The 57,158-nt window shown below is 60.1% G+C and carries 50 protein-coding genes and 2 pseudogenes (2 of these 52 only partly in view); 27 read left to right on the forward strand and 25 right to left on the reverse strand.

Annotated features, from left to right (window positions below):
* The 5 genes from rsxC to ydgT form a co-directional block, all read right to left on the reverse strand.
* Positions 1-2,394: the 5' portion of an electron transport complex subunit RsxC gene (gene rsxC, locus BS626_RS07175; protein WP_075181712.1), read on the reverse strand. 204 nt of this gene lie to the left of the window's left edge; only the first 2,394 of its 2,598 coding nucleotides appear in the window; it begins with the start codon at positions 2,392-2,394; its stop codon lies beyond the left edge, outside the window.
* On the reverse strand, positions 2,387-2,965 hold the full coding sequence (gene rsxB, locus BS626_RS07180) for an electron transport complex subunit RsxB (protein WP_075181713.1): 579 nt from the start codon (positions 2,963-2,965) through the stop codon (positions 2,387-2,389). The genes rsxC and rsxB overlap by 8 nt, the downstream gene beginning before the upstream one ends.
* Entirely contained in the window at positions 2,965-3,546 is a 582-nt protein-coding gene (gene rsxA / locus BS626_RS07185) for an electron transport complex subunit RsxA (protein WP_075181714.1), read from the reverse strand. The genes rsxB and rsxA overlap by 1 nt, the downstream gene beginning before the upstream one ends.
* Positions 3,547-3,669: 123 nt before the next feature.
* Positions 3,670-4,125: a DUF2569 domain-containing protein gene (locus tag BS626_RS07190; RefSeq protein ID WP_075181715.1), complete on the reverse strand. Its 456-nt coding sequence runs from the start codon at positions 4,123-4,125 to the stop codon at positions 3,670-3,672.
* Positions 4,126-4,228: 103 nt separating this feature from the next.
* On the reverse strand, positions 4,229-4,444 hold the full coding sequence (gene ydgT / locus BS626_RS07195; protein WP_075181716.1) for a transcription modulator YdgT: 216 nt from the start codon (positions 4,442-4,444) through the stop codon (positions 4,229-4,231).
* A 279-nt stretch (positions 4,445-4,723) separates the two neighbouring features.
* Between ydgT and BS626_RS07200 the strand changes: the two genes are divergently transcribed.
* Positions 4,724-5,761, forward strand: coding sequence for an oxidoreductase (locus BS626_RS07200; RefSeq protein ID WP_075181717.1), 1,038 nt, complete (start codon positions 4,724-4,726; stop codon positions 5,759-5,761).
* 24 nt (positions 5,762-5,785) lie between these two features.
* Here the strand turns inward: BS626_RS07200 and add are convergent, their stop codons facing one another.
* On the reverse strand, positions 5,786-6,790 hold the full coding sequence (gene add, locus BS626_RS07205; RefSeq protein WP_075181718.1) for an adenosine deaminase: 1,005 nt from the start codon (positions 6,788-6,790) through the stop codon (positions 5,786-5,788).
* A gap of 134 nt (positions 6,791-6,924) precedes the next feature.
* Here add and rluF point away from each other — a divergent pair, with 134 nt between their 5' ends.
* Positions 6,925-7,785 carry a 23S rRNA pseudouridine(2604) synthase RluF gene (gene rluF, locus BS626_RS07210; protein ID WP_075181719.1) on the forward strand — a complete coding sequence of 287 codons (861 nt, stop codon included), beginning with the start codon at positions 6,925-6,927 and terminating at the stop codon, positions 7,783-7,785.
* Between the two features lie 87 nt (positions 7,786-7,872).
* On the opposite strand, the gene BS626_RS07215 is transcribed toward rluF, so the two are convergent.
* A complete protein-coding gene (locus tag BS626_RS07215; protein WP_075181720.1) occupies positions 7,873-9,375 on the reverse strand; it encodes a YdgA family protein in 1,503 nt (500 codons plus the stop codon).
* 333 nt (positions 9,376-9,708) lie between these two features.
* On the opposite strand from BS626_RS07215, the gene fumC reads away from it, so the two are divergent.
* Complete coding sequence (gene fumC, locus BS626_RS07220) at positions 9,709-11,106, forward strand: class II fumarate hydratase (RefSeq protein ID WP_075181721.1); 1,398 nt, start codon at positions 9,709-9,711, stop codon at positions 11,104-11,106.
* A gap of 15 nt (positions 11,107-11,121) precedes the next feature.
* Here fumC and tus read toward each other — a convergent pair whose 3' ends face one another.
* The gene (gene tus, locus BS626_RS07225) at positions 11,122-12,051 is read right to left on the reverse strand and encodes a DNA replication terminus site-binding protein (RefSeq protein WP_075181722.1); all 930 of its coding nucleotides are present in this window, start codon (positions 12,049-12,051) and stop codon (positions 11,122-11,124) included.
* Positions 12,052-12,208: 157 nt separating this feature from the next.
* Positions 12,209-13,465, reverse strand: coding sequence for an MFS transporter (locus BS626_RS07230; protein WP_075181723.1), 1,257 nt, complete (start codon positions 13,463-13,465; stop codon positions 12,209-12,211).
* Between the two features lie 105 nt (positions 13,466-13,570).
* Between BS626_RS07230 and BS626_RS07235 the strand changes: the two genes are divergently transcribed.
* The 3 genes from BS626_RS07235 (at position 13,571) to bioD (ending at position 16,616) form a co-directional block, all read left to right on the forward strand.
* Positions 13,571-14,470, forward strand: a complete 900-nt coding sequence (locus BS626_RS07235) for a LysR family transcriptional regulator (protein ID WP_075181724.1) — start codon at positions 13,571-13,573, stop codon at positions 14,468-14,470.
* Positions 14,471-14,606: 136 nt separating this feature from the next.
* Entirely contained in the window at positions 14,607-15,821 is a 1,215-nt protein-coding gene (locus BS626_RS07240; RefSeq protein WP_075181725.1) for an ROK family protein, read from the forward strand.
* A 120-nt stretch (positions 15,822-15,941) separates the two neighbouring features.
* Entirely contained in the window at positions 15,942-16,616 is a 675-nt protein-coding gene (gene bioD / locus BS626_RS07245; protein WP_075181726.1) for a dethiobiotin synthase, read from the forward strand.
* A 34-nt stretch (positions 16,617-16,650) separates the two neighbouring features.
* On the opposite strand, the gene osmV is transcribed toward bioD, so the two are convergent.
* The 6 genes from osmV to BS626_RS07275 form a co-directional block, all read right to left on the reverse strand.
* A complete protein-coding gene (gene osmV, locus BS626_RS07250) occupies positions 16,651-17,787 on the reverse strand; it encodes an osmoprotectant ABC transporter ATP-binding protein OsmV (RefSeq protein WP_075181727.1) in 1,137 nt (378 codons plus the stop codon).
* On the reverse strand, positions 17,784-18,434 hold the full coding sequence (gene osmW / locus BS626_RS07255) for an osmoprotectant ABC transporter permease OsmW (protein ID WP_075181728.1): 651 nt from the start codon (positions 18,432-18,434) through the stop codon (positions 17,784-17,786). Before osmW ends, osmV begins: the two co-directional genes overlap by 4 nt.
* Before the next feature lie 11 nt (positions 18,435-18,445).
* Positions 18,446-19,300, reverse strand: coding sequence for a glycine betaine ABC transporter substrate-binding protein (locus BS626_RS07260; protein WP_240494285.1), 855 nt, complete (start codon positions 19,298-19,300; stop codon positions 18,446-18,448).
* 70 nt (positions 19,301-19,370) lie between these two features.
* A complete protein-coding gene (locus BS626_RS07265) occupies positions 19,371-20,087 on the reverse strand; it encodes an ABC transporter permease (protein ID WP_075181730.1) in 717 nt (238 codons plus the stop codon).
* 371 nt (positions 20,088-20,458) lie between these two features.
* Positions 20,459-20,749 (reverse strand): DUF1161 domain-containing protein, encoded by a 291-nt coding sequence (locus BS626_RS07270; protein ID WP_075181731.1) that lies wholly within the window; start codon positions 20,747-20,749, stop codon positions 20,459-20,461.
* A gap of 47 nt (positions 20,750-20,796) precedes the next feature.
* Positions 20,797-21,144 (reverse strand): DUF1283 family protein, encoded by a 348-nt coding sequence (locus BS626_RS07275; RefSeq protein ID WP_075181732.1) that lies wholly within the window; start codon positions 21,142-21,144, stop codon positions 20,797-20,799.
* A gap of 120 nt (positions 21,145-21,264) precedes the next feature.
* Here BS626_RS07275 and BS626_RS07280 point away from each other — a divergent pair, with 120 nt between their 5' ends.
* Positions 21,265-21,588, forward strand: coding sequence for a YnfA family protein (locus BS626_RS07280; protein ID WP_075182084.1), 324 nt, complete (start codon positions 21,265-21,267; stop codon positions 21,586-21,588).
* A 17-nt stretch (positions 21,589-21,605) separates the two neighbouring features.
* Here BS626_RS07280 and ydfG read toward each other — a convergent pair whose 3' ends face one another.
* The gene (gene ydfG, locus BS626_RS07285) at positions 21,606-22,352 is read right to left on the reverse strand and encodes a bifunctional NADP-dependent 3-hydroxy acid dehydrogenase/3-hydroxypropionate dehydrogenase YdfG (protein WP_075182085.1); all 747 of its coding nucleotides are present in this window, start codon (positions 22,350-22,352) and stop codon (positions 21,606-21,608) included.
* Positions 22,353-22,730: 378 nt separating this feature from the next.
* On the opposite strand from ydfG, the gene guaD reads away from it, so the two are divergent.
* The 4 genes from guaD to xdhC are packed head-to-tail and all read left to right on the forward strand — an operon-like array spanning position 22,731 to position 28,599.
* Positions 22,731-24,062: a guanine deaminase gene (guaD, locus tag BS626_RS07290; protein ID WP_075182086.1), complete on the forward strand. Its 1,332-nt coding sequence runs from the start codon at positions 22,731-22,733 to the stop codon at positions 24,060-24,062.
* Complete coding sequence (gene xdhA, locus BS626_RS07295) at positions 24,059-25,504, forward strand: xanthine dehydrogenase small subunit (RefSeq protein WP_075181733.1); 1,446 nt, start codon at positions 24,059-24,061, stop codon at positions 25,502-25,504. Before guaD ends, xdhA begins: the two co-directional genes overlap by 4 nt.
* Positions 25,494-27,839 carry a xanthine dehydrogenase molybdopterin binding subunit gene (gene xdhB, locus BS626_RS07300; RefSeq protein ID WP_075181734.1) on the forward strand — a complete coding sequence of 782 codons (2,346 nt, stop codon included), beginning with the start codon at positions 25,494-25,496 and terminating at the stop codon, positions 27,837-27,839. Before xdhA ends, xdhB begins: the two co-directional genes overlap by 11 nt.
* Positions 27,829-28,599, forward strand: a complete 771-nt coding sequence (xdhC, locus tag BS626_RS07305; RefSeq protein ID WP_075181735.1) for a xanthine dehydrogenase accessory protein XdhC — start codon at positions 27,829-27,831, stop codon at positions 28,597-28,599. Before xdhB ends, xdhC begins: the two co-directional genes overlap by 11 nt.
* A 34-nt stretch (positions 28,600-28,633) precedes the next feature.
* On the opposite strand, the gene hpxO is transcribed toward xdhC, so the two are convergent.
* The gene (gene hpxO / locus BS626_RS07310; RefSeq protein ID WP_075181736.1) at positions 28,634-29,791 is read right to left on the reverse strand and encodes an FAD-dependent urate hydroxylase HpxO; all 1,158 of its coding nucleotides are present in this window, start codon (positions 29,789-29,791) and stop codon (positions 28,634-28,636) included.
* Positions 29,792-30,013: 222 nt separating this feature from the next.
* On the opposite strand from hpxO, the gene BS626_RS07315 reads away from it, so the two are divergent.
* Entirely contained in the window at positions 30,014-30,466 is a 453-nt protein-coding gene (locus tag BS626_RS07315) for a DUF441 domain-containing protein (protein ID WP_075181737.1), read from the forward strand.
* A 43-nt stretch (positions 30,467-30,509) separates the two neighbouring features.
* Here the strand turns inward: BS626_RS07315 and proP are convergent, their stop codons facing one another.
* Positions 30,510-32,015, reverse strand: a complete 1,506-nt coding sequence (gene proP, locus BS626_RS07320) for a glycine betaine/L-proline transporter ProP (RefSeq protein WP_075181738.1) — start codon at positions 32,013-32,015, stop codon at positions 30,510-30,512.
* Between the two features lie 286 nt (positions 32,016-32,301).
* On the opposite strand from proP, the gene BS626_RS07325 reads away from it, so the two are divergent.
* The 5 genes from BS626_RS07325 (at position 32,302) to bla (ending at position 37,447) form a co-directional block, all read left to right on the forward strand.
* Positions 32,302-32,466 (forward strand): DUF2256 domain-containing protein, encoded by a 165-nt coding sequence (locus BS626_RS07325; RefSeq protein WP_075181739.1) that lies wholly within the window; start codon positions 32,302-32,304, stop codon positions 32,464-32,466.
* Between the two features lie 102 nt (positions 32,467-32,568).
* Positions 32,569-33,855, forward strand: coding sequence for a DASH family cryptochrome (locus BS626_RS07330; protein WP_075182087.1), 1,287 nt, complete (start codon positions 32,569-32,571; stop codon positions 33,853-33,855).
* The gene (locus BS626_RS07335) at positions 33,852-35,381 is read left to right on the forward strand and encodes a cryptochrome/photolyase family protein (protein WP_075181740.1); all 1,530 of its coding nucleotides are present in this window, start codon (positions 33,852-33,854) and stop codon (positions 35,379-35,381) included. The genes BS626_RS07330 and BS626_RS07335 overlap by 4 nt, the downstream gene beginning before the upstream one ends.
* 126 nt (positions 35,382-35,507) lie before the next feature.
* Positions 35,508-36,503, forward strand: coding sequence for a substrate-binding domain-containing protein (locus BS626_RS07340; protein ID WP_075181741.1), 996 nt, complete (start codon positions 35,508-35,510; stop codon positions 36,501-36,503).
* A gap of 74 nt (positions 36,504-36,577) precedes the next feature.
* On the forward strand, positions 36,578-37,447 hold the full coding sequence (gene bla, locus BS626_RS07345) for a class A beta-lactamase (RefSeq protein WP_075181742.1): 870 nt from the start codon (positions 36,578-36,580) through the stop codon (positions 37,445-37,447).
* 76 nt (positions 37,448-37,523) lie between these two features.
* On the opposite strand, the gene BS626_RS07350 is transcribed toward bla, so the two are convergent.
* Genes BS626_RS07350 through BS626_RS07355 form a run of 3 tightly spaced genes read right to left on the reverse strand, consistent with a single transcriptional unit; the run spans position 37,524 to position 38,596 of the window.
* Complete coding sequence (locus tag BS626_RS07350) at positions 37,524-37,955, reverse strand: cupin domain-containing protein (protein WP_075181743.1); 432 nt, start codon at positions 37,953-37,955, stop codon at positions 37,524-37,526.
* A gap of 18 nt (positions 37,956-37,973) precedes the next feature.
* Complete coding sequence (locus BS626_RS18770) at positions 37,974-38,177, reverse strand: carboxymuconolactone decarboxylase family protein (RefSeq protein WP_240494277.1); 204 nt, start codon at positions 38,175-38,177, stop codon at positions 37,974-37,976.
* Positions 38,135-38,596, reverse strand: coding sequence for a carboxymuconolactone decarboxylase family protein (locus tag BS626_RS07355; protein WP_240494278.1), 462 nt, complete (start codon positions 38,594-38,596; stop codon positions 38,135-38,137). The genes BS626_RS18770 and BS626_RS07355 overlap by 43 nt, the downstream gene beginning before the upstream one ends.
* Positions 38,597-38,789: 193 nt before the next feature.
* Here BS626_RS07355 and BS626_RS07360 point away from each other — a divergent pair, with 193 nt between their 5' ends.
* From BS626_RS07360 to BS626_RS07370, 3 genes are all read left to right on the forward strand, one after another.
* Positions 38,790-39,683: a LysR family transcriptional regulator gene (locus BS626_RS07360; protein ID WP_075181744.1), complete on the forward strand. Its 894-nt coding sequence runs from the start codon at positions 38,790-38,792 to the stop codon at positions 39,681-39,683.
* 139 nt (positions 39,684-39,822) lie between these two features.
* Positions 39,823-41,946, forward strand: a complete 2,124-nt coding sequence (locus tag BS626_RS07365; protein ID WP_075181745.1) for an alpha-galactosidase — start codon at positions 39,823-39,825, stop codon at positions 41,944-41,946.
* 50 nt (positions 41,947-41,996) lie between these two features.
* On the forward strand, positions 41,997-43,256 hold the full coding sequence (locus tag BS626_RS07370; protein WP_075181746.1) for an MFS transporter: 1,260 nt from the start codon (positions 41,997-41,999) through the stop codon (positions 43,254-43,256).
* Positions 43,257-43,323: 67 nt separating this feature from the next.
* Here the strand turns inward: BS626_RS07370 and BS626_RS07375 are convergent, their stop codons facing one another.
* From BS626_RS07375 to BS626_RS07385, 3 genes are all read right to left on the reverse strand, one after another.
* Positions 43,324-44,790, reverse strand: a complete 1,467-nt coding sequence (locus tag BS626_RS07375; RefSeq protein WP_075181747.1) for an aspartate aminotransferase family protein — start codon at positions 44,788-44,790, stop codon at positions 43,324-43,326.
* A gap of 11 nt (positions 44,791-44,801) precedes the next feature.
* Positions 44,802-46,178 (reverse strand): diaminobutyrate--2-oxoglutarate transaminase, encoded by a 1,377-nt coding sequence (locus BS626_RS07380; protein ID WP_139308785.1) that lies wholly within the window; start codon positions 46,176-46,178, stop codon positions 44,802-44,804.
* Between the two features lie 200 nt (positions 46,179-46,378).
* Positions 46,379-47,320: a VirK/YbjX family protein gene (locus tag BS626_RS07385; protein WP_075181748.1), complete on the reverse strand. Its 942-nt coding sequence runs from the start codon at positions 47,318-47,320 to the stop codon at positions 46,379-46,381.
* 487 nt (positions 47,321-47,807) lie between these two features.
* On the opposite strand from BS626_RS07385, the gene BS626_RS07390 reads away from it, so the two are divergent.
* Both BS626_RS07390 and BS626_RS07395 read left to right on the forward strand, forming a co-directional pair.
* Positions 47,808-48,353: a winged helix-turn-helix domain-containing protein gene (locus BS626_RS07390; RefSeq protein WP_075181749.1), complete on the forward strand. Its 546-nt coding sequence runs from the start codon at positions 47,808-47,810 to the stop codon at positions 48,351-48,353.
* 146 nt (positions 48,354-48,499) lie between these two features.
* Entirely contained in the window at positions 48,500-49,057 is a 558-nt protein-coding gene (locus BS626_RS07395; RefSeq protein WP_075181750.1) for a C40 family peptidase, read from the forward strand.
* Positions 49,058-49,155: 98 nt separating this feature from the next.
* Here the strand turns inward: BS626_RS07395 and BS626_RS07400 are convergent, their stop codons facing one another.
* Entirely contained in the window at positions 49,156-50,067 is a 912-nt protein-coding gene (locus tag BS626_RS07400) for an alpha/beta hydrolase (RefSeq protein ID WP_083615912.1), read from the reverse strand.
* A 462-nt stretch (positions 50,068-50,529) separates the two neighbouring features.
* Between BS626_RS07400 and BS626_RS07405 the strand changes: the two genes are divergently transcribed.
* From BS626_RS07405 to BS626_RS18325, 5 genes and pseudogenes are all read left to right on the forward strand, one after another.
* Positions 50,530-51,711 (forward strand): PLP-dependent aminotransferase family protein, encoded by a 1,182-nt coding sequence (locus BS626_RS07405; RefSeq protein ID WP_075181751.1) that lies wholly within the window; start codon positions 50,530-50,532, stop codon positions 51,709-51,711.
* 320 nt (positions 51,712-52,031) lie between these two features.
* Positions 52,032-54,347: a pesticin C-terminus-like muramidase gene (locus BS626_RS18680; protein ID WP_075181752.1), complete on the forward strand. Its 2,316-nt coding sequence runs from the start codon at positions 52,032-52,034 to the stop codon at positions 54,345-54,347.
* The gene (locus BS626_RS07415) at positions 54,344-54,817 is read left to right on the forward strand and encodes a lysozyme inhibitor LprI family protein (RefSeq protein ID WP_075181753.1); all 474 of its coding nucleotides are present in this window, start codon (positions 54,344-54,346) and stop codon (positions 54,815-54,817) included. The genes BS626_RS18680 and BS626_RS07415 overlap by 4 nt, the downstream gene beginning before the upstream one ends.
* A gap of 430 nt (positions 54,818-55,247) precedes the next feature.
* A pseudogene (locus BS626_RS18105) lies at positions 55,248-56,315 on the forward strand (integrase core domain-containing protein).
* A gap of 365 nt (positions 56,316-56,680) precedes the next feature.
* Positions 56,681-57,158 (forward strand): annotated as a pseudogene (locus BS626_RS18325) (hypothetical protein); it runs 124 nt beyond the window's last position.

Genomic DNA, 57,158 nt, shown 5'->3' on the forward strand with positions numbered 1-57,158 from the left:
GGCGTCATCGGCGGCGGTCGCGGCCCGTTTAGCTTTGGCGCGGGCGATGGCCGCTTCTACCGCGGCCTTGCGCGGATCGGCCGGCGCGGCGTCGGCGGCCGGGGCGTCATCGGCGGCGGTCGCGGCCCGTTTGGCTTTGGCGCGTGCGATGGCCGCTTCTACCGCGGCCTTGCGCGGATCGGCCGGCGCGGCGACGGCGTCGGCGTCGGCGCCCGGGGCGTCATCGGTGGCGGTCGCGGCCCGTTTAGCTTTGGCGCGGGCGATGGCCGCTTCTACCGCGGCCTTGCGCGGATCGGCCGGCGCGGCGACGGCGTCGGCGTCGGCGCCCGGGGCGTCATCGGCGGCGGTCGCGGCCCGTTTAGCTTTGGCGCGGGCGATGGCCGCTTCTACCGCGGCCTTGCGCGGATCGGCCGGTGCTGCGTCGGCGTTGGCGGCCGGGGCGTCATCGGCGGCGGTCGCGGCCCGTTTGGCTTTGGCGCGGGCGATGGCCGCTTCTACCGCGGCCTTGCGCGGATCGGCCGGTGCGGCGTCGGCGTTGGCGGCCGGGGCGTCATCGGCGGCGGTCGCGGCCCGTTTGGCTTTGGCGCGGGCGATGGCCGCTTCTACCGCGGCCTTGCGCGGATCGGCCGGTGCGGCGTCGGCGTCGGCGGCCGGGGCGTCATCGGCGGCGGTCGCGGCCCGTTTGGCTTTCGCGCGGGCGATGGCCGCTTCTACCGCGGCCTTGCGCGGATCGGCCGCCTGCTGCGCCAGCGGTGCCGTATCGGCCTGACGTTCGGCCTGGCGCGCGCGCGCTTCGGCTTTGCGCGCCGCGCGCTGCGCAATGACCGCCGTGTTGTCCGGTTCGGCGCCGGCGGTGACGCTAACGCTTTCCCCCGCCGCGGCGCGTTTGGCTTTCACCCGCGCCAGCGCGGCCTGTACCGCATCCTGTTCCTGCGCGGTCACGCTGCGCTTCGCCTGCTGGTGCTTCGCGTCACGCGCCTGTTTTTCACGTTCCAGCCGCTGCTGTCGGGCCTCAAAACGCGCCTTCGCCTCGGCGGTGCGCGCTGCTTCCAGGTCGATCGCGCGAATTTCGGCTTTCTCCTGACGATAATACTGCACCAGCGGAATGTTGCTGGGGCAGACCCAGGCGCAGGCACCGCATTCGATACAATCATCAATATGATGTGCGCGTGCTTTGTCGTGATCGCCGCCCTGACTATACCAGTAGAGCTGCTGCGGCAGCAGTCCGGCAGGGCAGGCATCGGCGCAGGCGCTACAGCGAATACAGCCTTTTTCCGGCGTCTCTTCGCCCATTTCGGCGGCGGAGGGGGCCAGCAGGCAGTTGGTGATTTTCACCACAGGCACGTCCAGGTTGGGTAAGGTAAATCCCATCAGAGGCCCACCCATGATAACCATTTGCCGCGCACCGGGGGTGAAGCCGGCGTGGTTCAGCAGGTGGCTGACCGGCGTACCAATCCGCCCCCAAACGTTGCCTGGCTGGCTCACCGCCTCCCCGGTGAGGGTCACGACGCGCTCGGTCAGCGCTTCGCCGTCAAGGATTGCGCGCTTCACCGCCCAGGCGGTACCGACGTTGTGCATGAGTACGCCGATATCGGCCGAGCGCCCACCGTGAGGCACCTCTTTACCGGTCAGTATTTTGGTTAATTGTTTCGCACCACCGGAGGGATACTTGGTCGGAATCACCCGCAGCGTGATGTCTCCAGCGGAACCCAGCGCGCGGCGCAGCGCGGCGATCGCCGCCGGCTTATTGTCTTCGATACCGATCAGAATCTGGCCGGCCTGCAAAATCCAGCCGAGAATTCGGCTGCCTTCCAGCACTTCGGCGGCGTGATCCTGCATCAACCGATCATCGGCGGTAATGTAGGGTTCGCATTCGGCTGCGTTAATGATCAGCGTATTAACCCCGCGCAAACCGCCGCGCAGCTTGGTGGCGGTTGGGAAGCCGGCGCCGCCAAGGCCGGCGACGCCGGCGGCAAAAATTTTATCAACCAGCTCGCGCCGATCCACGGCGCGATAGTCAGCGATCGGCTGGCGATCGCCCCAGCGGTCTTCGCCGTCCGGCGTCAGAAAAATGGCTATTTCTGCCAGCCCGGAGGGGTGGGCGGTCATGTGCGGCGCAATGGCGTACACGGTGCCGGAAGTGGGCGCATGAACCGGCAGCATCCGGCCGGTACCCCGGGTCAGGGCATCACCGCGCCGCACGCGATCGCCGGGCTTGACCCGCAATTCACCTTCGTGGCCGATATGCTGTTTCAGTGGGATGATGAACCGCGCCGGCAGCGGCAGCTGGCGCAGCGGCGTACCGTTAGACTGGGTCTTATTTTCCGGTGGGTGGATGCCGCCGGCAAAGTCCCAGAGCGGTTCTTTTTTGAAAAAGTTAAGCAGGTTACGCATGTTTTTCTACGCTTATCACCCTAACCGGGATGCTATTCAGGTCCCATTTCCAGTTAGCTGTGGTGGTGGCTACCGGGCGCATTTCAATGCAATCGGTTGGGCACGGGGCGACGCAAAGATCGCAGCCGGTACAGACATCGCTGAGTACGGTGTGCATGGCGCGGGTGGCGCCGACGATGGCATCGACCGGACAGGCCTGGATGCATTTAGTGCAGCCAATGCAGTTTTCTTCGTCAATCCAGGCGACAGTGCGCACCGGAGACTGCGCCTGCTCGTCGCCCTCCAGCGGTTGGGGATCAACGTTGAGCATCCCGGCCAGTTTCAGCATCACCTGCTCGCCGCCCGGCGCACATTTATTGATCTGTTCGCCGTTCAGTCCCACCGCCTCGGCGTAGGGACGGCAGCCGGGATAGCCGCACTGACCGCACTGGCTTTGAGGCAACACCGCATCGATTTGCTCGACGATCGGGTCATCTACCACCTTAAAACGGCGTGAGGCGTAGCCCAGCAGTACGCCAAACAGCAGGCCGATTGCGCTCAGTACCGCAATCGCAATCCAAATCGCACTCATCAGAATTTCACCAATCCACTGAAGCCCATAAATGCCAGCGCCATGAGCCCGGCGGTAATCAGCGCAATCGCATTGCCTTTAAACGGGGCCGGCACGTTAGCCAGCACCAGGCGCTCGCGCATACCGGCAAACAGCACCATCACCAGCGAGAAGCCCACCGAGGCGCTGAAGCCAAACAGTGCGGCCTGCAGAAAGGTATGATTCAGGTTAACGCTCAACAGCGGTACGCCGAGCACCGCACAGTTTGTGGTGATCAGCGGCAAAAAGATACCGAGCAGGCGATAAAGCTCCGGGCTGGTTTTACGCACCACCATTTCCGTGAACTGTACCACGACCGCAATCACCAGAATGTAGGCGAGGGTACGCAGATAGACCATATCCAGCGGCAGTAAAATCAGGTGATTCACCAGCCAGGCGCAGATCGACGCCAGGGTGATGACAAAGGTGGTGGCGAGTCCCATGCCAATGGCCGTCTCCAGTTTTTTGGAAACGCCCATAAACGGGCACAGGCCGAGAAACTTCACTAAAACGAAGTTATTCACCAGCACGGTACCAATAAAGAGAAGCAGGTATTCGGTCATTTTTTCGCCTGAAACGGTAAAAGCGGCTCATTATCAGCTATTGAGTGCGTTACCACAACCGTTCACCCAATCGGCGGCGGGCAAAGCGCACTCAGGATTAAATTACCAGGCTGTTTTACGCCGCTAATCGCGCAGGAAGGTGGCCTTAACCCGCTGAGAGCGGCGAAAATAGGGGGCGAGTACCGCGGCTGCGGCCAGCACCAGCAGCAGGTTTTGCACCGCTGCACCGTCGGCCACCGGGCTGAAGGCAAAACTGCGCAGCGCCAGCAGTACGCTTACCAGCAGCCAGACGATATAGTGGCGCGGCAGGGTGCGGCGGCGCAGGCAAAACAGCCAGGTCACCCAGCCGGTATACAGCCACATGGCCAACGCGATCAGCAGCGACAGCAAAAACTGCCAGGCAAAGCGCTCCTGCAGAGCAAACAGCGCCTCGCGCAGTGCCGGATGCATCAGGGCCGTCATATAGTTGGCCAGCGCCAGCGTACTGGATAGCCACGTTAATACCAGCCACGCCAGCGGCAGCAGCAGCCAGCCGGCAATGCGGGGAGCGACGGCGACGTCAGGGGATGTACCAGACATAAACAACTCTCGGTTGGAGGAGGGGCGATCCGGTAAGGTCCAAACAGGTCACGCCCGATTTGGACACAGTATACGGCAGAGCACTGCGGCAATAAAAGCGCGGTTACTGGACGTAGCGCCAGACGGTTTTCGGCACGCAGCCAATATCAAACAGCCGGCCGCCGGACGCCAGTTCGGCGCGGCGATGATCGGCGGCGCGGTACATATTGATGATGTCGTGGGTATCGCTGAGGGAGTAGTTGAGATGATCAAACAATTTCTCAAGGCTCTCACTGCTGCTCACTTTGCGAAATTTCAACAAATAGTCCTGAACAGTCATGGTTTCCATTCAAAAATATAAACAGGATAACGGGCTGTGGCAGTGTAACTGAAAATGCATTCTGGTCAGTAGTAAGAATCGCTGCCGCCGGGGCGTTTTGGGAGTTTTGAGAGTTTTCCCGCACGTTAAGTTCAGAAAATTACCGTGAATCTGGAAAATACGCTGGCACGCGAGTTTGCAGATGAAAAACCCGAAAAAAGCCGGTCCGGTAGCACTGACTTTGCGAAGTAATCGATTACACTGCGGTGCAGAGACCACGCTGCATATCGAGGAGAAACCATGAAAGAGCCGATCCGCGTTGGCCTGTTAGGCTACGGCTTTGCCAGTAAAACCTTCCACGCCCCGTTGATTGCCACCACGCCGGGCATGACGCTGGCGGCCATCTCCAGCCGCGACGCGAACAACGTTCACGCTGACTGGCCGGCGGTGACGGTGGCCGCCGATCCGGCTGTGCTGTTTGCCGATCCGACGCTCGATCTGATTGTTATCCCGACGCCAAACGATACGCACTATCCGTTAGCTAAAGCCGCGCTGCTGGCGGGCAAGCACGTGGTGGTCGACAAGCCCTTTACCCTGACCGTCGCCGAGGCGCAGGACCTGGAACAGCTGGCGGCGCATCAGCAGCGCCTGCTGTCGGTGTTCCATAACCGCCGCTGGGACAGCGACTTTCTAACGCTGAAGGCGCTACTGGCCAGCGGCGAGCTGGGACAGGTACGCTATCTGGAGTCGCGTATTGATCGCTTCCGGCCGGAAGTGCGCCAGCGCTGGCGGGAAATGGCCGGGGAGGGCAGCGGTATTTGGTATGATTTGGCGCCGCATTTACTGGACCAGGCCCTGCAGCTGTTTGGCCCCCCGCAGGCGCTGGGCGTCGATTTAGCCGAGCTGCGTCCCGGCGCGCAGACCACCGATTATTTCCAGGCCGTGCTCTACTATGCCGATCGGCGCGTGGTGCTCAGTGCAACGATGCTGGCGGCGGCAGAGACGCCGCGCTTTCAGGTTCACGGCACCGCCGGCAGCTATGTCAAATGGGGCATGGATCCGCAAGAGGAACGGCTGAAAGCCGGTGCGCGTCCGGCGGCCGGCTGGGGACGTGACGATCGCGACGGCACGCTGACCCGTGCCGATGCCGGTGGCGTCCGGGCGCTGGGCTGGCCAACCGAGGCGGGAAATTACCCCGCCTATTACGCGGCGGTGGGCGAAGCCATTCGCGGCCGCGCGGACAATCCGGTGACGCCCGCGCAGGCGATTGCGGTGATGGCGCTCATTGAGCGAGGCATCGAGGCCGCGCGGGAGCGCCGGGTGCTGCCAGTGGTCTGACGCGGGCCGTCCTCCGTTGCGAACTCAGCGGGAAGCGGCGACGCGCTGACGCAGGGCACGGCGCTCATCGTCGTCGAGGAACGCAATCTCCAGCCCGTTATGCTGGGCCTGACGAATGTGCGCCGGCGTCAGGCCGGCCGCCGGCGCGGCAACGTCATACTCGTGCGCGAGTTCGATTCCCTGCACCGCCGGATCATCCGTGTTTAGCGTGGCCAGGATCCCGTGATCGAGGAAGCGCTTCAGCGGATGCGCGGCCAGCGAGGGCACGGTGCTGGTCTGCATATTGGAGGTCAGGCAGGACTCAATGCCGATGCGATGCTCTGCCAGATAGTCCATCAGCGCCGGATCCTCGACCGCTTTTACCCCGTGGCCGATCCGCTCGGCGCCCAGCTCGCGAATGGCCTGCCAGATACTTTCAGGTCCGGCAGCCTCTCCGGCGTGAACGGTGACCCGAAAGCCGGCATCGCGGGCGCGGGTGAAGTGGCTCAGGAAGGCGCTGCCGGGAAAGCCCAGCTCATCACCGGCCAGATCGACCGCGGTAATGGCATCGCGATGCGCCAGCAGGGCCTCCAGCTCACGCAGGCAGGCCTCCTCACCGAAGGTGCGGCTCATGATGCCGATAAGCCTGGCCTGCACGCCAAACTGCTGGCTGCCGGCCCTGACGCCATCGATCACTGCTTCAACAACGCCGGCGATCGGCAGCTGATGAGTCATCGCCATATAGCCCGGCGAGAAGCGCAGCTCGGTATAGTGCAGCCCGGCGCGCGCGGCATCCTCCATGTTTTCCAGCGCCACGCGGCGGCAGGCATCCAGTGACCCCAGCACTTTAACGCCCCAGTCCAGTTTTTCCAGAAAACTCACCAGGTCCGGCTCGGTCTGCGTCACCTGCACATGGGGGCGCAGCGTTTCGAGGGTGTTCGCGGGCAGAGGGAGAGAAAATTCCCGGCCCAGGTCAAGAATGGTTTGTGCGCGGATATTACCATCGAGGTGGCGATGAATATCGGTAAGGGGAAGATCGTGTTGAATCATGAGCGCACTCGCTTTTTATTTACAGGTGCAGGCCAGTATATAACGAATCCCCGGCGCAATGCAGCCCGCGCCGCGCAGACCCACTTCGCAAGCGCGCGCCGGTAAGGTATAGTCCGCGTTTTTCGGGAGGAACCATGTCGACGCCATCTACACGCCTAAACAAATACATCAGCGAAAGCGGCATCTGCTCGCGACGCGACGCCGATCGCTACATTGAACAGGGTAATGTGTTCATCAACGGCAGACGGGCCGCGGTGGGCGCGCAGGTCTTTCCGGGCGACGAGGTAAAGGTAAATGGACAGGCGATCGAACCACGCGAAGCGGATGATCTGATTCTGATTGCGCTCAATAAACCGGTGGGGATTGTGACCACCATGGAGGAGGGCGAACGCGACAATATCCGCGACTTCGTCAACCACAGTAAGCGCATCTTTCCAATTGGCCGGCTGGATAAAGAGTCTCAGGGACTGATTTTTCTGACCAATCACGGTGACCTGGTGAATAAAATCTTGCGCGCCGGTAACCAGCATGAAAAAGAGTATCTGGTCACCGTTGATAAGCCGTTCGGTGATGATTTTATACAGGGAATGGCCGCCGGTGTACCGATTCTCGGTACGGTGACCAAAAAGTGTAAAGTGAAGCGTGAGGGGCCCTGCGTATTCCGTATCGTGCTGGTGCAGGGGCTAAACCGGCAGATCCGGCGTATGTGTCAATACTTTGGCTTTGAGGTGACCCGACTGGAGCGTACGCGGATCATGAACGTCAATCTGAAGGGCATTCCGCTGGGTGAGTGGCGCGATTTGCATGACGATGAACTGATCGCGCTGTTTAAATTACTGGAACATTCCAGTTCCGAAGAGAAGCCGGCGAAGAAGAAATCCCCGGCCGCCGCCATGCCGGCAAAGCCGACCGCAAAAAGCCCCGCCAGACCCCCGGCTGCGGGCGCCGGACGCAAGCGCTTTACCCAGCCGGGGCGCAAAAAGAAGGGGCGTTAGTCCGCCCGGGGACCAGCCACCGCGGCGCATAAAAAACCAGGGCCGCCTGGCCCTGGCCGGTTATGACGCGGGAGCGTGAAGATCACTTCAGGGCTGACCGCCCTCTGGCACCACGCCGCCGAGCATAAAGCGGGTCAGGAACTGCGCCAGCGTCATTTTCTCGCCGTTCATGGTCACCTGGCCGCCGCTGTACTGCAGGCTACTGACAATGTTGTTGTCCTGCTGCGTGGTCAGTTTAAACATCTGCCCCATCGCGGCCACGCCTTTCACCTGCTGCTCGGCCAGCTTCGCCGCCTGCTCTTCCGGGTTGCCCTCGGTAATGGCAACCTGCTTCATGATCTCAATCGCCATTGGCTGAGAGATCACCAGTTTGCCATCGAGCGAGGTCAGTACGCGGGCAACGGCCTGGTCCAGCGTTTGTGCTTCCCCGGGGGAGGTGGCCGGATCGCGGAAGGTGATGTCCAGACTAAAGGTGCTCTCACCCTTGTCATTCTTCCAGCTCAGCGGCGCTACCGCCAGGTGCGGATTGCCTTTCAGCAGGGTAGGCAGATTCTGCGCCAGCACTGCATCAATGCTCTGTTGATACAACTCCGGATTATCCGCAATGCCCGGCTGCTGCAGCACTTGCTGTAGCTGCGCCTGATAGTTTTCGCTGAAGGTTTTCATCGCCACCGCGTCGAAATTATCCAGCTTCATCGTCAGGCCGAACTGGCCGAAGGGTTTGTTATCAATGCGCAGCGCATCCAGACTGTAATCCAGAGTACCAGCAATTTTCTGCGCGTCGCTGTCGCTGAACGACGCGCTCCCTTTCAGCCCGTCAGCGGCAGCGACCTCTTTGCCCTCAACGCTGATGGTAAATTTATCCAGCCCGATCGCCTGGTCACCGACGCGGATCCCGGCCGCAGTCAAATGACTTTTGGCATCGGCCTTCAGGTTGCTGAAGGTAAACAGCGCTGGCTGGTCGAGCTGATTTTTACGCGTTACTGAGAGAGAGCCAACCTCGCCATTGAACGCCAGCTGATCGCCTTGTTCATCGGCCTCGATGGTCATCGTCGCTCCGCCGGTCGCGTAGCGTTCGCCGGTCTCGCCGTTTTGGTAATCCATCGCCAGCACTCGCACATCGGATCGGGTCGCGCCGGCGTAGCTGATGCGGGTCTCCATCTCCAGCGGAGACTTGCCGTCGGTCAGGGCAAACAGTTTGGCGACCGCGTCATTGTTCACCAGCTCGCTGTGTACTGAGGCCATTGCCGGCACCAGCGACAGTTTTTTCAGCTGCGCCAGCGGAAAAGGACCGTGATCGATCGTTTCATTGAGCACGATCTGCTGGCCCGGCTGCAGCAGCGGATTATTCGCCGCTTTCGCGTCGGCCTGCAGAATAAAGCGGGCGTGGCTGGTGAAAACGCCACGTTGAAAATCCTGATAGCTCAGCGTCAGGTGCGCGTCGGGCGAGATATTAGCCAGCTGGACGTTGGCGCGCGCCACCAGTTTATCCATGTTGGCTTCCAGCTGTTTGCCGGTATACCAGGCGCCACCGGTCCAAATCAGGCCCAGCGCGACGACCACGCCAACGGCTATCTTGGTTTTCTTCATCTGTTTCGTCCTTTAGATGTCTGTGGTTGCCGACAGGCTGTCAGCATAATATACAAAAAATGTTGAATGTAATCGCTTGATTAGAAAACACTCTCTACCCAACGACTGACTATATCACGCGGCTCGAGCGCGGTGCCAGTCTCGACAATAGCCTTCGCGGCACACAGCAAGAATAGTGGTACAGCGACAATTACGCGACTTACTCTGCCAGATGGCCGCCTTTTTCGTCATTTCAGCCGGGTAGCAGGCAAAAAATGCCGTGATGCGCGCTCTGTGCGCTCCGGCGGTCTATGCTGAGGATTGTCAGTACTGGCTGAAGCAAAGGAGAGAACGATGTCTGCAACCCGCAGTGAACAAGATTCCATGGGCAGCATCGCGGTGCCCGCCGACGCGCTTTGGGGCGCCCAGACCCAGCGGTCACTGGAGCATTTTCGCATTTCAGTGGAAAAAATGCCGCTGGCGCTGATTCGGGCGCTGGCGTTAACCAAGCGCGCCGCCGCCGCGGTGAACCAGCAGCTGGGGCTGCTGCCCGCCGATCGCGCCGGTGCGATTATTGCCGCCGCCGATGAAGTGCTGGCCGGAAAGCACCGCGAGGCCTTTCCGCTGGCGGTCTGGCAGACCGGCTCCGGCACCCAAACCAATATGAATATGAATGAGGTGCTGGCCAATCGCGCCAGTGAACTGCTCGGCGGCGAGCGGGGGATGGGGCGCTGCGTTCATCCCAATGATGACGTGAATAAAAGCCAGAGTTCCAATGATGTCTTTCCCGGCGCTATGCACGTGGCGGCAACCCTGGCGATGCATGATGATCTGCTGCCGTCACTGAGCGCGCTGCGGGACACGCTGGCGGAAAAATCCGTCGCGTTTACCGACCTGGTCAAAATCGGACGGACCCATCTACAGGACGCCACGCCGCTTACCCTCGGTCAGGAGATCTCCGGCTGGGTAGCGATGCTCGATCACGCAGAACGCCATTTGCAGCAGGCGCTGCCGCACCTCAGCGAACTGGCGCTGGGCGGTACCGCGGTCGGCACCGGGCTGAATGCGCCGCCCCAGTACGCTGAGCGGGTGGCCGCTGCGCTGGCGGAACTCACCGGCAAGCCGTTTGTCACCGCCGCGAATAAGTTTGAGGCACTGGCCGGCTGCGATGCCGTGGTTCATGCACACGGCGCGCTGAAGGGGCTGGCGGCATCGCTGATGAAAATCGCCAACGATGTTCGCTGGCTCGCCTCCGGACCGCGCTGTGGCATTGGCGAGATCAGCCTGCCGGAGAACGAGCCGGGTAGCTCAATCATGCCCGGTAAAGTCAATCCGACCCAGTGCGAAGCGCTCACCATGCTCTGTTGTCAGGTGATGGGTAACGACGTGGCGATCGCCATTGGCGGCGCATCGGGTAACTTTGAACTGAACGTGTTCCGGCCGATGATCATCCATAACTTTTTGCAGTCGGTGCGCCTGCTGGCGGACGGTATGAACAGCTTCCGCGAGCACTGTGCGGTCGGCATCACGCCAAACACCGGGCGAATTGCGCAGCTTCTGAACGAATCCCTGATGTTGGTCACCGCGCTCAATCCCCACATTGGTTATGACAAAGCGGCGGAAATAGCCAAAAAGGCCCATCATGAAGGGCTGACGCTGAAGGCCGCCGCGCTGGCGCTGGGCTACCTGAGCGAGGCGGAGTTTGACGCCTGGGTCCGGCCGCAGACGATGGTCGGCAAGCGGCCGGACTAAAGCGTGCCGCCCGCGTCAGACCGGATGGCTGTAGAGATGCAGCCGGGGAATTAGCAGCGACAGCGGGGCGGCGGCGGGCTTATGCCGATGGCGAACGTTATCGGCATCATAATTCAGCAGCTCGCCGATATCCGGCACCTGCGCGTGGGGCAGGCAGAACACCAGCAGCGGCGATGGACAGGCCAGTTGGGTTTGCTTCTGCGTGGCGCTGCGCCAGACTCGGGCGATAGGTTGAACCTTCACCGGGCGTTTAATCTTCAGCCCGACCCCGCTGGGCAGGCGGGTAATTAACCGCAGCTCTTCCTGCACTTTTTCCGCCCACTGTTCGCGCGTCCAGGGCGCTACCGCCCGTCCGGCGCGCAGGCTTTTTTCCAGCTGCGCGGCGACCTCCTCGCGGCTGACGTTCTTAATGATGTGCTTATTGGCCCAGCCAAAGCGGACGCTGTCGACCTGCTGCAGCGCGGTGAGGCCGCGATAGGCATTCAGGGTGATTAAGCCAGGCAGATGGCGATGGACAAATTCAAAGCGCGCGTCGGACGGCAGACCGGTCTCCACCGTAATCAGCTGTTCGAGACGCTGCTTCAGTTGATTGATGTGCTCAATCTGCTGAAGCAGGGCGCCCAGTTGCTCCTCGTCGCGAACCCGCAGGCAGAGGACACCGGGCAGGCGCACCGCGGCTTTCGTACTGATCTTCTCCGACTGATGCTGCATAAACAGCCGAGGGTAGTGGGCCAGGGCAAGACGGCGGGCCTGTTCCCCCAGCTGCTGCCCGACGGCAATGTGGCTAATGGCCTCATGTTCCTGTCCTTTTTCAACTGCCGGCAGGGTAAACACCCGCGCGGCGATCGCGGGCAGCGTCGCCAGCTGTTGGCAGAGCTGCTGCAGGTGCAGCTCCAGCGCATTCACCGTCTCATGCAGACGTGGCACCAGTGTAGTACTGTCCATACGCACCTCATTAGTTACAACATACTATTAGGTTGATGACTATAACACAGCCTTAACGCCGTGCACAGGTCGTTCTGGCAAGATAACAGGCAGGCGCACGCAGGGCCGCGGTAGGGGGGGAGGAGAGGCCCCGGCCATTCTGTACCGGGGATGCTGCCTACGGGGTGCGCCGCTGCAGTCGCCAGCCGGCGAGCAGTGCCAGCAGCAACAGCGCGGTAATAAACAGTGTGATGCCCGGCCAGCCGCCGGCGTGCCAGCAATAACCGCCGACGGTGCCGGCCACGCTGGAGCCGAGGTAGTAACTGAACAAATACAGGGAGGAGGCCTGCCCCCGCGCGCGGCGGGCGCGCAGGCCGACCCAGCCGCTGGCCACCGCGTGGGCGGCGAAAAACCCGGCGGTAAACAGCATCATGCCGGTCACAATCAGCCATAGCGGCGCGGCCAGGGTAATCAGTAGCCCACTGAGCATCACGGCGGTAGCCAGCAGCATCACCGGTCCGCGCCCCAGCCGTGCGGTCAGTGCGCCGGCCCGCGGTGAACTCCAGGATCCGGTCAGATAGACCACCGACAGCAGCCCAACTGTCGCCTGACTCAGGTGCCACGGATTGGCCATCAGGCGGTAACCAATGTAGTTAAACAGGGTGACGAACGCGCCCATCAGCAGAAATCCGGTTGCAAACAGCAGCGGCAGCCCGTCGTCGCGCCAGTGCAGGCGAAAGTGAATCAATAACGACCGGGGTCTCAGCGACGCCGGACGAAAATGGCGGGAAGCGGGCAGCAGGCGGGCAAACATCAGCGCGGCGGCCAGCGCAAAACAGCCCAGCAGGGTCATTGCCATACGCCAGTTGCTCACATCGGTCAACACACCGCTCACCAGTCGGCCACTCATTCCGCCGATGGAGTTCCCGCTGATATACAGCCCCATGGCAAAAGCGACCATCGAAGGGTGAATTTCCTCGCTCAGCCAGGTCATGGCCACCGCGGCCACGCCGCTGAGCGCCAGCCCGGTCAGTCCGCGCATCAGTAAAATCGCGTGCCAGCTATGCATTTGCGCCGCCAGCAGCGTACAGCAGGCCGCCAGGGCCAGCGCGGTGACCATCACCGGCTTGCGGCCCACCGCGTCGGAGAGCGGGCCGGTCACCAGCAGTCCCAGCGCCATCAGTCCGGTGGCAATCGATAGCGACAGGCTGCTTTGCGCCGGCGAGAGGGCGAACTGCTGCGACAGCACGGGTAAAATCGGCTGTACGCAATAGAGCAGGGCAAAGGTTGCCAGACCGGCGGTAAACAGCGCGACGGTGGCGCGCATAAACAGCGGCGATCCGCGTAAAATCCAGTCTCCGGCCGGCGAAGGGGGAGAAGAGGGGGCGACAGCGGGGAGGTCGTCCAGGTCGGTCGACGGGGCGGTGCGATTCACAGCGGATCCTTAGCGCGGGTCAGTAAGTCACGATGAGTAAAGAGGGTAATGGTGACGGAATGAGTTGTACAATATATTAATAATCTCAAATAAGAGGTTACACATATGAATATTGAAATGCGCCATTTGCGGTACTTTATCGCCGTGGCGGAGGAGTGCCATTTTGGCCGCGCCGCGCGACGGCTGGCAATATCGCAACCGCCGCTCAGTCAGCAAATCATGGCGCTGGAGGCGCTGCTGGGCGCCAGGTTACTCTCGCGGACCAATCGCAGCGTACAGCTGACCGCCGCCGGTGAGCAATTTCTGCTGGATGCCCGACAGATTGTCCAGCAAACGGCGCAGGCGGCCGAACGCGCAGCCCGGCTGCATCAGGGGTTGGAAGGTGAACTCCGCATTGGGTTCACCTCCTCTGCGCCGCTGATTCCGGCGGTGTCCGATGCGCTGTTGCGCTTTCGCCAGCGCTATCCGGCGGTGCACATTTCCATGCGGGAGATGAATACTCGCCAGCAGCTGACGCCGCTGGAAGAGGGACATCTTGATCTTAGCGTGATGCGCAATACGCCGCTGCCGCCGAGCCTCGACTGGCAGCTGTTACGTCGGGAACCCCTGATGGCGCTGGTTCATCGCGATCATCCGCTGGCCGACAGAGGGGCTATCTCCATTCGGGCGCTGGCTAACGAACCCTTTATCTTTTTCGATCCGCACGTCGGTACCGGTTTATACAGCGATATCCTGGCGCTGCTGCAGCGCTACGCGATTACGCCCTTTGTCACGCAGGAAGTGGGCGAAGCGATGACAATCCTTGGTCTGGTGGCGACCGGACTGGGGGTATCCCTGTTACCGATGGCATTTCGCCGCGCACAGCTGGACAATCTGGTCTGGCTCCCACTGCTCGAAAGTGATGCGCGCTCAGAGGTATGGCTGGTGTGGGCAAAAGGGCGTGAGCCGGGAGCCGCGTTCAATACGATGCGGTCGCTGCTGCTGGCCGGCGCGCCGACAGAGTGAAAAACTGGCAATCTTTTGGCATTTCTGTGCGGTAAATCACAAACGGGATCAAATAGTTGACGCCTCCACCGAACTGCTACACCATAACCAAAAAGCTTTATTTTGAAGCGCGAAAATAAGCGGAGCAGGGCCAGAAATGTTGGAGAGTCAGCCAGGACACATTGACCAGATTAAGCAGACCAATGCTGGCGCCGTCTACCGTTTGATTGATCAGCAGGGGCCTGTCTCCCGCATAGCGCTGTCGCGCCTGGCCCAGCTGGCCCCGGCCAGCATTACGAAAATCGTACGGGAAATGCTGGCTGCACACCTGGTGCAAGAGACTGAATTCCAGGAGCCGGGCAGTCGCGGTCGCCCCGCCGTGGGACTGGTACTGGATACCGTAGCCTGGCACTATTTGTCGGTGCGTATCACGCAGGGCGAAATGATCCTCGCGCTACGCGACCTCAGCAGTCGTCAGGTTGTTGAAGAGACGCAGCCGCTGCCGCAGCAGGATGCGATACCGCTGCTACAGCGCATCATTCAGCAGATTGACGCTTTCTTTATTCGGCATCAGCGGGTGTTGGAGCGGCTGACTGCAATTGCCATCACGCTGCCCGGCATTGTCGATACCACCACCGGCGTGGTGCACCGCATGCCCTGGTATGACGTCAGCGACATGCCGCTGGGCGAGGCGCTGTCACAGCGCAGTGGACTACCGGTCTATCTTCAGCACGATGTCGCCGCCTGGGCGCTGGCCGAATCGCTGTTTGGCGCCGCGCGCGGTAGCCAAAACGTGATTCAGGTGGTTATCGATCAGCACGTCGGTGCGGCGGTGATCAGCGATGGGCGGCTGCTGCATGCCGGTCATCGCAGCCGCGTCGAGATGGGGCACATCCAGGTCGATCCCTGGGGCAAACGCTGCTATTGCGGCAATCACGGCTGTCTGGAGACGCTGGCCAGTACCAGCAGTATGCTGGAGCTGGCGGCGCAGCGTATGCGCCTGTCGATGAGTTCCCGCCTGCACGGCCAGCCGCTGAGCGTTAGCACGCTGTGCGACGCCGCCCGCAGTGGTGACGCGCTGGCGCGGGACATCCTCTGCGACGTTGGCCGCAATGTCGGTCGGATTCTGGCGGTGATGGTGAATATTTTTAATCCTGAAAAAATTCTGATTGGTTCGCCGCTGAATCCTGCGGCGAACATCCTCTATCCCGTGATCCACTCTGCGGTTCAGCAGCAGGCGCTTCCTGACTATACCCGCGCGCTCAGCGTGGAGGCGACGCATTTTCCCAACACCGGTACCATGCCGGGTGCCGCGCTGGTTAAGGATGCCTTATATAATGGCTCATTATTGGTGCGCCTGTTACAGGGCTGATTTTCTTTCCGGTCACCGGGGAAACATTGCGCTACCGCAAATTGTAACGCTGAACGGCAGCTTACAATCGCTCTCCCGCCCGGTGTAACGGGCGGGGCAGCCATCACAGCGGAGGGCTCCATGAATCACTGCTATTTCGTCACCGGTACGGATGCCGAAGTCGGTAAAACCATCGTTTCTCTCGCGCTCATGCGCAAATTCGCCAGCGCGGGGCGTCGGGTCGCGGGGTATAAACCTTTTTCATCCGGCGGCCTCGGTAAACCGGAAGGGCTGCGCGCCCGCGATGCGCTGCAGCTGCAGGCCCAGTGCAGCGCCGACTGGCCGTATGAAGCGATCAATCCTCTGACCCGCGCGGAGATGGAGAGCGCACCGCCACTCACGCAGCGCGCCGCGCTGCCGCCGCTCAGCGCCGGACTCCGGCAGCTGCGCAAAGCCAGTGACTGCGTCATTGTCGAAGGCTGCGGCGGCTGGCGTACCTTACTGGATGCCGATTTTCCACTCAGCCGCTGGGCCGTCAGCGAAAGTCTGCCGGTGATCATGGTGGTAGGAATCAAGCCGGGCTGCCTGAGTCACGCGTTGCTCACCGCCGAAGCGATTCGCGCCGACGGTCTGCCGCTGGTCGGTTGGGTTGCCAACCGGGTCAATCCGTGCCTGCCGAACTATTGCGCGGTGGTCGATGCGCTGCGTGAACGGCTGGCGGCGCCGCTGCTCGGTGAGATCCCCTATTTACCCCGCATAGCCGAGCGCGATCTGCAGCCCTATCTGGATATTGTGCCGCTGACTCGCGGCGACTGAATCGGGCTGGGAGGCGCAAACCTCCCCGTTCCGGTTACTGGTTGAGCTTGCGGCGGGTTCGGCCTGAGCTGAGGTAATCGGCAATGTAGTCCTGCGAAATTTCGCCGCAGTAGCGTCCCTCTTCGTCGACAATCGGCATCCATACCGTATTGTGTTCGTACAGTTTGGAGAGCACCACGCGCAGGTTCTCTTCGCCGCGACCGGTGACTTTAAATGTGTGCAGTTTGTCCGCGCTCACCCCCGTGGCGTCCCGCGCCTCGCGACGTTTAACGTAGCCCAACGGCTTGCCGTCGTCGTCCACTACCGTTATCGCGCGCATATCGTGGTCGTCCATGGTGGCAAAGGCCTGATCCAGCGGCGTCGATTTGCGAACGGTAATGGTGGGCTGCTGGTCGGTCACGTCGCTGGCCTGCACCAGCAGCAGGCGCTTCAGGGTGCGGTCCTGACCGACGAAGGATCCAACAAAATCATTGCGCGGGGTGGCCAGCAGCTCGTCCGGACTGGCGCACTGCACGATTTTTCCCTGGCCGAATACCGCGATGCGATCGCCGAGCTTCAGCGCTTCATCTATATCGTGACTGACCAGCATCACGGTCTTGTTCAGCTGGCGTTGCATAGTCAAAAACTCGTTCTGGATAACCTCGCGATTAATCGGGTCGACGGCGCCGAACGGTTCATCCATCAGTAACACCGGTGGATCTGCCGCAAGTGCGCGTATCACGCCGATACGTTGCTGCTGACCGCCGGAAAGCTCTTTAGGATAGCGATTGAGGTATTTCCCCGGCTCGAGCGCCACCATATTCATTAGCTCCATCGCGCGGGCGCGGCAGCGCTGCTTATCCCAGCCCAGCATTCGCGGGACGACGGTGATGTTTTCTTCAATGGTCATATTCGGAAACAGGCCGATTTGCTGAATCACATAGCCGATATTGCGGCGCAGGCTGACGGTATCCATCTGGTCGGTATCTTCCCCGTTAATCCAGATTTTCCCGCTGCTGCGGGTAATCAAGCGGTTAATCATCTTCAGCGTGGTGGTTTTGCCGCAGCCCGAAGGACCGAGCAAAACACACATCTCGCCTTCCGGTACGTGGAGGCTGACATTGTCTACGGCGTTAAAGGTCTGGCCGTTTTGTTGACGAAACGTTTTGGTCAGGTGTTCTAACTTAATCATTCACGGATCCCCCGGGGTGTCAGCGCCAGCTGCAAACGGTGCAGTAGCCAGTCAAGCACAATCGCCAGTAAACAGATCATCAGCGCGCCGGCTAACAGCATGCGGATATCACTCCGGCCAATACCGTCCAGCAGTAACAGACCAAGACCGCCGGCGCCAATCACCGCGGCAATGGCCATCACGCCAACGTTCATCACCACCGCGGTGCGAATACCGCCAAAAATGACCGGCAGCGCCACCGGAATTTCCACCCAGCGCAGCCGCTGCCAGAAGGTCATGCCGATGCCGCGGCCGGCTTCGCGCAGCCCGCCCGGCAGATTTTCCAGGGCGGTATGGGTGTTGCGAATAATGGGCAGCAGCGAATAGAGAAATACCGCACTGATGGCCGGCACCACGCCAATGCCCTGACCGATCAGCGAAAACAGCGGAATCATCAGGCCAAACAGGGCAATGGAGGGGATGGTCAGCATAATGGTTGCCAGGCCAAGTATTGGCGCAGCGAGCCATTTGACGCGCACAATCATCACGCCGATCGGTACGCCCACCACAATGGCGCAGCCGACCGCCACCAGCACCAGCCACAGATGCTGCAGCGTCAGCGTCATCAGGTAGTGTCCGTTTTGCAGCATATAATGCAACGTATCCATGTTGGTGCTCCTTAAAGCATGTCATGTTGCTGCAGGAAGTCGCGGGCGACCTGCTGCGGCGACTGGTGATCGATATCCACCCGTTTATTCAGTTCGGTAATCGCCTCATCGGTGATCAGCGGTGAGAGCTGATTGAGAGCCTCTTTCAGACCGGGGTGATTCTGCAGCGTATCGGCGCGGACCACCGGGGTGACCGCATAGCTGGGAAAGAAATGCTTATCATCTTTCAGTACCTTCAGATCAAAGCCTTTAACCCGGCCATCGGTGGTATAAACGAGGCCCGCGTCAACAAAATTATCGCGGATGGCGTTGTACACCAGGCCGGGATCCATCTGCCGGATCTGCGGACGGTCCAGCGACAGGCTATAGACTTTTTGCAACGGCTTCAGGCCGTCGGAGCGTCCGGCGAACTCCAGATCCAGTCCGAGCATCCAGTTATGGTCGGGATCCTGTTGTCGCACCTGTTCTATTTTTGCCACCAGCTGCGACAGGGTCGTGATGTGTTCCGCATCCGCGCGCGCGCGCTTCATGGCAAAAGCGTAGGTATTATTCATCGGCGCAGGATCCAGCCATACCAGCCCCAGCTTGCCATCGAGGCGCCTGACCGTCTCATAGCCTTCGCGTGTCGACATCGGCTGACTGATGTGGTTAAAGATAATCAGCGACGTCCCGGTATACTCCCAGGTCATATCGATTTGCTTATTGAGCATTGCGTTGCGGGTGATCGTGGTCGCCAGATTGGTTTTAGCGTCGACCTCAAATCCCTTTTTCTGCAGCCAGAGCACGGTCATCGCCGAGAGGATGTGTTGTTCGGTAAACGTTTTGGTCGCCATCACGATGGGCGCCGCCGCCGCGGTGCCGGACATCACTGTCAGCAGGGTGGCCGCGGTGACGGCGGTTCGGGTGAGCCAGCTTTTCATGGTGTGCATCCCTATGTCACGCCGCGGTGTGCGGAAGAATCAGCCGGGCGAAGCCCGCCAGCAATAAATCGAGGATCAGCGCGAACAGCGCCGTGGCCGCCGCCCCCAGTATCAGCGTCGGAAAGTCGTTCAGATAGATCCCGGGGAAGATAAGCTCGCCGTAGCTGCTGGCACCGATCAAGAACGCCAGCGGGGCCGTGCCGACGTTAATCGCAGTCGCAATGCGCACGCCGGAAAAAATCACCGGCGAGGCGTTCGGCAACTCCACCTGCCACAAGCGCTGCATTTTGGTCATACCGATCCCGTTTGCCGCCTCAAGCAGTGCGCCCGGAACCGCGTTCAGGCCCGAATAGGTATTGCGCACAATCGGCAGCAGCGAGGCAAAGAACAGCGCCACCATCGCCGGGCGATCGCCGATGCCGACGATCACCATGGCCAGCGCCAGCACCGCCAGCGGTGGTACGGTATTACCGATATTAAAAATTTGCATCGCGTATTCGGCCCAGCGGCGGGCGAAGGGGCGACTCAGTAAAATACCGCTGGGGATGCCGACCAGCAGCGCGGCCAGCATTGAGCCGCTCACCAGCAGCAGGTGCTGCTGTCCGAGGTAAATCAGATCGACCCGGCGGGCTCGCAGGGTGTCGGGGCCCAGTCCCCACGCCAGCAGGGCCAGCACAGCGGCAATGAACAGCACGGCCAGGCCAGCGCGTTTCAGCAGCGTCGTATCGTTCATGGATGTTTCTCCCTGACATCAGGCCATTATCGGGCCATTATCGGGCGCGGGCCGTGGGCGGCGAGCGTCCGTGTGTTATAGCGTTATCGGAATGGCGACAGAAATAACCAGATGTGATGCCATTATTTCCAAAACCGCGCACCCCGGACGGGCACAAGCTGAGGATACCTCCATAAGATGCTGTAAAATCGTATTTTGCGAGATTAAGCTATAGCAACGTTTCGTCCGGGGGAGCAACTTTTAACGAAAAATAAACAGGCATGAAACATGCGTAAAACGGGGCGGAGGGCAGAGCGGCGCGGGTATTGAAGAGAATATGAAAAAAAAGGCGGCAGTAAGTGACACCGTCACATGACGGTGTCATCGGGGCGTCAGCGGCTGGCGGCATCCTCACCGCTACCGGTAGTAGGGCTGCTGTCGCTTTCGCTGCCATCGCGCTTGTAGACAATTTTATGGCTGTCATTTTCACAATGGCCCACCACCTGGCCATCCGCCCGATCGGCCTGGTCGTTTGGCACAATATCAAGGCTGAAGCTGGCGGCCGGTACGCCGTTGTTGATAATACGCTGGCTGATATCGGCCTTCACGCTTTCGCACGATGCCTGGGCAACCAGCGGCAGGCTGCACAGCGTCAGACTTATGATCCACAGATGTTTTTTCATTCTGCTCTCCTCAGGTCAGGACTCAGCGTAAAAGCTGAGCAACACATTCAGGGTGCGATGGGCCGCCCGGTACGGCGATCCAGACAGCGCAGGGTCTTCGGCTCCCAATAAGCGTTTACATTGAGGCTTTTATCGCAGGCGTCGCGCACATCAAACGCAGTATCCGCCTTATCAAACTCTTTTTCTACCCGGCTATTGACCTTATTACGCAGGCGTCGGGTATCATCCCACTGCTCTTTTTCCTGCCGCGCCTGTTCGGTGGAGAGGGCGTTATTACCGCTCTCAATAATCAGGCGATCGCTGCGGGCAGCGGCCGGCTGGCTGAAGGAGGCGGCGGCAAAAAGCAGCGCCGGCAGGGCGGCAGCAAGCAGGCGATGAGGCACAATCTGTTTCATGGCGATTCCTTGTTTTCCTGACATCCAACACGGTATACCTGAAAAGTATATCACCACCGGGTAAAAGCTGACCACGCGCATGCGGCGTTGGTTGAGGTAAAAAAAAGAAATCTGGCAATGATGATGAAGACGACCCTGTTATTTTTTTTGACCGCACTGGCGGAAATTGTAGGCTGCTTTCTGCCCTGGCTATGGCTGCGGCGCGGTGGCTCGGCGCTGCTGCTGATTCCCGCAGCGGCCAGTCTGGCGCTGTTTGTCTGGCTACTGACCCTGCATCCGGCGGCCTCCGGGCGCGTCTATGCGGCCTACGGTGGTGTCTACGTGCTCACCGCGCTGGTCTGGCTGCGCGTGATCGATGGCGTCAGGCTGAGCCTGTTTGACTGGGTGGGCGCCGGCGTGGCGTTTTGCGGCATGCTAATCATTGTTGCGGGCTGGGGGCGCTAGCGCCCCCAGTCGCGGCGTTACTTGCGGTAAACGCTTAAACCGGCCTGGGTCTGGCAAACCGGCATCATTTCGAGGGTGTTAATATTGACGTGGGCCGGCAGATTAGCCACCCACCACACAGCCTCGGTAACGTCCCCGGCGCTGAGGGCTTCGGTGCCGGCGTAGACGTTTTCCGCCTTGCCTTCATCGCCTTTAAAGCGTACCTGGGAAAACTCGGTGCCGCCGACCAGTCCCGGTTCGATATCGGTGACCCGCAGGGCGGTACCGTGTAAATCGGTGCGCAGATTCAGGCTGAACTGGCGAACAAACGCCTTGGTGGCACCGTAAACGTTACCGCCGGCGTAAGGCCAACTGCCGGCGATGGATCCGATATTGATAATGTGCCCGCGATTGCGCGCCACCATACCCGGTAGCAGCGCCCGGGTCATGTATACCAGGCCTTTGGTATTGGTGTCGATCATCTGTTCCCAGTCATCCACGTCGGCGCGCTGCGCCGGTTCGATCCCCAGCGCCAGCCCGGCGTTATTCACCAGAATATCGACTTCGCGCCATTCGGCGGGCAGGCCGCTTACCGCAGCGTCGATCGCGGCGCGATTGCGCACGTCCAGCTGCAGCGGCCAGAGGGCCTCGCCCAGCTCATCGCGCAGCGCCTGCAGGCGATCGTGGCGCCGGCCGGTGGCAATAACCCGGTGGCCGGCGGCGATAAAACGGCGAGTCATACTTTCGCCAAAACCGGCGGTGGCGCCGGTGATAAAAATGATCATCGATTTCCCCATAGCGTGATTCCTGGTGGTGACAGTAGGCCGTTCTCTGCCTGAACGCAATACCCGAAACGCGGCACCCTGCTGGTGCAGGCGCTGCCACAAAACGGTGCGTGTGGCTCTGCGTCCGCGCCGCTGGACGCGGGGAGCGTCGTACAGCCCCCACTTTTTCTGACTGCGCAATCGGTTGCCGGGGTGAGCAACCGATTGCGTGCGGTTATCACAATCACAATCGCGCATCCTGGCGGGGATTGTATTTCAACACTATGATTTTAATAACAAATACGCACTCGTCTTGCTGGCACGGCAATTGCAAGACTGACACCCGGTGATGAATCCCATTCACCCGGAAATGGCCTTGTACTCACAGGATAACCGATGATGTCTGTTACTACGCGCTGCGCCATTCGCGGCACTTTTTTGGATATTTCCCACCCGGTGACCACCGCCGGCGAGCTGCCCGACGCCGTCCGCAGCCTGGAAGACGGCGTGCTGCTGCTCGAAGGCGGGCGGATTGTGGCGCTGGAGCCCTGGGAAGCCGGGCAGCGATGGATTGACGCCGCGACGCCGCTGCACGACTTGCGCGGCAAGCTGATAGTACCCGGCTTTATCGACTGTCATCTGCACTATCCGCAGACCGAGATGATTGGCGCCTTCGGCGAGCAGCTGCTCAGCTGGCTGGAACACTATACGTTTCCAACCGAACGGCAGTTTACCTGTCCGGAGTATGCGGCGGCCATCGCCACAATCTTTCTGGATCAGCTGCTGCAAAACGGCACCACCAGCGCGCTGGTGTTTGGTACGGTGCATCCGCAGTCGGTGGACGCGCTGTTCAGCGCCGCCGAAGCCCGCCAGATGCGCCTGATCGCCGGTAAGGTGATGATGGACCGCCACGCGCCCGATTATTTACTGGAGACGCCGGAGGAGAGCGAGCGGCAAACCCGCGCGCTGATCCAGCGCTGGCACGGCCGCGGCAGGCTGAACTATGCGCTAACGCCGCGCTTTGCTCCCACCTCATCGCCGGCGCTGCTGGAGAAGGTCCGTCAGCTGCGCGCCGAGTTTCCCGACGTCTGGGTGCATACCCACCTGAGTGAAAACCCGGAGGAGGTCGCCTGGGTCCGCGAACTGTTTCCCGAACGGCAAGGCTACCTCGATGTCTATCACCACTACGGCCTGACCGGCCGACGCAGCGTATTTGCTCACGCGATTCACCTCGAGGAGCCGGAGTGGCGCTGCCTGCATGATAGCGACTCGGCCATCGCTTTCTGTCCTACTTCCAACCTGTTCCTCGGGAGCGGGCTGTTTAACCTCGGTAAGCGCTGGGCGCACGGGGTCAAAATGGGCGTCGGTACGGACGTCGGGGCCGGCACCACCTTCAACATGCTGCAAACGCTGGGCGAGGCCTACAAAGTGGGTCAGCTACAGCAATACCGACTGTCGGCCTGTGAAGCACTCTATCACGCGACGCTGGGCGCGGCCGAGGCGCTGGATCTGCACGACCGCATCGGTAATTTTGCCCCCGGCAAAGAGGCCGATTTCGTGGTGCTGGAACCCGCGGCCTCGCCGCTGCAGGTTCTGCGGCTGCAGCGGTGCCACAGCGCGCTGGATAAGCTGTTTGTCCTGATGACCGTGGGCGACGATCGCAATATTGCGCAAACCTGGGTAAACGGCCAGTGTGCCTGGTCGCGTGAACAGAAGGAGGCCGCCGCATGATCCAGTTTTTATATCACCAGACGCTGATCCGCGAATCGGATCTCGATCCTACCCTGACGGTTCTTGGCTGGCTGCGCCGTCACCGACGGCAAACCGGCACCAAAGAGGGGTGTGCCTCCGGTGACTGCGGCGCCTGTACCGTCGCCGTTGGGCGAATCGAGGACGGGAAAATACGCTATGACAGCGCCAACAGCTGCCTGATGCTGGTGAGCCAGCTGCACGGAAAACAGCTGATCAGTGTAGACAATCTGCGACACGGGGGTGCGCTGCACCCGGTACAGCAGGCGCTGGCGGACGCCCACGGTTCGCAGTGCGGATTTTGCACGCCGGGGTTTGTTATGTCACTGTTTACTCTGGCTAAAAGCGGCGGCGTCAGCGATCGACACGCCATTGAGCAGGCGCTGGGAGGCAACCTGTGCCGCTGCACCGGCTACCGGCCGATCGTTGACGCCGCGCTGCAAATTTGCGCGGCTCCCTGCGTCGACAGCATTGACCCACACCCGGCGGAAACGCTGGCGCGCCTGCGCGCGCTGCATGATGGCGCGCCGGCGGGGCTGCGGTCCGGCGATCGCCAGCTGTGGATCCCGCACACGCTGGATCAGCTGGCGGCACTGAGCGAAGCGCACCCTGAGGCGCGGCTGATCGCCGGTGGCACCGATCTGATGCTGGAGGTGACCCAGCAGTATCGCGACCTGCCTCAGCTGATCATGCTGGGGGAGGTCGCCGAACTGAAGCGCTGTTATCAGACCGATGAGGGCGATCTGGTGCTTGGCGCCGGGGCGTCACTTAGCGCCGTGGAGGCATTTATCACCCCGCATCTCCCGGCCTTTGCGGCGCTGCTAACGCGCTTTGCTTCCCGGCAGGTACGCAATCAGAGCACGCTGGGTGGCAACCTCGCTAACGCCTCACCCATCGGCGACGCCGCGCCGCTGCTGCTGGCGCTCAACGCTACGCTGCGGCTGCGGCAGGGCGTGCGCGAACGCCGGCTGGCGCTTGCGGACTTCTTCCTGGACTACCGCCGTACCGCACTGCTGCCCGGCGAAGTGATGGTAGACATTATCCTGCCGGCAGTGACGTTGTCACACTCTCTGGCGGCGTGGAAAGTGTCCAAACGGCGCGAGGATGACATTTCTGCGGTCATGGGCGCGTTTAGCGCCCGGCTGGAAAACGGCCGCTTGCAGGCGGTACGCCTGGCCTGGGGCGGTATGGCCGCGACGCCCAGCCGCGCGCTCAGTACCGAGCGCCTGCTGACCGGCCAGTTGCCCGATGCGCCGACCCTGGCTGCTGCCGCGCACACCCTCAGCAAGGATTTTCAGCCGCTCAGCGACTTCCGCGCCAGCCGCGCCTATCGCCAGCAGTTAGCGCTGAGCCTGCTGCGGCGCTGGTTCCGCCAGCTGCGCGGCGAGACCGATCATGTGGAGATTACCGATTATGTCGCCTAACCCTTCCGCACAGCCTTCGCCGCTCAGTGGGCCGCCGAACGGCGGCGTTGGTCAGAGCCGCAAGCATGACAGTGCCGATCTGCAGGTGAGCGGTGAAGCACTGTACGTGGACGACCGGCCGGAGTATCCCGGTCTGCTGCATCTTGCGCCGCGCCTCAGTGAGCACGCATGCGCGCGCATACTCGGTATCGATACCGCACCCTGTTATGCCGTCCCGGGGGTAGTCAGCGTGCTGACCTGGCAAAGCGTTCCGGGGGAGCTGGACATCGGCCCGCTGGCGGCCGGCGATCCGCTGCTGGCGAAAGATACCGTCGAGTACGTCGGCCAGCTGGTGTTGGTGGTTGCCGCCGACACGCCGGAGGCGGCACGCGCCGGCGCACTGGCCGCGCACATTGACTATGCGCCGCTGCCGGCAGTGTTGACGGTTGAAGAGGCTCTGGACGCCCGGGCGTTTCTGCAAACGCCGCACGTGCATCAGCGCGGTGATGTGGATGCGGCGCTGGCCCGCGCCGCGCACCGCCTGCAGGGCGCGTTTCACATCGGTGGCCAGGAACACTTTTATCTGGAAACGCAGATTGCCCTGGTGGTGCCGGGCGAAGAGCAGGCGCTGACGGTATTTTCTTCCACGCAGCACCCGACCGAAGTGCAAAAGCTGGTCGCCTCGGTGATGGGCATCGCGCAAAACAAAGTCACCGTTGATATGCGCCGGATGGGCGGTGGGTTTGGTGGTAAAGAGACCCAGGCGGCGGGCATCGCCTGCCTGTGCGCGCTGGCGGCCGGTATCACCGGTCGACCGGCCAAAATGCGCCTGGCGCGGCGTGACGACATGCTGCTGACCGGCAAGCGCCACCCGTTTTATGTCCGCTACGACGTCGGCGTGGATGCGGAGGGGCGCTTTAGCGGCGTGCGCATCGATCTGGCCGGCAACTGCGGTTATTCGCTGGATCTCTCCGGTTCAATAGTCGACCGGGCGATGTTTCACGCGGACAATGCCTACTACCTGGGCGATGCACAGATTACCGGCTATTGTTGCCGCACTAACCTCGCGTCAAATACCGCGTTTCGCGGCTTCGGCGGTCCGCAGGGCATGGTGGCCATTGAGCAGATCATTGACCATATTGCCCGCACGCTGGGCCGCGACCCGCTTGAGATCCGCCAGCGTAACTACTACGGCAAACAGACCCGTAATGTCACTCACTATGGGCAGACCGTAGAGGACAATCTGCTGGAGGAAATGACCGCCGATCTGCTGGCCAGCAGCGACTATCTGACGCGCCGCGAGGCGGTGCGCGCTTTTAACGCCGCCAGTCCGGTGCGCAAACGCGGGCTGGCGCTGACGCCGGTCAAATTTGGCATCTCGTTCACCTCCAGCTTCCTGAATCAGGCCGGCGCGCTGCTGCTGATCTATACCGACGGTACGGTACAGCTGAATCACGGCGGCACCGAAATGGGGCAGGGGCTGAACACTAAGGTGGCGCAGATCGTCGCCGACGTGCTGCAAATCGACATAGCCACGATTCAGATTACCGCCACCGATACCGGTAAAGTGCCCAATACCTCACCCACCGCCGCCTCCAGCGGCGCTGATTTGAACGGTAAAGCAGCGCAAAACGCCGCCGAAACGCTACGCCAGCGGCTGACGGCGATGCTGTGCGAACAGTATCAGTGCGGGACCGACGCGGTGGTATTCCGGCGCGGCAGCGTGTGCGTCGGCGAGCGCAGCTTCAGCTTTGCTGAGGTCGCCCGGATGGCGTGGCTGCATCAGGTGCCGCTGTCGGCCACCGGTTACTACCGCGTACCGGGGATTTTCTACGATCGCGAAGCGGGATGCGGCACGCCGTTCTATTACTACGCTTACGGCATGGCCTGCGCCGAGGTGATCCTCGACGTGGAGACTGGAGAAAACCGTCTGCTGCGCGCCGATATTTTGCACGACGTCGGCGCCTCGCTGAACCCGGCGATAGATCTTGGCCAGGTGGAAGGGGGATTTGTACAGGGTATGGGCTGGCTGACGACCGAAGAGCTGGTATGGAACGCCGACGGCCGGCTGGTGACCGACGGTCCGGCCAGCTATAAAATTCCGGCGATCGGCGACGTGCCGGCCGATCTGCGGATACGGCTACTGGAAAACCGCCGCAATCCGCAGCAGACGGTGTACCACTCCAAGGCGGTGGGTGAACCGCCGTTTATGCTGGGGATTGCCGTCTGGTCGGCGCTGCAGGATGCGGTAGCCAGCGTAGCGGATTACCGCCAGCATCCGCTACTGGCGGCACCGGCCACGCCGGAACGCCTGTTTTGGGCCGCCCGGCGGCTGGGAGGGGCGAATGATTGCTGACTGCTGGATTGCGATCCTGGCGACGCTGCGCGACCGGCGCCAGTCCTGCGTGCTGATTACCGTATTGCAGCATCGCGGCTCGGTACCGCGCGACAGCGGAACCAAAATGGTGGTCACCGCCGATGCGCAGTACCTGACCATCGGCGGCGGTCATCTTGAGTACCAGTGCATCGCCCGGGCGCGGGCGATGCTGGCGGAGGGGACGGCCCAGCCGCTGAGCGAGCGGTTTCCACTCGGGGCGCGGCTGGGGCAGTGCTGCGGCGGGATGGCCGAGGTGCTGTTTGAACCACTGCGGCAATGCCAGCCGCACATTGCCATCTTTGGCGCCGGCCATGTTGGCCAGGCGCTGGTAGCGATCCTGCAGACGTTACCCTGTCACATCTACTGGGCCGATTCACGCACCGCGTGCACCTTGCCAGCGGTGGCAGGCGTGAGCCTGTGCCTCAGCGACGATCCACTGGCGCAGGTGGCGGCCATGCCGGTGGGCAGCTATTACGTGGTGATGACGCACGATCACGGGCTGGATCTGCAGCTGACCGAGGCCATTCTGCGCCGTGACGATGCGCGCTATGTTGGCCTGATCGGCTCGCAGACCAAGCGTCAGCGCTTTGACTACCGGCTGGCGGGAAAGGGGATCGCACCAGCGCAGCTGGCCACGCTGCGCTGCCCGATTGGACTGGCCGAGGTGCGCGGAAAACGTCCGGCGGAGATTGCGGTGTCGGTAGCTGCAGAAATCATTGCCTGTTACCAGACGGAGTGACGCGCCGCGCCGCGGCGCCCCACGGCGGTGGCGGTTAGCCCAGCGGCCCCCCGAGGATGGTCTCGCGCATGCCGCTGATGATTCGCTCACCGGTTTCGTGCTCCAGCTCCTGATACCAGGCGCGGGTGACGTCCGGCTCCAGACCGTGGGTGACGTCGCAGCGCTTGCGCGCTTTCAGCACCAACTCCGCTACCCGATCGGCGCGCTGCCGCTGATAGTGCAGCAGGGCGCCCTCAACGTCTGACGCGTGCGTTTGCAGGCTTTGCGCCAGGATAATCGCGTCTTCCATGGCGGCACAGCCGCCCTGGCCAATATCCGGGGTGGTGCTGTGGGCGGCGTCACCCAGCAGCGCCACCCGGCCTTTCACCAGCGTCGGGAAGGGATCGATATCGTGAATTTCAATGCGGTTGGTGGTGTCCGGGTCGAGGCGGGCAATCAGCGCCTGTACCGGCGGTGCCCAGCCGGCAAAATAGCGGCTCAGGTCGGCGCGCACCGTACTGCGATCCTCGGCCAGCCCCTTCGGCAGCGGCACGTCAAAAAAGAAATAGAAGCGGTTTTCCGCCACCGGCATCAGCGAGACCCGCTTACCGTCGCCCACAAAGGTGGTCCAGCAGGTGGCAGGGGCTAGGGATTCGTCGATAGCCACCAGACCGTTCCAGTTCACATAGCCGGCATAGCGCCGTTCGCGCTGCTCGCCTAGCACCCATGGACGGAGCACCGAATGGGTCCCATCAGCGGCCACCAGCACATCGCCGCGGGCTTCGCTGCCATCGTCAAAAAAAGCGGTGACCTGCTCGTCGGCGGTGGCAATATGGGTGACGCGTTTGCCAAATTGCACTGCGTCATCGCCCCAGGCCTTCAGTAGCATCTGCTGCAGCGCGGCGCGGGCGACCGGATAGGGGCGCTCACCCACCTGCTGCACCAGCGGATCCAGACTGAAGGCGGTCAGGATCTGTCCGCTGAAGCCCTCTACATAGGCCATGCTGTGCATCGGCCCGCCAATCTGCCGCAGTGGCGCTTGTAGCCCAAGCGCATTCAGGCACTTCACGCCGTTTGGCCAGATAGATATTGCCGCACCAACCGGTTTGATCGCTTTTACCGCTTCATACACCTCGGCGCGGATACCGGCCCGCCGCAGCGCCAGCGCCGCACACAATCCGCCAATACCGCCGCCAATCACAATCGCTTTCATCTGCGTCTCCTTCTTAACGTGACTGGACGCTGCAAATTGTGTACCAATACGCCAATCGGCACGGCAGAACGAAAGTTGCCGTCTGGAAACTTTCGTTGCAAGACGGCGACGCCCCTGGCCTGTGCAGCTGCATCCCTCTGGTGCAGAAAAAAATGCGCAGCCGGTCGGGAAAGGCTTTACTCTGTTAACCCACTGTTAACGTAACAACGACGGGTCCACGCTATGCCTTTTGACCTCAACCTGGCCATTCTCCTCTGCCTGGCCGCCCTCAGCTTTTTCAGCCACAACCTCACCGTCGCGATAGCGATTATGATCCTGATAGTGATTCGCATGACCCCGCTCAATGCCCTGTTTCCCTGGGTAGAAAAGCAGGGATTAACGCTTGGGATCGTGATGCTAACGGTGGCGGTAATGGCGCCGATTGCCAGCGGCTCGCTACCCGCGTCCACCCTGATCCACGCGTTTCTGCACTGGAAATCGCTGCTGGCTATCGCGGTCGGCATTGTTGTCTCGTGGATGGGCGGGCGCGGCGTGGTGCTGATGAGTAACCAGCCCACGCTGGTAGGCGGCCTGCTGGTTGGCACCCTTATCGGCGTTTCGCTGTTTCGCGGCGTGCCGGTCGGTCCACTGATCGCCGCCGGCCTGGTGTCGCTGCTGATTGGTCTGCAGGGATAAAAAAAGGGCGAGCTCGCGCTCGCCCGAAGAGGTTTACCCGCGGTTATTCGTTGATACGCGGGTGCTGATCGACCAGATTACGGCGTTTGGCTTCCAGCGCCTTAATCTGCTCGTCAATATCGTCGATTTTCTGTTCGATATTGTCGTGGTGCTCCTGCAAAATCTCGCGCGCCTCTGAAATATCCGATGCGGCCGGGGTCGCTCCGCGCAGCGGCTTGTTGGCCGTTTCGCGCATGGTCAGACCGGTTATCAGGCCGATAACCGCAATCACCATCAGATAGTAAGCCGGCATATAAAGATTCTGCGTTGCTTCTACCAGCCAGGCGGCCACGGTTGGGGTTAGACCGGCAACCAGCACCGAGATATTAAACGCGCTGGCCAGCGCACTGTAGCGGATGTGGGTCGGGAACATCGCCGGCAGGGTGGAGGCCATAACGCCGGTGAAGGAGTTCAGGATCACCGCCAGCAGCAGCAGACCGGCAAAAATCAGTCCCAGCACGCCGCTGTTGATCATCATAAAGGCCGGCACGGCCAGGCAGAACAGCGCAATGCTGCCCATAATGACAAACGGACGGCGGCCAAAGCGATCGCTTAGCAGGCCCATCATCGGCTGCACAAACAGCATACCGATCATGATGGCGATGATGATCATCACCCCGTGATCTTCCGAGTAGTGCAGGTTATGCGACAGGTAGCTTGGCATGTAAGTCAGCAGCATGTAGTAAGTGACGTTGGTGGCAATCACCAGGCCAATACAGGTCAGCAGGCTTTTCCAGTGCTTCGTGGCAATCTCTTTAAAGGAGACTTTTGGTCCTTCGGTCAGCCCTTCGCGATCGCCCTGTTCCATTTTCTCTACATGCTGTTGGAACGCCGGCGTCTCTTCCAGCGCATGGCGCAGATAGAGGCCAATAATGCCCAGCGGCAGGGCGAGGAAGAACGGAATACGCCAGCCCCATTCGAGGAAGCGCGCCTCACCCAGCACGGCAGAGATCAGAACCACCACGCCGGCACCGAGCACAAAGCCGGCGATAGAGCCAAAGTCCAGCCAGCTGCCCATAAAGCCGCGCTTGCGGTCCGGAGAGTACTCCGCCACGAAGATAGAGGCGCCGGTGTACTCGCCGCCGACCGAGAAGCCCTGGGCCATCTTACACACCAGCAGCAGAATCGGTGCCCAGATGCCAATGCTGGCATAACCGGGTATTAACCCGATAGCAAAGGTACTGAGTGACATGATAATGATGGTGATCGCCAGAATGCGCTGACGACCATACTTGTCACCGAGCATGCCGAAGAACAAGCCGCCCAGAGGGCGAATCAGGAAGGGGACGGAAAAGGTTGCCAGGGCGGCAATCATTTGGGTGCCGGGATCGGCACCGGGAAAAAAGACCTTACCTAAGGCATAGGCGACAAAGCCATATACGCCAAAATCAAACCACTCCATCGCGTTACCGAGCGACGCGGCGGTGATGGCCTTTTTCAACCTGGCATCATCAATGATGGTTACGTCCTTCAAACCAATAGGTTTTACACGCTTCCTACGTAGTTTCATATAGAACACCCTGTGATCTGTTATATACACTGTTTTCAACTGCAAAAGCGTTGCAGCCACGCTGAAAACACGATGATCCTCATGACCATCCAGCACCCTCGCTTGCCATAAACGGTGAGGGTGCGCGCACAAAGTATACCTGCTGTTAACCGAACAGCCTAATTTGAGAAGGTGATCACATTGAATAGGTTAAATATTCTCCATTTTCATTGCGTCGTGTTGCCTGCGGCACCCCGCGCGATCGGCTACCCTTATGCCATGACGTCATAACCCGACGGGAGGATATATGACCGCGTTCAAAGGCAACAAGCAGGCGCTACCGGTTAAATACTGCGAAGTCTGCCACCGCCCGATGACCTGGCGGAAGAAGTGGGAAAAAAACTGGGAGCAGGTGCGCTACTGCTCGGAGCGCTGCCGGCGCGCCCGATCCCGGCCGCCTTCAGGCGCCTGAGCCGCCCTGGCAAATCCGCAGGATCGCGTATAATTAGGCGTGCTATTACTGCCTGATAAAGGAACGCGCGATGACACTGCCGATGCTGGCGCTACCGCCGCTATGACCGACACCCGACTCTATCTGTTTACCGACGATCTGCGACTGGCGGATAACCCGGCCCTCACCGCCGCCTGTCAGGAAGCCTCCGCACTGCTGCCGGTCTGTTTTGCGCCCGCCGCGCCGCCGCTGACCCGCTGGGGATTTACCCGTACGCACCCGCGACGCACGCGCTTTCAGCGTCAGGCGCTGGCCGACCTCGATCGCGCCCTGCGCGAGCGCGGCAGCGCCCTGCGGGTGCTCCCCGCCGGCAATGAAGCAGAGGCCCTCGGCGATCTGCTGCGTCAGCTCGGCGGTGGGACGATCGTTGCTCAGGCGGCGGCCACGCCGGAGGAAGCGCAGCGCCTGCAGCGGCTGCGGGACGCCGGTTTACCGTTAAACACCCACTGGCAAGCCACCCTGTTTTCCCCCGCCCGGTTGCCTTTTTCACCCGACGCGCTGCCGGATCAGTTTACGCCGTTTCGCCAGCGGCTGGAGAAAGCCGCGGTGCGCCCGGCCGCACCGCTGCCGCCGCCAGCACTGCCGCCCTGGCCGTCCAGGCTGATGCCCGATGCGGCGCCGCTCCCCTGGCCGGCGAGTGCGGAAGGGGATGCACGCGCCAGTTTTCCCGCCCACTTGCCCACATTTTATGGCGGTTCTGCCGCCGCCGCCGGGCATCTGCAACGCTGGTTTTCTGACGCGCGCGCGCGGCATTACAAAGCCACGCGAAACGGACTCACCGGGATCGATTTTTCCACCAAGTTTTCACCGTGGCTGGCGCAGGGCGCGCTCTCTGCGCGGCAAATTTACGCCGCCTGCCAGCGTTATCACGACGAGCAGGGCGCCAATGAGGGCACCGACTGGCTGATTGTTGAACTGCTGTGGCGTGACTATTTCCACATTCTGCAGCGAAAATATGGCGTCAGGCTGTGGCAGGCCGGCGGTCTGCGCGGTGATGAGGAAAGCCGGGGCGATCCGGCGGCCTTCACCGCCTGGTGTGAAGCGCGCACCGGCGATCCGCTGGTGGATGCCGGCATGCGCGAGCTGCGCACCACCGGCTACCTTAGCAACCGCATGCGGCAGATTGTGGCCAGCGCGCTGATTTACGACGGCGGCGGCGACTGGCGCGCCGGCGCCGCCTGGTTTGAACACCACCTGATCGATTTTGATCCGGCGGTTAACCAGGGCAACTGGCTCTATATCGCCGGACGCGGCACCGACCCGCGCGGTGGCCGCCATTTCAATACCCAAAAGCAGGCCGAACATTACGATAGCGAGGGGGCTTACCGCGCACTCTGGAGGCAGGATTGACCGAACTGAGACTGATTTTAGGCGATCAGCTAAATCCGCAGCACAGCTGGTTTAGCCGTCGGGATAAGCGGGTGATCTATCTGCTGCTCGAGCTGCAGCAGGAGACGGCATACGTTAAACACCACGCGCAGAAGGTACTGGCTATCTTTGCCGCGATGCGCGATTTTGCCCGCCAGCTTAAAGCGCAGGGGCACCGGGTGCGCTATGTGAAGCTCGGCGACGCGGCCAATCGCGGATCGCTGACCGACAACCTCGACGCGCTGATAACCCACTATCAGGCGGAGCGCGTCAGCTGGCAGGAACCGGACGAGTGGCGACTGGATCGTCAGCTGCGCGACTGGGCCAGCCAGCATGCCGTGGCAACCCACTGCGTGAGCAGCGAACATTTTTTTACCGACCGCGATGAGGTAGGCACCTTTTTTGACGGGCGAAAAAGCTGGCGAATGGAGCATTTTTACCGCCATATGCGCCGCCAGTTTCGCATTTTACTGCAGGATGACGATACGCCAGTTGGTCAACAGTGGAACTTCGACAAAGAGAACCGCAAGCGCTGGCCCGGCCAGCCGGCGGCGCCGAGCGATCGGCGGCCGCACGCCGATCGCTCGGCGCTGTGGCAGGAGATAGTGGATCAGCAGGTGGTAACCTTTGGCGACCCGCAGGCGGAGCGGTTTCGCTGGCCGCTGAATCGCGATCAGGCGCTGGCACAGCTCGATCACTTTATCCAGCAGGTGCTGCCGGAGTTTGGCCACTGGCAGGACGCGATGCACCGCGGCGAGCATTACCTGTTCCACTCGCTGCTGTCGTTTGCGCTGAACAGCAAAATGCTGACGCCAGGGGAAGTGGTGGATCGCGCGGAGCAGGCGTGGCGCGCCGGCCGGGCACCGCTGGCCGCCTGCGAGGGCTTTATCCGGCAGATCCTCGGCTGGCGTGAGTACGTGCGCGGCATTTACTGGGCGAAGATGCCGGCATACCGCGAGCTGAACGTCTTTGATAATCAGCAACCGCTGCCGGACTGGTTCTGGACCGGTAAGACACGGATGCGCTGCCTGGCGGAGTCCATCGGCCAGTCGCTCAGCGACGCCTATGCCCACCATATTCAGCGGCTGATGGTGATTGGCAATTTCTCGCTGCTGGCCGGCCTGTCACCGCAGGCGGTTCACGAATGGTATCTCGGCGTCTATATCGACGCCTTTGAGTGGGTCGAGCTGCCGAATACGCTGGGCATGAGTCAGTTTGCCGATGGTGGCCTGCTGGCCAGCAAGCCCTACGTCTCCAGTGCCGCCTACATCAATAAAATGAGCAACTACTGCCAGAGCTGCCACTACGCGGCCGGAGAGCGCACCGGCGACCGTGCCTGCCCGTTTAACGCGCTGTACTGGGATTTCTTCGCCCGCCAGCGCGACTGGCTGGAGAATAATGCCCGCCTGCCGTTTGTCTGGGCCCACCTCGACAAGATGAGCGAAGAGGAACGACAGGCAATGACGGCGCGCGCCGCTCAGCTGCGCGACCGGCTCGATAGCTTATAGCGGGCGCTGAGGGGCACGGCGGCTAAGCGGTTTTTTCCGCCCATCCGCCCGTCTCGCCCCGTGCGGGCTGGACGGCGCCCGGCACATCGGCGACACTGGGACAAATTGCTTGCTCAACGGATTGTTATGTCACTGAAAGCTATCGCGAAAGAGCTGGGCCTTTCCGTCACCACCGTCAGTCGCGCGCTGAACGGCTACCAGGATGTGTCCGCCGACACCCGCGCCAGGGTGGAGGCCGAGGCGCAGCGGCGCGGTTACCGGCCCAATACCTTCGCCCGCCGTCTGAAAATGGGGACCATTGACGCGGTAGGGCTGGTGTTCCCGGTTAATCCGGTGCCGCTCAACAACAGCGTGTTTATGGAGATGGTCGGGGAGATCAGTCATGAGCTGGCGCGGCATGAAATTGACCTGCTGCTGATCGCCGATGACGATCGTGGCTGCCAGCACAGCTACATGCGTACCGTCGAGAGTCGGCGCGTAGATGCGCTGATTATCGCCCATACCCTGGATGAGGATCCGCGCCTGCAGCAGCTGCAGCAGGCGCGTTTTCCATTTTTGGCTCTGGGGCGCAGCCAGCTCAGCCAGCCTTACGCGTGGTTTGACTTTGATAACTACGCCGGCACCTGGCAGGCAACGCGACATCTGATAGCCCGCGGCCACCGGTGTATCGCGCTACTGGGGGAGCAGAATCAGCAGGCGTTTATCACTCAGCGGCGCAATGGCTATCGGGATGCGCTTCGCGAGGCCGGGCTGTCGGAACGCTGGCTGCGTCAGTTACCGCCCAGCCGCAAAGCCGGTTACCAGACGACGCTGGCGCTGCTGGCTGAGCCCGAGCCGCCGACCGCCATTGTTACCGATTGCAATGCTACCGGTGATGGCGCGGCAATGGCGCTGGCCCAGTGTGGCCGGCTGGTCGGTGACGATGCGGTGGCGCTGGTGATGTATGACGGTCTGCCGCAGGACAGCATTGTCGATATCGACGTGGCCGCCATTCTGCAGGGCACCCGCGCCGGCGTTGGGGTGCAAATTGCCACGATGGTGCGCGCGCTGATTGCCGGCGAAGATTTGGCCCGGCTGCAGGTGCTGTGGCAGCCGGATTTCCGCCCGGGCGTCACCGCCTGAGCGCCCTGACAGGGCACCCCCACGCGGCAGAACAGTGCTTCGGTCGCGTTACCGAGGCTGAAAGGAGCCCAACGATGCGACGTTGTTTTTATCTTACCGCGCTTACCCTGCTGACGCTCTGCGTACAGCCTGCCGGTGCCACCTCCACGCCGCAGCAAGTCGCGCAGCAGGTGGAGGCGCAGCTGCCGGGACGGGTGGGGTATGCCGAGCTGGATCTGGCCAGCGGCCAGCTGCTCAGCGGCTGGCGGGCACAGGCGCGTTTTCCACTCAACAGTACCTTTAAAGTACTGCTGTGCGCCGCGGTGCTGGCGCGCGTTGATGCCGGGCAGGAACAGCTGGCGCGGCGCATTCGCTATCTGCCCGGCGATCTGGTGGCGTGGTCGCCGGTAACCGAACGCCACCTCGCCGACGGCATGCGGGTGGATGCGTTATGCCATGCTGCGATAACCGTCAGTGATAACACGGCCGCCAACCTGCTGCTCAACACGCTGGGCGGTCCGTCGGCGCTCACCGCCTTTTTACGCCGCATCGGTGATACCGAGACCCGACTGGACCGCTGGGAGCCGGCGCTGAACAGCGCTGAACCCGGCGATGTGCGGGATACCACTACGCCGGAGCGTTTGGCGCGCACCCTGCGCCGGTTGATCGACGGCAACACGCTATCGGCCGCGTCGCGACAGCAGCTACTGGCATGGATGGAGGCCGATAGCGTCGGCGGTCCACTGCTGCGCTCGGTGTTGCCACCGGGTTGGTATATTGCCGATAAAACCGGCGCGGGGGAGCATGGTTCGCGCGGCATCGTGGCGCTGCTGGGCCCCGGGGGCACCCCGACGCGAATTGTGGTGATTTTTCTGACTGATAATCCGGCGTCGCTGGACGTGCGCAACCAGCACATTGCCCGGCTTGGCGCGTCGCTGATTGCGCACTGGTCATCACCGCACTGATCGCGCAGCGCGCTGGCATCCGCCCGGAGGTGCGGGCTGTCGCGATGAGGATATCTACCGCGTGCGGCCCCATCGATCAGCGCTCAGCGCCGCCGCCCGGCGTTTGCAGGGCCGCGTAGTCCGCGTCATCCACCGGCTCCAGCCACGTATTGGACGCCCCCTCAGCGGGCACCTCCACCGCCAGATGCGCAAACCAGCTGTCGCTGGCCGCGCCGTGCCAGTGCTTCGTACCGGGAGCAATGTGGACCACATCGCCGGCCACCAGTGGCCGGGCGGGGCAGTTCCATTCCTGATACCAGCCGCGTCCTCCGGTCACCAGCAGAATTTGTCCGCCTTGGTGGTGAATATGCCAGTGGTTGCGGCATCCGGGTTCAAACACCACGTTACCGATCGTCACCCCGGTCGTGGAGAGCATCGTAAGGTAGCTTGTCCCCTGAAAGTAGTCTGCCCAGGCATCATTTCTGGGGCCTTTCGGGAAAATTCCGTTACCATCAAAGTGGTCAGTCATTGCGTCTCTCCTGCAGAGTTAAAGGGTATCGAGAATGTATCGCGCATCCGCAGCCGTCCGCCCGTCGCAGACTGAAGACACCATCGTGATGATCTGTTGCAACTGTTCCCGCGTCAGCCCGCTATGCAGGCTGATGGCGAAATGGCTGCGTAGCTGATTGCTTACGCCTGACATCGCCGTCAGCGCCGCAACCGTCGCCAGTTCTCGTGTTGGCCAGTCCACGACATCGCGCTGAAAGATGTCGCCAAACAGGTGCGATTTGAGAAACTGACAATGGCCGGGGCAAAATCAAAGAGGCCACCGGTCACGGGCCCTCCCACCAGTCGGGTCTGATTATCCCGGCCGGCAGCGAGACTGTCCCAGTCGGGGGGTGGCGGTGATGCTGTGGGACCCACCGGATCCCGGGTGCCGGCCTGACGGCGGGCGTTAACCACGGCCATCAGCGTGGCCAGCGCATTCAGGCTGCGGGGAAAGCCACAGTAGGCATACAGCTGAACCAGAATTTCCTGTATTTCGTTCACCGTCAGGCCGCTGTCAAGGCCGTGATGCAGCGCCATTTCCAGTCCGACGAGATCGCCGTACGCGGTCAGTGCAGCGAGCTTAACCATGGCCTGCTGCGGTACGTTTAGGGGAGCGGTCATATGCTATCTCCTGGTATTATGCCTGCCGCCTGATCGCACAGTCAGGGGCAATGCAAAGGTGATCCCTCATGCTGCGCGCCGGGCACAATGGGATAAGCGTTATCAGCCTATACGGCATCATTATTCTGAGTAACAGGTCTAAACTGATTGAGTCTATGAGAAGAATTCATTAATTTCGGGCAAGGGAGTGATCATGCTGAAAGAAAATTTTCATGAGTTGCACTGCTTTCTGGCGGTAGCAAAAGCGCGCAGCTTTACCCAAGCGGCCGGTACGCTGGGCGTATCCCAGTCAGCCCTCAGCCACGCCGTCAAAGCCCTTGAGACGCGGCTAAATCTCCGGTTACTGACCCGCACCACCCGCAGCGTCGCGCCAACGGAAGCGGGTGAGCGCATCATCGCCTGCCTTGAGCCCGGGCTGCGGGAGCTGGATGTGGCACTGGACACCATTGTGCAGATGAGCGGTCTGCCAGCGGGAAATCTTCGCCTTTCGGCGGGGGATCATGCCATTGTCAGCCTGCTGTGGCCAAAACTTAAACCGTTTCTGCGTCGTTACCCGGCAATTCACGTTGAGCTGGTGGCGGATAATGGGCTGGTCGATATTGTCCGTGGGGGATTTGATGCCGGCGTGCGGCTGGGCGAAAGCGTAGAAAAGGACATGGTTGCTGTGAAAGTGGGGCCGGATATGCGCATGATCACGGTGGCCTCACCGGATTACCTTGCCCGCTATGGCACTCCCCACACCCCCCATGATTTACAGGATCACCGTTGCATCAACATGCGGCTACCCACGTCGGGTGGCGTCTATCACTGGGAGTTTGCACAGGCGGGTAAACCCTTACGCGTGCGGGTAGAGGGACAGCTGATCATCAATCCGCTGCCGGCGCGGATTGACGCGGCGCGGGAAGGCTTTGGCATTGCCTGCGTGCCGGAAGATACCGTGGCGGACCTGCTCCGCAGTGGCACATTGCTGGCGGTGTTGGACGACTGGTGCCCGGCGTTTGCCGGCTATTACCTCTATTACCCCAGCCGCAGACAGCATCCCCCGGCCTTCGCGTTACTGATTGAGGCGCTGCGCCACCGCGAGTGACCGCGCGCGAACGCCTGGCCCAGGCTGAGGCGCCATCTGTCGGCAATACGGCGGGCGGCGTCACAGATCCGAAACGTTTTGGTTGTGACCCGAAACGTTTCGTATGCACCATGTGTTTCTTTATGAGGGGAGAACACGCATGGAAACCACCTGTCAACGTCTGTCCAGCGCCAGCGCTGATCTGATCATCAAAACCCACCCGCACGCTGAAATCCTCTACTGGGGGCCGCGTCTGCAGCACTTTTCCCCAGAATACATTGCCAGCCTGGCGCGCCCGGTCGCCAACGGCCGGCTGGACGTCGATTCTCCGGTCACCCTGATGGCCGAGCTGAGCCACGGTCTGTTTGGGTCTCCGGGCATTGAGGGGCACCGGCAGGGGCTGGATGGTTCGCCGCGCTTTACCACCACGTCAGCGATCCGCGACGGTGAGAGCCTGACGCTGATAGCCGAAGATAGCGTCGCCGGTCTGACCCTGGAGAGCCAGCTGGTGATGAGTGCCGCCGGGGTGCTGAAGGTGCGCCATGGCCTGCGCAACCTGAAACCCGGCGCCTGGCAGCTGGATCGGCTGGCGGTAACGCTGCCGATTGCCGAGCGCGCCGGCGAAATCATGGCGTTTCACGGCCGCTGGACCCGGGAGTTTCAGCCGCACCGCGTCAGCCTGGCGCACGACAGCTACGTTATTGAAAACCGGCGCGGCCGCACGTCGCACGAACATTTTCCGGCGCTGATCGCCGGTACGCCGGGCTTCAACGAAAATCAGGGTGACGTCTGGGGCGTACACCTCGGCTGGAGCGGTAACCACCGCCTGCGCGCTGAGGTGAAAACCGATGGACGCCGCTATCTGCAGGCGGAAGCGCTGTGGCTACCGGGAGAGAAAACGCTGGAGCAGGGGGAAATGGCCTGGACCCCGTGGCTGTATGCCAGTCATTCGCCTCGGGGGCTGAACGGCATGAGTCAGCAGTTCCACCGTTTTCTGCGTGATGAGGTCATCCGCTTCCCGCAGGGCGCGCGCCGGCCGGTGCACCTGAATACCTGGGAGGGCATCTACTTCCGTCACGATCCCGACTATATCCTGCAGATGGCCGAAGCCGCCGCGCAGCTGGGCGTGGAGCGCTTCATCATTGATGACGGCTGGTTTAAGGGGCGCAATAACGACCTCGCCGCGCTGGGCGACTGGTACCTGGATGAGCAGAAATACCCGCAGGGGCTGACGCCGCTGATTGCGCGAGTCAACGCGCTGGGGATGGGATTTGGCATCTGGGTCGAGCCAGAGATGATCAATCCGGACTCGGATCTGTTCCGCGCGCACCCCGACTGGGTGCTGGCGCTACCGGGCTACGCGCAGGCAACTGGCCGTCACCAATACGTGCTGAATCTGAACATACCCGCCGCCTTCGACTACCTGGTGGCGCGACTGAGCTGGCTGCTGGGCGATCACGCCATAGAATACGTTAAATGGGACATGAATCGCGAACTGGTGCAGCCGGGACACGCCGGCCGCGCCGCCGCTGATGCGCAAACCCGTCAGTTTTACCGCCTGTTGGATACGTTACGCGCCCGTTTTCCAGCGGTGGAATTTGAATCCTGCGCCTCCGGCGGCGGCCGGATCGATTATGAAGTGTTGCAGCGCTGCCACCGCTTCTGGGCTTCAGACAATAACGACGCGCTGGAGCGCACCACGATTCAGCGCGGCATGAGCTACTTCTTCCCGCCGGAGGTAATGGGCGCCCACATCGGTCATCGTCGCTGTCACGCTACGTTCCGCCAGCACAGTATTGCTTTTCGCGGCTTGACCGCGCTGTTTGGTCACATGGGGCTGGAGCTGGATCCGGTCACGGCCGGTGCGGAGGAGCAGGCGGGCTATCGTCATTACAGCGCCCTCTACCGCCAGTGGCGCGATCTGATTCATGGCGGCACCCAGTGGCGGGTCGATATGCCCGATCGCACGACCGTCGCCCAGGGCGTGGTCAGCGACGATCAGCAGCAGGCGCTGTTTCTTGTCAGTCAGATAGCGATGCCGGACTACACACTGATGGCACCGCTGCGCGTGCCGGGACTCGACCCACTGGGACGCTACCGTATTACCCTGATCGATCATCCAAATATTCAGTTGACCGGACATGGCGGTCACACCATGCGTAAGCTGCCCGCCTGGATGGAGCAGCCGCAGGTCATCAGCGGCGAATGGCTGCAGGCGGCAGGTCTGTCCCTGCCAATTCTGGATCCGGAAAGCGCGATTCTGATCGCTCTGACGCGTGAGTAATTACCCCTAATATCGGGCCGCACGCACGGCCCGTCGTTGAGGAACACACCATGAACATCATTGCCTCTGTCTCGCGTAGTAACGCTAATTTTTGGATCTTCGGGCTGTTCTTTTTTCTCTATTTTTTCATTATGGCCACCTGCTTTCCGTTTCTGCCTATCTGGCTGTCGGATGTGATCGGCCTGAATAAGACCCATACCGGCATTGTCTTCTCCTGTATCTCGCTCTCGGCGATTGCCTTTCAGCCGCTGCTGGGCATTATCTCTGACCAGCTGGGGCTGAAAAAACATATGCTGTGGGTGATCGCCACGCTGCTGCTGTTTTTTGCACCGTTCTTTCTCTATGTGTTTGCGCCACTGGTGAAGAGTACGATCTGGCTGGGAGCGCTGGCGGGTGGCCTGTATATCGGCTTTGTTTTTTCGGCCGGTTCGGGCGCGATTGAAGCCTATATCGAGCGCGTCAGCCGCAGTAGCCATTTTGAATACGGTAAGGCGCGGATGTTTGGCTGCCTCGGATGGGGGCTGTGTGCGACCACGGCGGGCATGCTGTTCAGTATCGATCCCTCGTGGGTTTTCTGGATGGGATCGGCGGCGGCGGTGCTGCTAATGGGCCTGCTGCTGGTGGCCCGACCGCAGCGCAGCCAGAGAGCACAGGTGATTGATGCACTGGGCGCCAATTCGCGACAAATTACCCGGGCGATGGTGGTCAACCTGTTCCGCCAGCGCAAAATGTGGATGTTTGTTCTGTACGTGATCGGCGTAGCCTGCGTCTACGATGTTTTCGATCAGCAGTTTGCCACCTTTTTTAAAACCTTTTTCGCCACGCCGCAGGCCGGCACGCGGGCCTTTGGTTTTGCCACCACCGCGGGAGAGATCTGTAACGCCATCATTATGTTCTGCTCGCCGTGGATCATTAACCGCATCGGGGCAAAAAATACGCTGCTGATTGCCGGCTTTATTATGGCGACGCGGATCGTGGGGTCCGCCTTCGCCACCACGGCAGCAGAAGTGATCGCGCTGAAAATGTTGCATGCGCTGGAGGTACCCTTTCTGCTGGTGGGCGCATTTAAGTACATTACCGGGGTGTTTGATACCCGACTGTCGGCCACTATCTACCTGATTGGCTTTCAGTTTGCCAAACAACTGGCGGCGATTTTTCTCTCGACCCTCGCCGGTAACCTGTATGACAGGATCGGCTTTCAGGACACTTACCTGCTGCTTGGGATGATAGTGCTGACGGTAACGCTTATCTCGGCGCTGACGCTCTGCGGGCGAGCGGTCGGCGGCGTTCGCCAGGCCCCGGTGCAGTAGCTGACCACCGATAAAAAAAAGCCGATCCCGCGGGATCGGCTTGGTTGTGTCGCCGTGCCGCAAAACGCTAACGCGGTAGCCCTTCGCCAGTGCTGATCACCAGCGCCAGCAGACGCTGAATATCCTCCAGCGTCACCGTCGGATTCAGCAGGGTCATTTTCAGGCAGGTGACGCCGCGCTGCTCGGTCACGCCGACGTTCGCGCGGCCGGCGTCCAGCAGCGCATCGCCGATATGCTGATTCAGCAGTCCCAGCGCCGCATGATCGCCGGTGAAATCCGTCGGGCGATAGCGGAACAGCACGCTGGCCAGCTGCGGCGTCATCACCAGCTCCAGCGCGGGCTGGTGGGCGATCCAGGCCGCCACCTGCTGCGCCAGGTTTACGCCGTGATCGATGATCGCCGCGTACCGCTCTTCGCCCAGCGCCTCCAGCCCCATCCACAGTTTTAACGCGTCAAAGCGGCGGGTCGTTTGCAGAGACTTCGAGACCAGGTTCGGTACTCCCTGCGCCTCGTCAAACTCGGAGTTAAGGTAGGCTGCCTGATAGCGCATCAGCTCATAGTGGCGGGCGTCCTTCAGCAGAAACGCGCCGCAGCTGATAGTCTGGAAAAACTGCTTATGGAAATCGAGGGTAATTGAGTCAACCTGATCGAGCCCATCCAGCAGGTGGCGGTACTGCGCCGAGAGCAGCAGCGCGCCGCCCCAGGCCGCATCGACGTGCAGCCAGATCTGGTGCTGTTGCGCCAGGCTGGCAATCTCGCGCAGCGGGTCAATCGCGCCGGCGTCGGTGGTACCGGCGGTGGCCACAATGGCCAGTACCCGATCGCCGTTATCCCGGGCCTGCGCCAACTTTGCAGTCAGATCGGCAACGTCCATGCGGCCGACGGCATCGCATTTCACCTGCGTGACCGAGCGATAGCCCAGACCCAGCAGCGCCATGTTCTTTTGCACCGAGAAGTGCGCCTGCTCAGAGCAGAACACCGTCAGCTTGCGCAGATCGCCGGTCAGTCCGTCCTGCTGCACCGAGTGGCCCTGACGGGCAAAGAAAGCGTCGCGCGCCAGCATCAGCCCCATCAGGTTGCTCTGCGTCCCCCCGCTGGTGAACACGCCGGCGTCACCGGCGGCAAAGCCTGCCCGCTCACGTAGCCAGGCAATCAGCTTCATCTCCATCAGGGTAGCCGACGGACTCTGATCCCAGGAGTCCATACTCTGATTGGTGGCGTTGATCAGCACTTCCGCCGCCTGGCTGATCACCAGGCTCGGGCAGTGCAGATGGGCCACGCACTGCGGATGATGCACCGACAAACTGTCTTTCAGGAAGAATTCTACCGCGCGCTCAATGGCAGCGGCGTTGCCCAGCCCACCGGCGGTAAAGGCCAGTTCGATGCGATCGCGCAGGGCCGCAACGCTTTTGCCCTGGTACATTTCCGGCTGCTGCAGCCACTGCACAACCGCCTCGCTGCTCTGGGCGATGGCGTCGCGGTAAGCGGCGGTGCTGTGCGGCGCGGCGGCCAGAATAGGGTGTTGTTCAGACATGGTCTCTCCGGTTAAACGGGCTGCTGGCCGGCGGCTAACAGGGCCTGCTCGAGCTTATCCAGCACGATAGCCAGTTCCTGAGTGCTGATCAGCAGCGACGGCAGGAGGCGCAGTACGCTGCCGTGACGGCCACCGCGCTCCAGTATCAGCCCGGCTTCAAAACATTTTTTCTGCAGCAGGGCGGCGAGCTCGCCGTCGGCCGGATGGCAGCCGAGGCGGTCTGGTTCCGCCTGTGGTTTGACTATCTCAATACCGATCATCATCCCCAATCCACGGACGTGGCCGATAACCGGATAGCGTGCCTGCAGTTCGCGCAGGCGATCCTTCAGCCACTCGCCCTGCGCCGCGACTTTTTCTGCTATCCGCTGCTCCGTCAGATGCTGCAGGGTGGCCAGACCGGTGGCCATCGCCAGCTGGTTACCGCGGAAGGTTCCGGTATGATGACCCGGTTCCCAGGCATCAAAGTGCTTCCGAATCCCCAGCACTGCCAGCGGCAGACCGCCGCCCACCGCCTTGGACATCACGATGATATCCGGCTCAATCCCGGCGTGTTCGAAGGCAAAAAATTTGCCGGTGCGGGCAAAGCCGGCCTGCACTTCATCAAGGATCAGCACGATACCGTGTTCCGCGGTCACTTTACGGATGCGCTGCAGCCACGCCGCCGGTGCCGGGTTGACGCCGCCTTCGCCCTGAACCGCTTCCAGGATAACCGCCGCCGGTTTGCGCACGCCGCTCTCCACGTCGTTAATCAGATTTTCAAAGTAGTCGCTGTGCGCCTCGACGCCGGCCTCGCCGCCGATACCGAGCGGACAGCGATAGAGGTGCGGGTAGGGCATAAACTGCACCTCCGGCATCAGGCCGTTGATTGCCGCTTTCGGAGAGAGGTTTCCGGTGACCGCCAGCGCGCCGTGGGTCATACCGTGGTAGCCGCCGGAGAAGCTGATCACGCCGCTGCGGCCGGTATGTTTTTTCGCCAGCTTCAGGGCGGCTTCCACGGCATCAGCACCGGAGGGGCCGCAGAACTGCAGACAGTAGGCTTTACCCTGGCCGGGCAGTAGAGAGAGCAAATAAGCTGAGAAGCGATCTTTCAGGGGGGTGGTCAAGTCCAGTGTATGCAACGGCAAGCCGCAGGTAATAACACTCTGGATGCTGTCGATAACGTCAGGATGGTTGTGTCCCAGGGCCAGAGTACCGGCGCCGGCAAGGCAGTCAAGATATTGATTTCCTTCAACATCCGTTATCCAGACGCCTTCTGCTTTGGCGATAGCCAGCGGCAGCTTGCGCGGATAACTCCTGACATTAGATTCATATTCGGCCTGACGCGCTAAATACGATTCGTTGTTCCCATGTGCATCAAAAGTATTAATACGGACTTTATCCGTCATCATATCACTCCCACAACCGCAGACTTGTCGACGCTGCAGTTGAATCATGTTGTTAAAAAGGTGAGTTGCCTGCATTCAGGCGCGGCCAATATAGGGCTTTTACCCCCCCGGCTCAATGACTTTTATGATGCTGGAAAGTGAAGGATATTGGCGTGCGGTGAGCCGGGGTGGCGGAGACTAGGCTCCGCCACGAGAAGAGGGAATCAGGCCGCCGCGTTGAAATGCGCCTCAACGCCGGCGCAGACCTGATCTAACAGGGTGTAGCGCCGGCGATACTCCGCGCGCTTCTTGCTGGGAATCTCCACCTCTGTTTTACGCCCCAGCGTGCAGGGCAGCTGGAAGTGTCCCTGCTCATCGGCCTGCGCGCCCAGCGACAGCCAAAAAGCATCGTAATCCGCATGCATCAGGCGGCGGCGGCGGCGGTAGCGCGGTGACTGATAGATATGACTGTCGTTGCCGACGGCGATAATCTGGCTGGCGCCCAGCCCGCGCGCCAGCGCGGACAGCGCTTCCATCGCCAGCCGTTTGGGAAACAGACCATAGCAATCGCGGGTCAGCTGGCGAATTGACTCATGATCTACCTCGCTGTGGGCCCCCTGCATACCACCAATAAACAGCACTGGCCCCTCGTCGCGCTGCACCAGGGTGAAGGTGACGTTAACCAGTGGGGTACCCTGATGATTGGCAACCAGCAGCGTCGCTTCGCCCTCTTTATTCAGGCGGTCCAGCGACGCCAGCGCAATGTTCACCGTCTCGCCGCGCTTGTCGATCACGCTGACCAGCGGCCACGGATGGCCGCTGAGGTAACCGCGAAGCAGCGCCGCGGGCATCCGCTTGGCGCTCAGGTCGTAGTGGCTCAGCAGCGCCTGCAGCCGTTCCGCCATCGATAAACGCACCGATAAATAGGGGCGGTGCAGCTTACACGGGATCGCCGGCTGGGCCTGCAGAAACGTCAGCCGCTGCGGCTGGGCCGAAAACCAGCTCAGCAGCCGCCAGGAAAAAGGCCAGCAGAGCAGGGTGCGCAAAAAAAATTTCAGCCGGAATACCGGCTTTTGCCACGCGCGCCCCGGTTTTAATTCGCCTGAAGTCAATGCATAAAATAGCGATACTGGCGAAGTGCAGGTATTGTCAAGCGTGCTTTTCATTGTTGTTGTTCCTGTGTTTAACATTAATTCTGATGGCGATTTCAGAAGTACATATTATTTTCGCGATAGTAGCGTGCATAACCTCACCTGTTTCTAAACCAAGCTCTTTTTCATGATTAATTAACCTGGTCATGCCGAGAAAAACAGGCCGCAACGCTTTTCTGGTGCAAGTGTTTATGTATGTTCTTCCTGTTTGCACGGCACGGCATCACCCCATTCTGTGGCGTTATGGAGGGCACGCCGCACCGACGACTCACGGGACAGTGTTGCGTTAATAAAACAAAATAAAAGCAAAGGCAATAATAAATAATAAATAAAAAGAGCGGGGATGAAAAAATAAAAAGACAACAACAAATATTCGCCACATCATAGTAACCGATTGATATTTATATTATTGATTCGCCCTTGCTCGCGTCACGTTGACGCTATTCCATGTCGGCCCGCTGCGGCCCGGTAGCCTGCGATAAAAACATTGAGAAAAGTTGCAATGAGTAAAGCATTTATCATTAATGATCACATCACCTTCCAGGTATTGGAAAGAAAATTAATTCATCACTCTCGCCAGCAAGTGATCATGCTGCGTGCGCCTGCGGCGCTCTGCCTCAGTGTGTTACTGGAGCGTAAAGGCGAAATTGTCTCCCAAAAAGAACTCTTTCAGTACGGTTGGGAAGATTTTGGTATTGCGACCAGTAACAACACGCTGCACGGTGCCATCCACTCGCTGCGCAAAGCATTATTTCAGTTGAGCCTGAACGGGGATGAGGTGATTAAAACCGTTCCGCGCCGCGGCTTTATAATCGGCGATGCTATCCGCGTTCAGGCTGTCACGCTGCCGGCCGGGCAGAAGGCCGGTCCGCTGCCCCAAACGCCGCTCGCCAGCAATAAAAGATTATCGATGCGTAGTACGCTGCTGATGCTGGCAGCAGCGGCCGTGGCCGTGCTCTCTCTTTGTCTGGCGTGGCGCCTGCTGAACCCGGCGGCGATGTCGGGCTCTGTTCCGATGCCGCCCTGCAAGCAGGGTGCAGCGCGTTGAACCTGTTAACCCTGGTCGCTCACTATCGCCTGCCACGCCTTTGTGTAAGGTTACGTAAAGCAGACCGCAGCGGTTTTCACCCGCGGAGGAATACGCTATAAAGACATTAACGCTCCTTACCTGTCTTGCCATATCCGGATCACTGCATGAATGACACACTCCCGTCCCTTGCCATCGCCGGCCTGATCGTCCTGCTGACCGGCTGCGGCAATCACGCTGCGCATGAAACCGCCATTGCGCCCCCCGCGGCGGGCGGCGCGAACCAGAATCCTGACCTGATCCCGATTGTTGCGGCCCTGCATGACCAGATGCACACCTGGCATGATACGCCGTATGAGTGGGGAGGAACGCAACGCTCCGGCGTCGACTGTTCCGGCTATGTGTGGCGCACCCTGCGCGATCGCTTTAATCTGCCGATGGATCGCGTCACCACCGGCGATCTGCTGTTGATGGGAGAGCGCGTTACGCCGGCGCGCCTGCAGCCCGGAGATTTGGTGTTTTTCCGCATTAATGGTGGTATGCACGTGGGGTTCTACGACACCGAGCGACACTTCTTCCACGCCTCGGCCAGCAAGGGCGTGATCCGGTCGTCGCTGGATAATCCCTACTGGCAATCAGTCTACTACCAGGCGCGGCGGTTACCCCGCGAATACGGGGCACAGGTCACGCTGAATCACGAGCGTCTGACCGTCGCAAGCCGCTAAGCGTGTTGCACACATCGCCGCGCCAGGTGAAAAATGCCCGGGAACCAGGGTGCCGCCAGTCAGCAGAATTCACCAGGCACGATCATCGCCGGCCTTTTTTACTGCGACGCAGTCACCGGTGCGCCGGGCGTTTGCCGGAACCAGGCGACGACCCGGTCGATAGTGGCCGGCTGGAACCAGTGTAGATCGCCATGCCCCGCGCCGGCGACCAGCCGATACTCTACCGGGCTGCCGGCCGCGATCAGCACCTGATACAGCGTTGCGCTCTGCTGCGGCGAAACCAGCGTATCGGCACTGCCATGCAAAATCAGCAGGGGAGGTTTCGGCCCCGACAGCCAGCCGATCGGACTGGCGCGCAGCGCTTTTTCTGTCGAATCGTGGATCGTCGCCCCGGCAAACTCGCCGAACGCCGGTCCGTGCACCAGCAGCGCTTCGGTCACCGCCGGCGACTGATGAACACGCTGTATGGCGTCGGGAAATCCCGCGCCGATATTGCGCAGATCGCTGATACCGTACAGGCTGACGGCGACCTGCACCGACGACGACTGGTGAGTAAAATCCCCCTGTTCAAATGCGGTTTCTCCGTTGGTCATCGCCAGCATCTGCGCCAGCCAGCCGCCGGCGGAATCCCCCAGCACGCCGATCCGCTGCGGATCAATGCCCCACGGTGCCGCGTGCTGGCGTAAAAAGCGCACCGCGGCCTTACCGTCCACCACCGGCGCGGGAAACGTATCGGGGATAACCCGGTACTCGGCGGCGGCCACTACGAACCCCGCCGCGGCAAGGGCCATGCGCATCTCGATATATTTACCGTATTCGGCGGAGATAAAGCCGCCCCCCGGAACATAGAGGATGGCCGGCTTCAGCTGAGTCGTACGCGGTACCAGCAGTGACATACGCAGCGGTCGGACAGCGCGGGTAGACACCGCCTGGGGATAAGTCAAATTATCCATATAATCAATCATATCCTGCACAGATTTGACCATAATGATCTCGGCACCGTCGGTCATACCCGGTAGTGCGGCATGCGCCGGGTTAGCGGGGGGATTGATATCCGGTCAGCCATAGTGGTTCTCCTTTTGGGGGGCCTGCGACACCGCGCTGCGGTGCCGAAAACGGATGTCGGTCCGGCATGTCCGGACCGGTGATGGATAAACGTGAACGCAGGAGGCGCAGAACAATTCGCCTGAGGCGCAGGCAGCGCCGCAGGTTATCGGGCTGTCGCCCTTACGCAGCAAGCCAAACGGCGTTTCCCCTCTGGCGAGGATGCCGGCGTCACGCCTGTAAGCGTCGCGGAAGAAACCCAGCGCGTCAGTCGCTCACCAAATGCCGTCGCCCTCGGGCGCAGCGGTGGACCAAACGGTATGATTCGGTTGATTAAAATGCACAATTCTGTAACAGTTATCCGCGATAGTCTGCAACCGACGCAATGACCCCGCGCCCTCACAAGGAATGCCACAAGGTAGCTCACCATGACGCACAGTAAAATCTCTCATCACGCTCAGAAACTGAAATCATCGGCTATTCGGGAGCTGCTAAAACACAGCAAAATGCCCGGTGTCCTCTCGCTGGGCGGCGGCATTCCGGACCCCGGACTGTTTGATCGCGACGGGCTGCAACTGGCCATGGACAAAGTATTGTCAGACGGCTGGCAGGAGGCCTTCCAGTACGGGCTTACCGAAGGTATTCCGGAACTCCGCGCGGCTATCTGCCAGCTAATGCAGCAGCGGGCGGTCACCTGCGACGTAGACGATGTACTGGTGACCTCCGGATCGCAGCAGTCGCTGGACATTCTGGCGCGGGCGCTGATCAACCCGGGAGACGTGGTGGTGGTAGAGCGGCCAACTTATTTAGCCGCACTGCAGGTCATGCAGCTGGCCGAGGCCAGCCTCATGTCGGTGGGCAGCGACGGCGACGGTATGATTGTCGACGAACTGGCCGAGCGGCTGAAAACCACCCGGGTGAAAGCGGTCTACATTGTTCCTACCTTTGGTAACCCCAGCGGCGTCACGCTGTCAGACGCGCGCCGTCAGCAGCTGGTTGCGCTGTCGCAGCAGTACGATTTTGTGATCATCGAAGACGATCCCTACGGCGAAATCAACTTTACCGATCGCACCTTCACGCCGATCAAAGCCTGGGCAACAGAAATGGGCGCAGGCGAAAATGTGGTTTATACCTCAACCTTCTCCAAAATCCTCGCGCCGGGCGCAAGAGTAGGGTGGCTGGTGCTGCCGGTGTGGCTGAAGCGTCCGGTAGCCAGCCTGAAGCAGGCGACGGATCTGCACACCAGCACCTTATCGCAGGCCTTCACCTGGCGCTACCTCGACAGCGGTCGCCTGCCGCAACAAATTCGCCTGATCCGCAATGCCTATCAGCACAAGTGTCACCTGCTTAGCGCGTGTCTGCAGACGGAGTTGGGCGATCAGATCCGCTTCCATCAGCCCATGGGTGGCATGTTTCTGTGGGCCACGCTGCGCGATCGGCGTAACACCACCGACTGGCTGCAGACCACGCTCAGCAACGGCGTCGTGTATGTACCGGGTGAATTTTTCTATAGCGATAATCCCGACCGGACCACGCTGCGGCTGTCATACGTCAGCGCCTCGGATGCCGATCTGCAGGAAGCGGTACGGCGCCTGAAAGCCTCGCTGTAAGCGGGAGTAAACGGCCGACGCCATCCCGGCATTCGGCCACAAGGAGCGTTACGACCAGCCTGTTTCCCGCGGGGATTGGGTGCGATGTCTCGCGGCCACTTGTTGAGGCCGGGTGCGGAAATGGCTGGACGATCGACATCGTCGGGCACAGGCATAGCCGTGCTTCGTGATTTGACGGACGGCCCTTCCTTTCATTCATGTGTAAATCGTGGTGTGCATACGGCAGGATCGCCTACCGGCATAGAGACTGTTCCATTTCAGTTGAGTCGCGTCAGGCGTATAGTGGGCATAATGTAACCTGACAAACAAAAGGATTTGTTATGTCTCAGCCCGAGAACGGCCCATTTATCCCGGCCATCCGCTGGCCGGTACCGAAAAACAACCGGGGCGGGGAGTTCAGTCATCTCGAGGAGATGCTGGCGCATCTGGAGGGGGAAGCCACCGGACACTGGCTCATTGGCCGCAATGGCATGTGGCACGGCGGAATTCATATCACCGACACCACCACGCCGTGGTGTGCTCTCAGCGGCCAGGCGATGAATGAGGCCGTTGATTTCCCGGTGCCGTTTAAGGGGGAGCAGGCCGTGCGCTGTATGGCGGACGGTGAGGTGGTGGCCTACCGGATTAACCGGGATTACCTCACCGTGCCGTGGTACTGGGGAGATTTGCACTACTCCGGATCCTTTGTGCTGGTCCGCCACCGTATACAGCCAGGAAAAACGGCAGAAAGCGGGCTGACCTTTTACACGCTGTACATGCACCTTGCGCCCTGGATGGCCTACCCGGAGCAGGACAGCACGGCGTTCAAAGTGGCAGACGGCCAGCACCTGAAGGCGTATGTCGATGAATCCCGGCAGTGGGTGGCGGCAGACTTGCCGCCCGGCACGCGGGTGACATGGGACAGGGCGGTGAGCGCCGACACGATGACCGGGAGCAACGGGCGGCAGTATGCGCACGTTACGCTGGCCGAGCCGGTTGCGGGCCGCATGAGCCTGAAAGCCGGTGATCGGGTATGGACAGTATGCGGCAAAGGGAATCTGGTTCCGGCCCGCGACAGCGCCACCCGCCCGGCGTGGTGGTCCCCGTTCCTGCCGCCGTCACGTGAAACTGTGCAGTTTGATACGGTGGTGTGTCCGGCACCTTATCCGATTAAGGCCGGGGACCCGGTGGGGCATCTGGGCTATTTTCAGGTCCCCAGCGAAGACGGGCATGAAAAACGCTATCAGGTGCACATTGAGTGCCTGACCACCGACGACCTGCCGCGCTTCCTGAGCAACCCGGAAGGCGTGGGGCGCGACACCCCCGCCTTTGCCCGCTGTCCGAAAGGTATTCCGGTGTACCTGCAATTCAGCAGTGGAGACATACAGAAGGGCCTGATAACCACGACGAGCGACACGGTGATGGCGCTGTCCGGGCAGGCGGTGACGGACAAAGCGGGGAAGCGCTACTGGCCGGACGGATCGGCGCACGGGCTGCTGGCGGAGTCGGATATGCAGCTGCTTTCCCGGTATGACCTGGCGGGTCGGGGTTTTGAGACCACGGAGGACAGCCCGGCGAGCTTTGACCACCTTGACGGGAAGACGCAGCCGAAAGGGCTGGTGAAGACGATTTTTGAGCGGTTCTTCAACGTAGCGGATAATGACGGGCAGCCCTACAGCAAGGCGGAGGCGTTCAACTACCGGCAGCTGCTGGACAAGATTGATGATGGAAAATCCACCTGGTATAACGCAGAGCAGTACCGGCGTGCGGTGCAGAATCGGTCAATGCGCGATCACCTGAACAGTCTGTGCGTGAAGCACCCGAGCGACTGGTACTACTCGTCGGAAACGCCGGTGTGGAAAGCGTTCTTTACGCCGCAGCTGAAAAAAGAAGCGCCGGAGTGGTACGCTTACAGCATGAAGTTCCTGACGGATATCCGCTGGATGTACCGTGTGGCCGGGATGGTGGAAAATCCGTGGCATATGCACCCGCTGGTGTTTCTCGATGCTGTTGCAGAAAAATTTAGTGACACGATCAATTTTGACACTAGTTTAGGTGTTTACAGAATATCCAAAAAATCAGCAGATTTAATTTTAAAAGCTGAGGGCTATCAGAAATCTCCTTATGTGCCAAAAGGTAGTGGTTCTAGTGGTGTAACTATTGGATATGGTTATGATTTAGGGCAGCAGACTGTATCTAACATGAAAACAATGCTTTCAGATTTTTTTACTACGGAGCAATTAAGCCGATTAGAAAAAGCCATTGGATTAACAGGGAGTAATGCTATAGCTATTATCCCTTCGTTAAGGGATATAACGATTAGCAATGAAGATGCTGTATCTCTGGCTATGAAGATAAAATTAAAATATGCACAAATAGTTGTGGATACATATCCTGAGGTTTTAAAAACGCATCCTCATTGTCAGGGTGCAATGCTTTCATTGGTAATTAACCGTGGGACGTCCTTTAGTAAACCGAATGTTGAGTCTCGTGTTGAAATGAAAAATATACATGATGACTTTGTTTCTGGGCGGTTGGCTGATATCCCTAATCAGTTCCGTTCAATGAAAAGACTTTGGATTGGGAAAGGGCTCGATGGGTTGGTGACCAGGAGAGAAGATGAAGCTAAATTATTTGAAGAAGGGCTATCTGAATGAAAAAAATAATTTTTCTTTTTTTTATGAGCTTTTCTGCGTTTGCTCATGCACACTGTGCAAGTGCAAATACCGATGAATTGGAAAAATGCTCTTATAGTGAGTATAAAGTACAGGATGATACTCTTAATTATTTATATCAAACTATAATTAAATCATTTCCCGATATAAAGTCCGAGGTGAAGGATTCTCAGAAATTATGGATTAAGAGCAGGGATGAAATTTGCGCATACACTCCTGATGATGGGAGTGAGTATAAAATAAGTCAAAATGCTTGCATGTCCCAGCAAACATACGAGAGGAATCGTGAGTTAAAAGCCATCATCGCAAAAGAGGCCAATAGACGTGTGCCACAATCAATGCCAGATTCTAAATGGAATGACTACATAAAACGTCATTGTGAGTTTATGGAGAAGCAGTTCTCGGATACTGGATGTAAAGATAGAAATCAGTTTCTTCATTCATCTCAATAATGAAATACTACTCTGATGAAAAGGATCTTCTTGAGATCCTTTTTGTCTGAGCGTAATCTCTTGCTCTGTAAACGAAAAACCACCTTGGAAGGTGGTTTGATCGAAGGTTCAGTAAATCGGCAAGTTTCTGAACCGTGGTAACTGGTCTTTTGCGGGAACAGTCACCAAATTCGTATACTCAGTTTAGCTGCTATAAAGCAGCTTCTTCATGAGAAAAGTAACTTTTTCACATCAGTGTTCCCGCGATCTCCAGTTACCAGTGGCTGCTGCCAGTGGCGTTTTTGCGTGCTTTTCCGGGTTGGACTCAAGTGAACAGTTACCGGATAAGGCGCAGCAGTCTAGACTGGCCCCATGAACCTCCAGACAACTGGTATCACTTAAGTTAGTGATAGTCTTAATACTAGTTTTTAGACTAGTCGTTGGAGTCCGGATGATTGATGTTTTAGGTCCAGAGAAGCGCAGGCGGCGCAGTGTTCAGGAAAAAATCGCCATTGTTCAGCAGAGTTTTGAACCCGGTATGACCGTGTCACTGGTTGCCCGTCAACACGGCGTAGCGGCAAGCCAGTTGTTCCTTTGGCGCAAGCAATATCAGGAAGGCAGTCTCACCGCCGTTGCCGCTGGTGAACAGGTTGTACCCGCATCGGAGCTGGCCTCTGCGATGAAGCAAATTAAAGAGCTGCAGCGCCTGCTGGGAAAGAAAACTATGGAAAACGAGCTGCTGAAAGAAGCCGTTGAATATGGCCGACAAAAAAAGTGGATAGCGCACGTGCCCTTGTTGCCGGAGGATGGCGAATAAGCCTCGTCAGTCGTTACCTCCGGGTCTCACGTGCGCAACTGCATGCCATGGCCCGTCGGTCGAAGAACTGGCAGGATCGCCGGTGCAAGTGCAAGCCTGATGATACAGAAGCGCTGGCCCGTATCCATACGGTTATCGGCGATCTGCCTACCTATGGTTATCGTCGGGTATGGGCACTGCTGCGCAGACCATCAGAAACTGACGACATGGCGGTGATCAATGCTAAACGTGTATAAACGTTCGCACTGGACTGCTGCGATCGCGAGGCACTGCACTGGGCGGCCAGTACCGGTGGATATGACAGTGAAACCGTACAGGACGTCATGCTGGGTGCGGTGGAACGACGCTTTGGCCGCAACCTGCCAGTATCCCCAGTTGAATGGCTGACAGACAACGGTTCAGCTTACCGTTCTCATCAGACGCGTCAGTTCGCCAGAATGGTAGGGCTGGAGTAAACATACGGCGGTACGCAGTCCGGAAAGCAACGGGATGGCAGAGAGCTTCGTGAAAACGATGAAGCGCGACTATATCAGCATCATGCCGAAGCCCGACGGGTTAACGGCGGTAAAGAACCTTGCGGAGGCCTTCGAACATTATAACGAATGGCATCCGCATAGTGCGCTGGGATATCGTTCGCCACGGGAATATCTGCGGCGGCGTACCAGTAATGGGTTAAGTGATAAAAAGTGTATGGAAATATAGGGGCCAATCCATACAGCAAGGCGGATGCGTTCAACTACCGGCAGCTGCTGGACAAGATTGATGATGGAAAATCCACCTGGTATAACGCAGAGCAGTACCGGCGTGCGGTGCAGAACCCGGCAATGCGTGACCATCTGTACCGGCTGTGCGTGAAGCACCCGAGCGACTGGTACTACTCGTCGGAAGCGCCGGTGTGGAAAGCGTTCTTTACGTCGAAGCTGAAAAAAGAAGCGCCGGAGTGGTACGCTTACAGCATGAAGTTCCTGACGGATATCCGCTGGATGTACCGTGTGGTAGGGATGGTGGAAAATCCGTGGCATATGCACCCGCTGGTGTTTCTTGATGCTATAGCTATGAACGCTAAGATGTGGGTGCTGGGTACAACGTCAGAACACTATGAGTCCGGTGGAAGAGGGCCTGGCGTTGTGTCTTCAGGGCGGGGGGATCATGGTGGGGCTTCGTATGGATGCATCAGTTATCTTCTAAACTAGGCGTTGTGCAGGATTATATTCAGCAATCAAAATATAAAGATAGACTCACCGGTTTGCAGGTTGGGACACAAGAATTTAATACTGAGTGGAAAAAAATAGCTAGCGAACATAAAGAGGAATTTTCTCACGAACAATATCTTTTTATAAAGAAAACTCATTATGAAGTACAGCTAGGGTTCCTTGCTAAAAAAGGTATTAATATAAATCATAAGCGAGCGGCTATACATGACATGATATGGTCTACTTCAGTTCAATATGGACCATATACAGACATTATAATTAAAGCCACAAAAGAGCTTTCTTTTGAAACTGCTACTGACGCTAAAATTATAACTGCGGTGCAAGATTATAA

The sequence above is a fragment of the Pantoea sp. 1.19 genome (assembly GCF_001922585.1).
Classification (GTDB): Bacteria; Pseudomonadota; Gammaproteobacteria; order Enterobacterales; family Enterobacteriaceae; genus 1-19.

Excerpts from the sequence above, each read along its gene's own strand:
- rsxB (WP_075181713.1), bottom strand. The coding sequence starts at position 2,965 with ATGAGTGCGATTTGGATTGCGATTGCGGTACTGAGCGCAATCGGCCTG.
- rsxA (WP_075181714.1), bottom strand. The coding sequence starts at position 3,546 with ATGACCGAATACCTGCTTCTCTTTATTGGTACCGTGCTGGTGAATAAC.
- BS626_RS07190 (WP_075181715.1), bottom strand. The coding sequence starts at position 4,125 with ATGTCTGGTACATCCCCTGACGTCGCCGTCGCTCCCCGCATTGCCGGC.
- ydgT (WP_075181716.1), bottom strand. The coding sequence starts at position 4,444 with ATGACTGTTCAGGACTATTTGTTGAAATTTCGCAAAGTGAGCAGCAGT.
- BS626_RS07200 (WP_075181717.1), top strand. The coding sequence starts at position 4,724 with ATGAAAGAGCCGATCCGCGTTGGCCTGTTAGGCTACGGCTTTGCCAGT.
- add (WP_075181718.1), bottom strand. The coding sequence starts at position 6,790 with ATGATTCAACACGATCTTCCCCTTACCGATATTCATCGCCACCTCGAT.
- rluF (WP_075181719.1), top strand. The coding sequence starts at position 6,925 with ATGTCGACGCCATCTACACGCCTAAACAAATACATCAGCGAAAGCGGC.
- BS626_RS07215 (WP_075181720.1), bottom strand. The coding sequence starts at position 9,375 with ATGAAGAAAACCAAGATAGCCGTTGGCGTGGTCGTCGCGCTGGGCCTG.
- fumC (WP_075181721.1), top strand. The coding sequence starts at position 9,709 with ATGTCTGCAACCCGCAGTGAACAAGATTCCATGGGCAGCATCGCGGTG.
- tus (WP_075181722.1), bottom strand. The coding sequence starts at position 12,051 with ATGGACAGTACTACACTGGTGCCACGTCTGCATGAGACGGTGAATGCG.
- BS626_RS07235 (WP_075181724.1), top strand. The coding sequence starts at position 13,571 with ATGAATATTGAAATGCGCCATTTGCGGTACTTTATCGCCGTGGCGGAG.
- BS626_RS07240 (WP_075181725.1), top strand. The coding sequence starts at position 14,607 with ATGTTGGAGAGTCAGCCAGGACACATTGACCAGATTAAGCAGACCAAT.
- bioD (WP_075181726.1), top strand. The coding sequence starts at position 15,942 with ATGAATCACTGCTATTTCGTCACCGGTACGGATGCCGAAGTCGGTAAA.
- osmV (WP_075181727.1), bottom strand. The coding sequence starts at position 17,787 with ATGATTAAGTTAGAACACCTGACCAAAACGTTTCGTCAACAAAACGGC.
- osmW (WP_075181728.1), bottom strand. The coding sequence starts at position 18,434 with ATGGATACGTTGCATTATATGCTGCAAAACGGACACTACCTGATGACG.
- BS626_RS07260 (WP_240494285.1), bottom strand. The coding sequence starts at position 19,300 with ATGTCCGGCACCGCGGCGGCGGCGCCCATCGTGATGGCGACCAAAACG.
- BS626_RS07265 (WP_075181730.1), bottom strand. The coding sequence starts at position 20,087 with ATGAACGATACGACGCTGCTGAAACGCGCTGGCCTGGCCGTGCTGTTC.
- BS626_RS07270 (WP_075181731.1), bottom strand. The coding sequence starts at position 20,749 with ATGAAAAAACATCTGTGGATCATAAGTCTGACGCTGTGCAGCCTGCCG.
- BS626_RS07275 (WP_075181732.1), bottom strand. The coding sequence starts at position 21,144 with ATGAAACAGATTGTGCCTCATCGCCTGCTTGCTGCCGCCCTGCCGGCG.
- BS626_RS07280 (WP_075182084.1), top strand. The coding sequence starts at position 21,265 with ATGATGAAGACGACCCTGTTATTTTTTTTGACCGCACTGGCGGAAATT.
- ydfG (WP_075182085.1), bottom strand. The coding sequence starts at position 22,352 with ATGATCATTTTTATCACCGGCGCCACCGCCGGTTTTGGCGAAAGTATG.
- guaD (WP_075182086.1), top strand. The coding sequence starts at position 22,731 with ATGTCTGTTACTACGCGCTGCGCCATTCGCGGCACTTTTTTGGATATT.
- xdhA (WP_075181733.1), top strand. The coding sequence starts at position 24,059 with ATGATCCAGTTTTTATATCACCAGACGCTGATCCGCGAATCGGATCTC.
- xdhB (WP_075181734.1), top strand. The coding sequence starts at position 25,494 with ATGTCGCCTAACCCTTCCGCACAGCCTTCGCCGCTCAGTGGGCCGCCG.
- xdhC (WP_075181735.1), top strand. The coding sequence starts at position 27,829 with ATGATTGCTGACTGCTGGATTGCGATCCTGGCGACGCTGCGCGACCGG.
- hpxO (WP_075181736.1), bottom strand. The coding sequence starts at position 29,791 with ATGAAAGCGATTGTGATTGGCGGCGGTATTGGCGGATTGTGTGCGGCG.
- BS626_RS07315 (WP_075181737.1), top strand. The coding sequence starts at position 30,014 with ATGCCTTTTGACCTCAACCTGGCCATTCTCCTCTGCCTGGCCGCCCTC.
- proP (WP_075181738.1), bottom strand. The coding sequence starts at position 32,015 with ATGAAACTACGTAGGAAGCGTGTAAAACCTATTGGTTTGAAGGACGTA.
- BS626_RS07325 (WP_075181739.1), top strand. The coding sequence starts at position 32,302 with ATGACCGCGTTCAAAGGCAACAAGCAGGCGCTACCGGTTAAATACTGC.
- BS626_RS07330 (WP_075182087.1), top strand. The coding sequence starts at position 32,569 with ATGACCGACACCCGACTCTATCTGTTTACCGACGATCTGCGACTGGCG.
- BS626_RS07340 (WP_075181741.1), top strand. The coding sequence starts at position 35,508 with ATGTCACTGAAAGCTATCGCGAAAGAGCTGGGCCTTTCCGTCACCACC.
- bla (WP_075181742.1), top strand. The coding sequence starts at position 36,578 with ATGCGACGTTGTTTTTATCTTACCGCGCTTACCCTGCTGACGCTCTGC.
- BS626_RS07350 (WP_075181743.1), bottom strand. The coding sequence starts at position 37,955 with ATGACTGACCACTTTGATGGTAACGGAATTTTCCCGAAAGGCCCCAGA.
- BS626_RS07355 (WP_240494278.1), bottom strand. The coding sequence starts at position 38,596 with ATGACCGCTCCCCTAAACGTACCGCAGCAGGCCATGGTTAAGCTCGCT.
- BS626_RS07360 (WP_075181744.1), top strand. The coding sequence starts at position 38,790 with ATGCTGAAAGAAAATTTTCATGAGTTGCACTGCTTTCTGGCGGTAGCA.
- BS626_RS07365 (WP_075181745.1), top strand. The coding sequence starts at position 39,823 with ATGGAAACCACCTGTCAACGTCTGTCCAGCGCCAGCGCTGATCTGATC.
- BS626_RS07370 (WP_075181746.1), top strand. The coding sequence starts at position 41,997 with ATGAACATCATTGCCTCTGTCTCGCGTAGTAACGCTAATTTTTGGATC.
- BS626_RS07375 (WP_075181747.1), bottom strand. The coding sequence starts at position 44,790 with ATGTCTGAACAACACCCTATTCTGGCCGCCGCGCCGCACAGCACCGCC.
- BS626_RS07380 (WP_139308785.1), bottom strand. The coding sequence starts at position 46,178 with ATGATGACGGATAAAGTCCGTATTAATACTTTTGATGCACATGGGAAC.
- BS626_RS07385 (WP_075181748.1), bottom strand. The coding sequence starts at position 47,320 with ATGAAAAGCACGCTTGACAATACCTGCACTTCGCCAGTATCGCTATTT.
- BS626_RS07390 (WP_075181749.1), top strand. The coding sequence starts at position 47,808 with ATGAGTAAAGCATTTATCATTAATGATCACATCACCTTCCAGGTATTG.
- BS626_RS07395 (WP_075181750.1), top strand. The coding sequence starts at position 48,500 with ATGAATGACACACTCCCGTCCCTTGCCATCGCCGGCCTGATCGTCCTG.
- BS626_RS07400 (WP_083615912.1), bottom strand. The coding sequence starts at position 50,067 with ATGACCGACGGTGCCGAGATCATTATGGTCAAATCTGTGCAGGATATG.
- BS626_RS07405 (WP_075181751.1), top strand. The coding sequence starts at position 50,530 with ATGACGCACAGTAAAATCTCTCATCACGCTCAGAAACTGAAATCATCG.
- BS626_RS18680 (WP_075181752.1), top strand. The coding sequence starts at position 52,032 with ATGTCTCAGCCCGAGAACGGCCCATTTATCCCGGCCATCCGCTGGCCG.
- BS626_RS07415 (WP_075181753.1), top strand. The coding sequence starts at position 54,344 with ATGAAAAAAATAATTTTTCTTTTTTTTATGAGCTTTTCTGCGTTTGCT.